The sequence below is a fragment of the Methylocystis silviterrae genome, from assembly GCF_013350005.1.
In the GTDB taxonomy this organism is placed as follows: domain Bacteria; phylum Pseudomonadota; class Alphaproteobacteria; order Rhizobiales; family Beijerinckiaceae; genus Methylocystis; species Methylocystis silviterrae.
The window spans coordinates 1-52,209 of record NZ_JABVWW010000006.1 but is presented as its reverse complement, the minus strand read 5'-3'; the positions used below and the strand labels follow the sequence as shown (position 1 = coordinate 52,209).

At 60.6% G+C, this 52,209-nt stretch carries 71 protein-coding genes (1 of these 71 only partly in view); 49 read left to right on the top strand and 22 right to left on the bottom strand.

Annotation, left to right across the window (positions count from 1 at the left end; all coding sequences use genetic code 11):
• The 4 genes from exbB to HUN39_RS08860 all read left to right on the top strand — a co-directional run.
• Positions 1-86 carry the end of a tonB-system energizer ExbB gene (exbB, locus tag HUN39_RS08875; protein WP_175094096.1) on the top strand. 724 nt of this gene lie to the left of the window's left edge, so only the last 86 of its 810 coding nucleotides appear in the window; its start codon lies off the left edge, out of view; its stop codon occupies positions 84-86.
• Between the two features lie 3 nt (positions 87-89).
• Positions 90-515, top strand: a complete 426-nt coding sequence (gene exbD, locus HUN39_RS08870) for a TonB system transport protein ExbD (RefSeq protein WP_175094095.1) — start codon at positions 90-92, stop codon at positions 513-515.
• Complete coding sequence (locus HUN39_RS08865; RefSeq protein ID WP_175094094.1) at positions 512-1,303, top strand: energy transducer TonB; 792 nt, start codon at positions 512-514, stop codon at positions 1,301-1,303. Before exbD ends, HUN39_RS08865 begins: the two co-directional genes overlap by 4 nt.
• A gap of 258 nt (positions 1,304-1,561) precedes the next feature.
• Complete coding sequence (locus HUN39_RS08860) at positions 1,562-1,726, top strand: NepR family anti-sigma factor (protein WP_175094092.1); 165 nt, start codon at positions 1,562-1,564, stop codon at positions 1,724-1,726.
• A 568-nt stretch (positions 1,727-2,294) separates the two neighbouring features.
• On the opposite strand, the gene HUN39_RS08855 is transcribed toward HUN39_RS08860, so the two are convergent.
• Both HUN39_RS08855 and HUN39_RS08850 read right to left on the bottom strand, forming a co-directional pair.
• On the bottom strand, positions 2,295-2,492 hold the full coding sequence (locus HUN39_RS08855; RefSeq protein ID WP_014892078.1) for a CsbD family protein: 198 nt from the start codon (positions 2,490-2,492) through the stop codon (positions 2,295-2,297).
• Positions 2,493-2,765: 273 nt separating this feature from the next.
• Positions 2,766-3,230: a J domain-containing protein gene (locus tag HUN39_RS08850; protein ID WP_175094091.1), complete on the bottom strand. Its 465-nt coding sequence runs from the start codon at positions 3,228-3,230 to the stop codon at positions 2,766-2,768.
• Positions 3,231-3,457: 227 nt separating this feature from the next.
• On the opposite strand from HUN39_RS08850, the gene HUN39_RS08845 reads away from it, so the two are divergent.
• From HUN39_RS08845 to HUN39_RS08835, 3 genes are all read left to right on the top strand, one after another.
• Positions 3,458-3,928 carry an SRPBCC family protein gene (locus HUN39_RS08845; RefSeq protein WP_175094089.1) on the top strand — a complete coding sequence of 157 codons (471 nt, stop codon included), beginning with the start codon at positions 3,458-3,460 and terminating at the stop codon, positions 3,926-3,928.
• A gap of 300 nt (positions 3,929-4,228) precedes the next feature.
• On the top strand, positions 4,229-5,086 hold the full coding sequence (locus tag HUN39_RS08840) for an aminotransferase class III-fold pyridoxal phosphate-dependent enzyme (protein WP_332310738.1): 858 nt from the start codon (positions 4,229-4,231) through the stop codon (positions 5,084-5,086).
• Positions 5,087-5,363: 277 nt separating this feature from the next.
• The gene (locus HUN39_RS08835; protein ID WP_232366000.1) at positions 5,364-5,888 is read left to right on the top strand and encodes a cysteine dioxygenase family protein; all 525 of its coding nucleotides are present in this window, start codon (positions 5,364-5,366) and stop codon (positions 5,886-5,888) included.
• A 31-nt stretch (positions 5,889-5,919) separates the two neighbouring features.
• Here the strand turns inward: HUN39_RS08835 and HUN39_RS08830 are convergent, their stop codons facing one another.
• From HUN39_RS08830 to mtnC, 3 genes are all read right to left on the bottom strand, one after another.
• Positions 5,920-6,174: a hypothetical protein gene (locus HUN39_RS08830; protein ID WP_014892083.1), complete on the bottom strand. Its 255-nt coding sequence runs from the start codon at positions 6,172-6,174 to the stop codon at positions 5,920-5,922.
• Positions 6,175-6,294: 120 nt separating this feature from the next.
• Positions 6,295-6,624 (bottom strand): 2Fe-2S iron-sulfur cluster-binding protein, encoded by a 330-nt coding sequence (locus HUN39_RS08825; protein ID WP_175094084.1) that lies wholly within the window; start codon positions 6,622-6,624, stop codon positions 6,295-6,297.
• Positions 6,625-6,682: 58 nt separating this feature from the next.
• The gene (gene mtnC, locus HUN39_RS08820; protein WP_175094083.1) at positions 6,683-7,369 is read right to left on the bottom strand and encodes an acireductone synthase; all 687 of its coding nucleotides are present in this window, start codon (positions 7,367-7,369) and stop codon (positions 6,683-6,685) included.
• A gap of 230 nt (positions 7,370-7,599) precedes the next feature.
• On the opposite strand from mtnC, the gene HUN39_RS08815 reads away from it, so the two are divergent.
• On the top strand, positions 7,600-8,226 hold the full coding sequence (locus HUN39_RS08815) for a class I SAM-dependent methyltransferase (protein WP_175094081.1): 627 nt from the start codon (positions 7,600-7,602) through the stop codon (positions 8,224-8,226).
• Between the two features lie 37 nt (positions 8,227-8,263).
• Here the strand turns inward: HUN39_RS08815 and HUN39_RS08810 are convergent, their stop codons facing one another.
• Both HUN39_RS08810 and HUN39_RS08805 read right to left on the bottom strand, forming a co-directional pair.
• The gene (locus HUN39_RS08810; protein WP_175094079.1) at positions 8,264-10,291 is read right to left on the bottom strand and encodes a thioredoxin domain-containing protein; all 2,028 of its coding nucleotides are present in this window, start codon (positions 10,289-10,291) and stop codon (positions 8,264-8,266) included.
• A 202-nt stretch (positions 10,292-10,493) separates the two neighbouring features.
• Positions 10,494-10,796, bottom strand: coding sequence for a hypothetical protein (locus HUN39_RS08805; protein ID WP_014892088.1), 303 nt, complete (start codon positions 10,794-10,796; stop codon positions 10,494-10,496).
• Positions 10,797-11,119: 323 nt separating this feature from the next.
• On the opposite strand from HUN39_RS08805, the gene HUN39_RS08800 reads away from it, so the two are divergent.
• The 12 genes from HUN39_RS08800 to HUN39_RS08745 all read left to right on the top strand — a co-directional run bounded on the left by HUN39_RS08800 (position 11,120) and on the right by HUN39_RS08745 (position 22,340).
• Positions 11,120-11,599 (top strand): tetratricopeptide repeat protein, encoded by a 480-nt coding sequence (locus HUN39_RS08800; RefSeq protein ID WP_175094078.1) that lies wholly within the window; start codon positions 11,120-11,122, stop codon positions 11,597-11,599.
• 250 nt (positions 11,600-11,849) lie between these two features.
• Complete coding sequence (nifA, locus tag HUN39_RS08795; RefSeq protein ID WP_232365999.1) at positions 11,850-13,634, top strand: nif-specific transcriptional activator NifA; 1,785 nt, start codon at positions 11,850-11,852, stop codon at positions 13,632-13,634.
• A gap of 230 nt (positions 13,635-13,864) precedes the next feature.
• A complete protein-coding gene (locus HUN39_RS08790; protein ID WP_018406744.1) occupies positions 13,865-14,059 on the top strand; it encodes a 4Fe-4S binding protein in 195 nt (64 codons plus the stop codon).
• A 26-nt stretch (positions 14,060-14,085) separates the two neighbouring features.
• Positions 14,086-14,841 (top strand): 4Fe4S-binding leucine-rich repeat protein, encoded by a 756-nt coding sequence (locus HUN39_RS08785; RefSeq protein ID WP_175094076.1) that lies wholly within the window; start codon positions 14,086-14,088, stop codon positions 14,839-14,841.
• Positions 14,842-14,853: 12 nt separating this feature from the next.
• Positions 14,854-16,341, top strand: a complete 1,488-nt coding sequence (sufB, locus tag HUN39_RS08780; RefSeq protein ID WP_175094075.1) for a Fe-S cluster assembly protein SufB — start codon at positions 14,854-14,856, stop codon at positions 16,339-16,341.
• Positions 16,342-16,367: 26 nt separating this feature from the next.
• Positions 16,368-17,126, top strand: coding sequence for a Fe-S cluster assembly ATPase SufC (gene sufC / locus HUN39_RS08775; RefSeq protein ID WP_018406747.1), 759 nt, complete (start codon positions 16,368-16,370; stop codon positions 17,124-17,126).
• A 3-nt stretch (positions 17,127-17,129) separates the two neighbouring features.
• Positions 17,130-18,455 (top strand): Fe-S cluster assembly protein SufD, encoded by a 1,326-nt coding sequence (gene sufD, locus HUN39_RS08770; protein ID WP_175094074.1) that lies wholly within the window; start codon positions 17,130-17,132, stop codon positions 18,453-18,455.
• Between the two features lie 471 nt (positions 18,456-18,926).
• Positions 18,927-20,438, top strand: a complete 1,512-nt coding sequence (gene nifB, locus HUN39_RS08765; RefSeq protein ID WP_123177378.1) for a nitrogenase cofactor biosynthesis protein NifB — start codon at positions 18,927-18,929, stop codon at positions 20,436-20,438.
• 35 nt (positions 20,439-20,473) lie between these two features.
• Positions 20,474-20,698 (top strand): 4Fe-4S binding protein, encoded by a 225-nt coding sequence (locus HUN39_RS08760; protein ID WP_175094072.1) that lies wholly within the window; start codon positions 20,474-20,476, stop codon positions 20,696-20,698.
• A 10-nt stretch (positions 20,699-20,708) separates the two neighbouring features.
• Positions 20,709-21,047 carry a HesB/IscA family protein gene (locus tag HUN39_RS08755; protein WP_175094071.1) on the top strand — a complete coding sequence of 113 codons (339 nt, stop codon included), beginning with the start codon at positions 20,709-20,711 and terminating at the stop codon, positions 21,045-21,047.
• 11 nt (positions 21,048-21,058) lie between these two features.
• Positions 21,059-21,592: a tetratricopeptide repeat protein gene (locus HUN39_RS08750; RefSeq protein ID WP_175094070.1), complete on the top strand. Its 534-nt coding sequence runs from the start codon at positions 21,059-21,061 to the stop codon at positions 21,590-21,592.
• Positions 21,582-22,340, top strand: coding sequence for a 4Fe4S-binding leucine-rich repeat protein (locus HUN39_RS08745; RefSeq protein WP_175094069.1), 759 nt, complete (start codon positions 21,582-21,584; stop codon positions 22,338-22,340). The genes HUN39_RS08750 and HUN39_RS08745 overlap by 11 nt, the downstream gene beginning before the upstream one ends.
• Positions 22,341-22,403: 63 nt before the next feature.
• Here HUN39_RS08745 and ygfZ read toward each other — a convergent pair whose 3' ends face one another.
• On the bottom strand, positions 22,404-23,240 hold the full coding sequence (gene ygfZ / locus HUN39_RS08740) for a CAF17-like 4Fe-4S cluster assembly/insertion protein YgfZ (RefSeq protein ID WP_175094068.1): 837 nt from the start codon (positions 23,238-23,240) through the stop codon (positions 22,404-22,406).
• A gap of 572 nt (positions 23,241-23,812) precedes the next feature.
• On the opposite strand from ygfZ, the gene nifH (HUN39_RS08735) reads away from it, so the two are divergent.
• The 9 genes from nifH (HUN39_RS08735) to fdxB all read left to right on the top strand — a co-directional run bounded on the left by nifH (HUN39_RS08735) (position 23,813) and on the right by fdxB (position 32,464).
• A complete protein-coding gene (nifH, locus tag HUN39_RS08735) occupies positions 23,813-24,700 on the top strand; it encodes a nitrogenase iron protein (RefSeq protein WP_175094067.1) in 888 nt (295 codons plus the stop codon).
• Positions 24,701-24,778: 78 nt separating this feature from the next.
• The gene (nifD, locus tag HUN39_RS08730) at positions 24,779-26,281 is read left to right on the top strand and encodes a nitrogenase molybdenum-iron protein alpha chain (RefSeq protein WP_018406757.1); all 1,503 of its coding nucleotides are present in this window, start codon (positions 24,779-24,781) and stop codon (positions 26,279-26,281) included.
• A gap of 66 nt (positions 26,282-26,347) precedes the next feature.
• The gene (nifK, locus tag HUN39_RS08725; protein WP_175094066.1) at positions 26,348-27,907 is read left to right on the top strand and encodes a nitrogenase molybdenum-iron protein subunit beta; all 1,560 of its coding nucleotides are present in this window, start codon (positions 26,348-26,350) and stop codon (positions 27,905-27,907) included.
• 78 nt (positions 27,908-27,985) lie between these two features.
• A complete protein-coding gene (nifE, locus tag HUN39_RS08720) occupies positions 27,986-29,656 on the top strand; it encodes a nitrogenase iron-molybdenum cofactor biosynthesis protein NifE (RefSeq protein ID WP_175094065.1) in 1,671 nt (556 codons plus the stop codon).
• A gap of 4 nt (positions 29,657-29,660) precedes the next feature.
• Positions 29,661-31,037 (top strand): nitrogenase iron-molybdenum cofactor biosynthesis protein NifN, encoded by a 1,377-nt coding sequence (gene nifN, locus HUN39_RS08715; RefSeq protein ID WP_175094064.1) that lies wholly within the window; start codon positions 29,661-29,663, stop codon positions 31,035-31,037.
• Between the two features lie 19 nt (positions 31,038-31,056).
• Positions 31,057-31,452 carry a nitrogen fixation protein NifX gene (gene nifX / locus HUN39_RS08710; RefSeq protein WP_018406761.1) on the top strand — a complete coding sequence of 132 codons (396 nt, stop codon included), beginning with the start codon at positions 31,057-31,059 and terminating at the stop codon, positions 31,450-31,452.
• Between the two features lie 9 nt (positions 31,453-31,461).
• Positions 31,462-31,932: a NifX-associated nitrogen fixation protein gene (locus tag HUN39_RS08705; RefSeq protein WP_175094063.1), complete on the top strand. Its 471-nt coding sequence runs from the start codon at positions 31,462-31,464 to the stop codon at positions 31,930-31,932.
• An 8-nt stretch (positions 31,933-31,940) separates the two neighbouring features.
• Positions 31,941-32,141, top strand: a complete 201-nt coding sequence (locus tag HUN39_RS08700) for a CCE_0567 family metalloprotein (RefSeq protein WP_175094062.1) — start codon at positions 31,941-31,943, stop codon at positions 32,139-32,141.
• 23 nt (positions 32,142-32,164) lie between these two features.
• The gene (fdxB, locus tag HUN39_RS08695; RefSeq protein ID WP_026222705.1) at positions 32,165-32,464 is read left to right on the top strand and encodes a ferredoxin III, nif-specific; all 300 of its coding nucleotides are present in this window, start codon (positions 32,165-32,167) and stop codon (positions 32,462-32,464) included.
• A 56-nt stretch (positions 32,465-32,520) separates the two neighbouring features.
• Here fdxB and HUN39_RS08690 read toward each other — a convergent pair whose 3' ends face one another.
• The 4 genes from HUN39_RS08690 to HUN39_RS08675 are packed head-to-tail and all read right to left on the bottom strand — an operon-like array spanning position 32,521 to position 34,467.
• Positions 32,521-32,835 carry a hypothetical protein gene (locus HUN39_RS08690; RefSeq protein ID WP_175094061.1) on the bottom strand — a complete coding sequence of 105 codons (315 nt, stop codon included), beginning with the start codon at positions 32,833-32,835 and terminating at the stop codon, positions 32,521-32,523.
• 2 nt (positions 32,836-32,837) lie between these two features.
• Positions 32,838-33,092: a hypothetical protein gene (locus tag HUN39_RS08685; RefSeq protein WP_232365998.1), complete on the bottom strand. Its 255-nt coding sequence runs from the start codon at positions 33,090-33,092 to the stop codon at positions 32,838-32,840.
• A 15-nt stretch (positions 33,093-33,107) separates the two neighbouring features.
• Positions 33,108-33,962, bottom strand: coding sequence for a sulfurtransferase (locus HUN39_RS08680; RefSeq protein ID WP_175094059.1), 855 nt, complete (start codon positions 33,960-33,962; stop codon positions 33,108-33,110).
• 49 nt (positions 33,963-34,011) lie between these two features.
• Complete coding sequence (locus HUN39_RS08675; protein ID WP_175094058.1) at positions 34,012-34,467, bottom strand: hypothetical protein; 456 nt, start codon at positions 34,465-34,467, stop codon at positions 34,012-34,014.
• 144 nt (positions 34,468-34,611) lie between these two features.
• Here HUN39_RS08675 and HUN39_RS08670 point away from each other — a divergent pair, with 144 nt between their 5' ends.
• Both HUN39_RS08670 and HUN39_RS08665 read left to right on the top strand, forming a co-directional pair.
• Positions 34,612-36,219, top strand: a complete 1,608-nt coding sequence (locus tag HUN39_RS08670; RefSeq protein ID WP_175094057.1) for a flavin monoamine oxidase family protein — start codon at positions 34,612-34,614, stop codon at positions 36,217-36,219.
• Entirely contained in the window at positions 36,216-36,674 is a 459-nt protein-coding gene (locus HUN39_RS08665; RefSeq protein WP_175094056.1) for a Rieske (2Fe-2S) protein, read from the top strand. The genes HUN39_RS08670 and HUN39_RS08665 overlap by 4 nt, the downstream gene beginning before the upstream one ends.
• Positions 36,675-36,925: 251 nt before the next feature.
• Here the strand turns inward: HUN39_RS08665 and HUN39_RS08660 are convergent, their stop codons facing one another.
• The gene (locus HUN39_RS08660; RefSeq protein ID WP_175094055.1) at positions 36,926-37,516 is read right to left on the bottom strand and encodes a hypothetical protein; all 591 of its coding nucleotides are present in this window, start codon (positions 37,514-37,516) and stop codon (positions 36,926-36,928) included.
• A 266-nt stretch (positions 37,517-37,782) separates the two neighbouring features.
• Here HUN39_RS08660 and HUN39_RS08655 point away from each other — a divergent pair, with 266 nt between their 5' ends.
• The 12 genes from HUN39_RS08655 to HUN39_RS08600 all read left to right on the top strand — a co-directional run bounded on the left by HUN39_RS08655 (position 37,783) and on the right by HUN39_RS08600 (position 44,202).
• Positions 37,783-38,103 (top strand): iron-sulfur cluster assembly accessory protein, encoded by a 321-nt coding sequence (locus HUN39_RS08655; protein ID WP_014892118.1) that lies wholly within the window; start codon positions 37,783-37,785, stop codon positions 38,101-38,103.
• A gap of 64 nt (positions 38,104-38,167) precedes the next feature.
• Positions 38,168-38,467, top strand: coding sequence for a NifU family protein (locus tag HUN39_RS08650; RefSeq protein WP_175094054.1), 300 nt, complete (start codon positions 38,168-38,170; stop codon positions 38,465-38,467).
• Positions 38,468-38,479: 12 nt separating this feature from the next.
• A complete protein-coding gene (gene nifS, locus HUN39_RS08645; RefSeq protein ID WP_175094053.1) occupies positions 38,480-39,667 on the top strand; it encodes a cysteine desulfurase NifS in 1,188 nt (395 codons plus the stop codon).
• A 36-nt stretch (positions 39,668-39,703) separates the two neighbouring features.
• Positions 39,704-39,919 (top strand): putative nitrogen fixation protein NifT, encoded by a 216-nt coding sequence (gene nifT, locus HUN39_RS08640; RefSeq protein ID WP_175094052.1) that lies wholly within the window; start codon positions 39,704-39,706, stop codon positions 39,917-39,919.
• A gap of 4 nt (positions 39,920-39,923) precedes the next feature.
• Positions 39,924-40,787 (top strand): SIR2 family NAD-dependent protein deacylase, encoded by an 864-nt coding sequence (locus HUN39_RS08635; RefSeq protein WP_175094051.1) that lies wholly within the window; start codon positions 39,924-39,926, stop codon positions 40,785-40,787.
• 407 nt (positions 40,788-41,194) lie between these two features.
• Complete coding sequence (locus tag HUN39_RS08630; protein WP_014892123.1) at positions 41,195-41,497, top strand: nitrogen fixation protein NifZ; 303 nt, start codon at positions 41,195-41,197, stop codon at positions 41,495-41,497.
• 11 nt (positions 41,498-41,508) lie between these two features.
• A complete protein-coding gene (locus HUN39_RS08625; protein WP_026222711.1) occupies positions 41,509-41,748 on the top strand; it encodes a nitrogen fixation protein NifZ in 240 nt (79 codons plus the stop codon).
• A gap of 8 nt (positions 41,749-41,756) precedes the next feature.
• A complete protein-coding gene (locus HUN39_RS08620; RefSeq protein ID WP_232365997.1) occupies positions 41,757-42,122 on the top strand; it encodes a DUF3024 domain-containing protein in 366 nt (121 codons plus the stop codon).
• Between the two features lie 25 nt (positions 42,123-42,147).
• Positions 42,148-42,411, top strand: coding sequence for a hypothetical protein (locus tag HUN39_RS08615; RefSeq protein WP_175094050.1), 264 nt, complete (start codon positions 42,148-42,150; stop codon positions 42,409-42,411).
• Entirely contained in the window at positions 42,408-43,619 is a 1,212-nt protein-coding gene (locus HUN39_RS08610) for a DegT/DnrJ/EryC1/StrS family aminotransferase (protein WP_175094049.1), read from the top strand. The genes HUN39_RS08615 and HUN39_RS08610 overlap by 4 nt, the downstream gene beginning before the upstream one ends.
• Positions 43,620-43,648: 29 nt before the next feature.
• Positions 43,649-43,957: a 2Fe-2S iron-sulfur cluster-binding protein gene (locus HUN39_RS08605; RefSeq protein WP_109024514.1), complete on the top strand. Its 309-nt coding sequence runs from the start codon at positions 43,649-43,651 to the stop codon at positions 43,955-43,957.
• Positions 43,958-43,971: 14 nt separating this feature from the next.
• On the top strand, positions 43,972-44,202 hold the full coding sequence (locus HUN39_RS08600; RefSeq protein WP_175094048.1) for a hypothetical protein: 231 nt from the start codon (positions 43,972-43,974) through the stop codon (positions 44,200-44,202).
• Positions 44,203-44,270: 68 nt separating this feature from the next.
• On the opposite strand, the gene HUN39_RS08595 is transcribed toward HUN39_RS08600, so the two are convergent.
• Positions 44,271-44,546: an aldehyde dehydrogenase gene (locus tag HUN39_RS08595; protein ID WP_210266909.1), complete on the bottom strand. Its 276-nt coding sequence runs from the start codon at positions 44,544-44,546 to the stop codon at positions 44,271-44,273.
• 213 nt (positions 44,547-44,759) lie between these two features.
• Here HUN39_RS08595 and HUN39_RS08590 point away from each other — a divergent pair, with 213 nt between their 5' ends.
• Together HUN39_RS08590 and HUN39_RS08585 are read left to right on the top strand one after the other, a co-directional pair.
• Positions 44,760-45,200 (top strand): Rieske (2Fe-2S) protein, encoded by a 441-nt coding sequence (locus tag HUN39_RS08590; RefSeq protein ID WP_175094046.1) that lies wholly within the window; start codon positions 44,760-44,762, stop codon positions 45,198-45,200.
• Positions 45,201-45,241: 41 nt separating this feature from the next.
• On the top strand, positions 45,242-45,403 hold the full coding sequence (locus HUN39_RS08585; RefSeq protein WP_162137822.1) for a hypothetical protein: 162 nt from the start codon (positions 45,242-45,244) through the stop codon (positions 45,401-45,403).
• 30 nt (positions 45,404-45,433) lie between these two features.
• Here HUN39_RS08585 and HUN39_RS08580 read toward each other — a convergent pair whose 3' ends face one another.
• Both HUN39_RS08580 and HUN39_RS08575 read right to left on the bottom strand, forming a co-directional pair.
• Complete coding sequence (locus tag HUN39_RS08580; protein WP_175094045.1) at positions 45,434-45,700, bottom strand: hypothetical protein; 267 nt, start codon at positions 45,698-45,700, stop codon at positions 45,434-45,436.
• A gap of 24 nt (positions 45,701-45,724) precedes the next feature.
• A complete protein-coding gene (locus HUN39_RS08575) occupies positions 45,725-45,967 on the bottom strand; it encodes a hypothetical protein (protein WP_175094044.1) in 243 nt (80 codons plus the stop codon).
• A 150-nt stretch (positions 45,968-46,117) separates the two neighbouring features.
• Here HUN39_RS08575 and HUN39_RS08570 point away from each other — a divergent pair, with 150 nt between their 5' ends.
• The gene (locus HUN39_RS08570; protein ID WP_332310737.1) at positions 46,118-46,600 is read left to right on the top strand and encodes a hypothetical protein; all 483 of its coding nucleotides are present in this window, start codon (positions 46,118-46,120) and stop codon (positions 46,598-46,600) included.
• A 43-nt stretch (positions 46,601-46,643) separates the two neighbouring features.
• Here HUN39_RS08570 and HUN39_RS08565 read toward each other — a convergent pair whose 3' ends face one another.
• Positions 46,644-46,967 (bottom strand): hypothetical protein, encoded by a 324-nt coding sequence (locus tag HUN39_RS08565; RefSeq protein ID WP_175094042.1) that lies wholly within the window; start codon positions 46,965-46,967, stop codon positions 46,644-46,646.
• A 161-nt stretch (positions 46,968-47,128) separates the two neighbouring features.
• On the opposite strand from HUN39_RS08565, the gene HUN39_RS08560 reads away from it, so the two are divergent.
• Entirely contained in the window at positions 47,129-47,557 is a 429-nt protein-coding gene (locus HUN39_RS08560) for a Rieske (2Fe-2S) protein (RefSeq protein WP_175094041.1), read from the top strand.
• Positions 47,558-47,777: 220 nt separating this feature from the next.
• Here HUN39_RS08560 and HUN39_RS08555 read toward each other — a convergent pair whose 3' ends face one another.
• Both HUN39_RS08555 and HUN39_RS08550 read right to left on the bottom strand, forming a co-directional pair.
• Entirely contained in the window at positions 47,778-48,491 is a 714-nt protein-coding gene (locus HUN39_RS08555) for a dienelactone hydrolase family protein (RefSeq protein WP_175094040.1), read from the bottom strand.
• Positions 48,492-48,632: 141 nt separating this feature from the next.
• A complete protein-coding gene (locus HUN39_RS08550) occupies positions 48,633-49,001 on the bottom strand; it encodes an SUF system Fe-S cluster assembly protein (RefSeq protein ID WP_124740198.1) in 369 nt (122 codons plus the stop codon).
• 225 nt (positions 49,002-49,226) lie between these two features.
• Between HUN39_RS08550 and HUN39_RS08545 the strand changes: the two genes are divergently transcribed.
• Positions 49,227-49,577, top strand: coding sequence for a (2Fe-2S) ferredoxin domain-containing protein (locus tag HUN39_RS08545; RefSeq protein WP_014892140.1), 351 nt, complete (start codon positions 49,227-49,229; stop codon positions 49,575-49,577).
• A 14-nt stretch (positions 49,578-49,591) separates the two neighbouring features.
• Here HUN39_RS08545 and HUN39_RS08540 read toward each other — a convergent pair whose 3' ends face one another.
• The 3 genes from HUN39_RS08540 to HUN39_RS08530 form a co-directional block, all read right to left on the bottom strand.
• On the bottom strand, positions 49,592-50,032 hold the full coding sequence (locus HUN39_RS08540; protein WP_109024332.1) for a SufE family protein: 441 nt from the start codon (positions 50,030-50,032) through the stop codon (positions 49,592-49,594).
• Positions 50,029-50,487, bottom strand: coding sequence for an ankyrin repeat domain-containing protein (locus HUN39_RS08535; RefSeq protein WP_232366014.1), 459 nt, complete (start codon positions 50,485-50,487; stop codon positions 50,029-50,031). The genes HUN39_RS08540 and HUN39_RS08535 overlap by 4 nt, the downstream gene beginning before the upstream one ends.
• 67 nt (positions 50,488-50,554) lie before the next feature.
• The gene (locus HUN39_RS08530) at positions 50,555-50,986 is read right to left on the bottom strand and encodes a response regulator (protein ID WP_175094038.1); all 432 of its coding nucleotides are present in this window, start codon (positions 50,984-50,986) and stop codon (positions 50,555-50,557) included.
• A 375-nt stretch (positions 50,987-51,361) separates the two neighbouring features.
• Between HUN39_RS08530 and nifH (HUN39_RS08525) the strand changes: the two genes are divergently transcribed.
• Positions 51,362-52,209, top strand: an 848-nt coding sequence (gene nifH / locus HUN39_RS08525; RefSeq protein WP_175094037.1) for a nitrogenase iron protein, incomplete at its 3' end; no start/stop codon positions are given.

Genomic DNA, 52,209 nt, shown 5'->3' with positions numbered 1-52,209 from the left:
TCTCCGGCGAATTGCTTCGCATCGTCTCGCGCGATCTCGACCGCGCCGGACATGCCGCCACAAACAAGATTCATGCGGCGGAGTAGATCATGGCCGCTCATCTCAAAAGCGATCTTCAGGAAACGCACGAAATCAACGTCACGCCGTTCATCGACGTGATGCTCGTGCTGCTCATCATCTTCATGGTGGCGGCTCCCCTCGCCACCGTCGATCTTCCGGTCGATCTCCCGGCTTCCAACGCCGCGCCGCATGAAAAACCCGACAAGCCGATTTACGTAACGATCCAGGGCGACCTCGCGCTCGCCCTGGGCGAGACGCCCGTCAAACGCAACGATCTTGTTTCAGCTCTCGACGGGCTCCTCGGCGACAAGTCGAAACGCATCTATTTGCGGGCCGACTCCAGCGTGCCCTATGGCGAGATGATGGCGATCTTGGAGCGTCTGCGCGCCGGCGGTTATCTGCGCGTCGCGCTCGTCGCGCTCGACGCCGGCGGCAAGGAGCAGGCTCCGCAATGAGCGCCGCCGCCGCTCTCCAGAAGCCGCAATCGAACGGCAAGCTTTGGGGCGCCGCAGTCGCCCTCGCCCTGTTTCTGCACGTCGGCGGCGCCGTCGCGGCGCTGGTGACCTTGAAAGGCGATCTCGACGAGGACGCGTCCGGCGCGCCGGCGATTGAATTGTCGCTCGAGCCTGCCGCGCCGCGCGATGCGGAGGCCGCGGATCTGCCGCCTGGACCCCTCTCAGACGAAGCGGCCGCCGCTGCGCCTTCCGTCGCCGCATCAGAGGCGAAGGAGGCGAATGAAGAGCGGATCACCCACGCCGAATCCGAAGACGCCGAGCTCACGCACAACGTCCAGCCGGAGAAGCCGATCGAGGAGGAGAAGACACATCAGGCGCAGCCGGTCGTCTCCGCTGAATCTGCCGCCTCGGAGGCGACTGCGCCGCCCAAGTCCGACGCCGATCGCCAATCGGACAGGCCTGTGGCGCCTGTTCAGGGGGCTGACGCCGTCGCCAACGCTGTCAAGCTGACGTGGCAAAAGGCTTTGCTCTCGCACCTCAACCGACACAAGCGCTATCCGGGCGCCGCCGGTCGTCGATCCGCCGAAGCGAGTGTTTCTTTCACGCTCGACAGGCACGGCCATGTCGTCAGCTACAGCATCAAACGTTCTGCGGGACATCCACTCTTCGACGACGCTGCGCTGGCGATGATGAAGCGGGCCGATCCGGTCCCGCCGCCACCGCCGGTGATCGCGGACGAGGGGCTGACCTTCGAAGTGCCCGTGCAATTTCGCATCGGCAAGAAATAGCTGCGGCTCAATCGAACGGCACGGTCAGACGATCGCGGTACGCTTTCCGAGCCGCCGGCACGACAAACTCAGCTGCGACTAAAGCTTGTGGAAGTTAGTTTGGGGTTCTCCACAGCGCTTCTTTGCGGCTAAGCTTTTCTATTCCTTAAAAAATTTGGAGCATGGTCGGAACAGATTTTCGAATCGGCGCTTCATTCCCCGTGTGGAGAGCTGCTCATGCCGCCACATGAAAACCGAGCGAGACTGACAGAGACGACAATGAGACGAAATCGATACACACGCGATGCGGTTGATGTGGAGCCGAGCGTGAAGCGGCTCGGTGAGCAGCTTAGACGCCAATTTTCCGATATTGCTTCGGAGCCGCTGCCGGACGCCATGCTCGCCCTGCTGGAAGAGCTTAGCCAGATAACCGCGGTCGAGTGAAGCGCAGATGGTTTCTTGAAACTCAGTGCATCTTGTTCGGACGATCCGTGAAGTGCAATTTGATCAGGAGACCTTTGAGATCCTCGGGCGCCGGGTTCATGATCAAGTCGAGATATAAAAGTGATAAGCGCTTTGCGAGCGCCTCGCTCATCGAGCGCCGAAGCAGCGCTCTCTTGCCCTGTCTAAGGGTGAGTCTTGGAGAAGCGGCAGTCATAGCGAACGCGCCTCCTGCTTGAACAGCGACTGCAACGCGGAGAGTTCATCGCGCATGTCTTTGCCCGCGGACATCCGTTCGGCTGATCGATCCGTAAAGCGGAATGCGTCGCCGCCTCGGATTGTGCGCGATCTGCCGCGCTTCGATCGATACTCGACGGTGAACGGGCGAACGGTTTTCTTCATCGATAGACTTTCGTCTTGAAGACGCGTCTATAAAACCTCGGCGCCAAGCCAGATGTTCCGGCGCTCCGAATGCTGGACGCGAATTGCCGAACACATTGCTCGCGTCGCATTTGAAAATGAAAACGCCGGCGAGGGCATCTCGCCGGCGTTTTGCAATGATGGGCTGGAGCTAGTGGCGCGACATCCAGCTGTCGACCTGCTCCTTGGCCTTGTCCTTGGCGACGCCGTAGCGCTCCTGGATCATGCCTTCGAGCTGCTCGCGGTTCCCGTTGATGCGCGCAATGTCATCATCGGTGAGCTTGCCCCATTGCTCCTTCACGTTTCCGGTGAACTTCTTCCAGTTGCCTTCGATCGTGTCCCAGTTCATGAATTCCTCCTAGTCGGGAGGCGGCCGCAATCGCGGCGGACGCCTTGGAAAGCCGACCCCGGGCCTAGCTCTCACGAGCATTAGAACTTTTCGCTGGCTTAGATGTTCCCTGTCGACTTGTGCTCTCGCTATAAATTGGCAGTCTAGCCCATGTCTGGAACGATCACTTCTCGCTCGCCAAGCTTAAGAATTCTGGCCTGTGCCCACGCGCGTCTCGATCTCAGATTGGCGGCCGGGTCTTCGCCAAAGTCGGTCATCAATTACGTCAAACCGTTACGCGAGGTTCCTGAGCAGCGCGTCGCGCGCCTCGACGATACGACGGTACTGTTCGTCGCTGCCGCCGGCGTCGGGATGCGCGGTCTTGGCCAACTGCCGGAAGGCGGCGTTGATCTCGGACATATTGAGCAGGCCCTCGAACGGCAGCCCTAAAATTTCGCGATGTTCATGGTCATCGTCGATATCCGCCCGAAACAATAGCGTCCGGCGCTTTTCTCGCGCCTCGAGACGCAGATTGAGCTGATCTTCCCGCCATCGCTGGCGCGACATAACGAGACATTCGCCAAAGGCGATCCGGCCCAGCGTTTCAAGTTCGTCAAGGCTGAACGGCCCCACGACGCCATAGGGCGGCGCCAGAGACGCCTTCCTGCCGCTCTCGTCATGTTGGATATCGCCGATGGTCGCCATATCCAATATTCCCATCGAGCCGTTCCAGACGACCCATTCCTCTTTGTCCGTCATACGCAGCGCTCATGGATAGACCGACCCCGCGCTTCGCCTTTTTGTACAAAAGCGTTCACAAGAGCTGGACCATGAGCCATGCATGTTCGAAGCCAAAGGCGCACGCTACGCGTGAACCTGAGCCGCGGGATCGCGCTTAGAATGAGACAATCGCTTGATGTCGAGTTCCGCGCTACGGCGTCTTGGCGTGAGCCTTGCTTGCTAGGCGGTAACGGGAGCAGGACTCGGTGCTTGACGCTACACAGACACGCAGCCTCACGACGGAGAAGGACCTCGATCATCCAATCGAGGCCGTTTGGCGCGCGATGACAGATTCGGAATGGCTCGCCGTTTGGTTCTTTCCAAATGACGTTGAGCCGACCGTCGGCCACAAGTTCACGATCTGGAGCCGTCCGATTGAGCGCTGGGACGGCGAGTTCAAATGCCAGGTTCTCGCTGTGGAGTCCGGCTCCATGTTGCGTTTCAGCTGGTCGGGCGGCGACGACGAGCTGAAGGGTTTTGGCCGATATATCGACACGACAGTTACGTGGACGATCTCGCAGCTGCCGAATGGCGGCACGCATTTTGTTTTTATCCAGGACGGAATCGACGCTGCGCCCACGGCGGACGCGGTCTACGACGTCATGCTCAAAGGCTCGCAGAGCGTGTTGAACTCTCTTGCCAAAAGACTCCCTGACCTCATTGAACACGGCGCCTGAAACGCTACGCTTGCCTGAACTCATCGGAGCGGCGACCAATGGCGAGCTCAGAGCAACATGTCAGCCCCATTCTCAGATTCGACGAGCGAGCCTAACGCGCTCATCAAACCCGCCGTCACCGGAGACACATTGGTCGCGGCCGCGCCGCTCGACTTTTCCGGCTCATCGCTCTTCTTTCCTGAGAATTCTTCAGCGCCCCGCACGAATGCGCCAATAGATTCGCCACAATCAGCGCCGGAAGCCGCGGCGCTTTCGGATGCTTTATGCGCGAAGATTTCGCCCGTTTCTTTTGGCGACCGCGTGTTTTTGCTTCCCACCGAAGCCGACGCCTGGCGTTCCGCCGTCGAAATGGTTCGGCGTTACCATCGACTCGTCGGCCGCCCCAAGCGCCGCCGGTTCATTGTCTGTGTCGGACCTGCTGATGGAACGGAGAGCCTTCCGCCTGGCCTCGAGGGCGATGACGAGATCATCCTTCTCCGAACGGACGATCACGCCGCAGTGCAGGCGGAAGTCGACGTGACGACTGCGGGCATTCTGATCGCTCCGGTTAGGACGCGCGCCGGTTTTGAGGTCGTCCCAGGCAGCGTGCTCGCCCGGCTGCGCGAGACCGCAGACGAATATGGGCTCATGCTCGGTTTCGACGAAACCTTTTGCGGCCTCGGCCGCTCAGGCATGCTTTGGGCGCACGAATGGACAGGCGTCACCCCGGACCTGATGGTCGCCGGTCACGGGCCTGCAGACGCCCCGCCGCTGGCTGCGCTCGTCGTTACGCAAAGACTGGCGCGAGGGGCGCTCGGCGGCTCGGCGCTCGCTGACGGGGCCGCGCTTCTGGCCGGCCACGCCCTTGTCGACGCTCTCTCGACGCCGGGCTTTCAGGAGCGCGTGCAGAATCGAAGCTGGTATCTCGAAGACCAGCTGTCCGCATTGTTTTATCGGCGTCGTGCAGCCTTTACGGCGCTGGATGGCCTTGGCCTGATGCAGGCGTTAACGCTCACGGGAGACGCGGAGCCCATCCGCGCGAAGCTGGCCGCGCACGGGCTCCTCACGCGCGCGATGGGCTCGGTCCTGGGATTATTTCCTCCGCTCACAGTTGAGGAAAGCGACATCGATGCGGCGGTATCCTGCATCGAAATGATTTGCGCGCAGGAGGAACGATGAGCGCGCGAGTCGTTTGCGTCCGCCTCACTGAGGCGCAAACCCCGCCAAATCCGGCGAGAACACAGTCGGCGCGTCTCGGTGCGGCCTCAGCGAAGCGCTTTGCTCGAGAGCGCGCATTCCCTCAAATCCTGGCGGACCGTTCAACATCATGATCGAGATAAATGCGGCTGATCCAAATTTACGAGTCATCGGGCGAGACCCTGTTCCCCCCGCGCTGCGGCGATTCATCTGGGACATTCAGTCCATGGTCGAACTCGCCGAAAGCGAGCGGGAGATTTTGCTGATCGGCCGCGATCTCATGGCCCGGCTCTTCACGACTGACGATTGGCTGCCAACGGTCTTCGCCGTCCCAAATCCCGCCGGAGGCCAGCAATTCCAAATTTATCGCGACGGGCTGGATCGCTTTTCCGTCGTGAGCACAATTTTGTCAGGCGGCGCCTGCGTGACAATCTCTCAGCCTTCGGTTTGGGAGATTGCCGGCGTGTTGCGCGGCGCCGTCAACCGCCAGCAACTCGATGCTTCTTCGACGAATAGCGCGCAGGCCGGCGTGTCCCGCCTATTGCAAGCGTGCGCTGTTGAAGCTGCCCGGTCGTCCGCGAGCGGCGAGGTCTTCGAGCTTCGCAACGCGCTGGATGATCAAACATCCATCATCTTCCATGTTTATGGGGGCGACATCGGCCGGATCAGTCGCCGATCCGGCGCATCAGGCGGAAGCGGCGACGCGCCGCCATTGGGCTACGCCAATTCGGACAACGATCCTCCCTACGATATCTTTTCAATTCAGAACGAGATCCGAGATTGAGGAGACTGACCCCATAGGAGAAAATGTCTTTCTATGAGGGATCGAAATATTCGATCTTTTGGCCTGGGTCTCTGTTCGGGCAGGGGATTTCCTTGAACAGAACTTCGGCGAAGGCCTTCAGGCCCGTGTTCGTGCGCAGAGACAGGCGATTGGGGTCGGACGTCCAGCTTTGATAAGTGACGATCCCACGGGTGATGCTGATCACCGTGTATTTTTCCGAGTTGATTTCGCCGCCCTTCGTCCGATAGCACTTCCCGGGCAGAACGCTTTCTTCCTTCATTGGCATGGATGCTCACCCTGCATCTTGGCGCTGCGTGCATGGCCAGTGAGCAAGTTCCAGACCATATAGAGGTTTCGCGGGAGCGTTCGCAGCAACGCCATTGACGTTCGAAACCGTGCGGGCGAATTAAAAGCCGGTCGCATCCTCTGGAGCGATGCGGATCGCCATTCCGTCAAACGTCTCGTCGAACCTGATTTGACAGGCGAGACGTGAATTGAATTTGCGATGGCTGGCTGTCGAAAGCATCCGGTTTTCCGCCGGTCCTGGCTCGGTCATTGCAGTCCCCCCAGGCAAGGTGAGATAGACATGGCAGGTCGCACAGGCGCAACTGCCGCCGCATTGCGCGACCAGCTCTTCGACGCCGGCGCGCCGGATCAATTTCATCAGCGAGACGCCATTCTTGCCGGTGATCTCCTGTCTGGCGCCGTCTCTGGTTTCAAGAGTGAACTTGGCCATCTTTCACCATCTGCCCGAACTCCTCAGCAATGTTTGGCGGAGGCAGCGCGGGAGCGCGTCACGACCCCAAATTCAATGACGCAAAATCAGGGCAAACCGCATGGCGACTGTCTGCGGAACCCTCTCGCGCGATAAGCGTCGTCGCAAGGCCCGCCGACTGCGCGGCGTCCAATTCCTCCCCATCGCCCGACAGCGCCAGCACCGATCCCGAAGGCAAATCGAGACGCTCACAGATCGCGCGGTAGGAGGCGGGTTCGATTTTCTGACCGATGGATGTGTCGAAGAACTCCTCGAACAGGCTTGTGAGGTCGCCCGAGGCGCTGTGGCTCAGCAGGAGTTGCTGCGCCAATCTCGAATTGGACGAGTAAACAAACAGGCGCTGGCCCGATGCCGCCCATGATCTCAGCGATTCCGCAACGTCGGGATAAAGCTCGCTTTTGATCGCGCCTGCCTCAAAACTCTCGCGCCAGATCAGGCCCTGTATCGTCTTCAGCGGGGTCGCCTTGCGATTCTGCTTCATCCAGCGCAGCAACAGCGCTTCGGCTTCCTCGAGCTTCAAGTCGAATCCGCCAAGGAGACGCCCCGTTTCCTCCAACGCGTCTTCCACATCCGGGTCCAAGGCATGTTCCGCGATGAAGGTGCCAAGCCGCGCCTGCGCGAGCGGCATGAGAGTTCCGGTCGCGAAAGCCATCGGAACCGCGGTGCCTTCGAGCTCGATCAGGACGGCGCGCACCTGTTCATTCATCGCGGGCCCGTATGGTGTAGAATTGTCCTAATCGCGCCACGGACCGCCGATGCTTTAGCTTTCCCAAAGTTGCGCTCTGGCAAGCATCATATGTGCCGTATCCTCCCGCGCGCGGCTCCAACGCGATCGTGTCGCTCCCTGCGCCACATCGACGAGGTGCGAACCCAGCGGGGCGGCGCGACGTGTTCGCGGCGTCAGCGATGGCGAGACGATTATTCGGAGGCCCCACAATGGCTCCATGCTCGGAAGAATTGAAAGCGGTCACGGGCGGCACGCTGCAACATTACAATCAGCGCGCCGAGGCGTTCTGGGAGGGAACGCGCAGCCACGACGTCACACAAAATATCGCGGCGATGCTCAGCCACATTCGCGGTGAACCCCCTTTCACCTTGCTCGATTTCGGTTGCGGGCCCGGACGCGATTTGAAGGCGCTCGCCGCGCTTGGCCATGTCGCGATCGGGCTTGATGGAGCGCTGCGCTTCGTCGAAATGGCGCGCATTCACAGCGGTTGCGAGGTGTGGCTGCAGGATTTTCTCGCGCTCGATTTACCTGAGCGCCACTTTGACGGAGTCTTCGCCAATGCGTCGCTGTTTCATGTGCCGCGCAGCGAATTGCCACGCGTCCTGCGCACGCTCCACGTCTCTCTGAAGCCCGGGGGCATTCTGTTCAGCTCCATTCCGCATGGCGCGGATCAGGAAGGGTGGAGCAATGGACGCTATGGCGTGTTTCACGCCCCCGAAAGCTGGCGCGCTTTCGGGTCGGCGGCGGGCTTCATCGAGGTCGAGCGCTATTACAGGCCCAGCGGCGCGCCGCCGGGCGAACAGCCCTGGCTGGCGAGCGTATGGCGGCGCGACTAGGCGGCGCGAATAGCCGCGCTGGGACGCGAGAACTGCGTCACATCTCGCGCAGAGCCGCCGCGAGCGCATCGGGTTCGACGATTGGCAGCGAGCAGACCATCCCCCGACAGACATAGGCTGTGGCGCGATCCCCGAGCAAGGTTTTGCCGAAAGCCGGATTCGCGCGGGGCAGTGCGGCGCCGGGCGCGATGATGCTCAAAACCCGGCCGGGCCGACTGACGCCGTAGATCACTCGTTTCAGCGCCGCCGTATCCGCGGCGCCTGTTTCGCCAATCACGACGATCTGCAGCGCCTCTCGCAGCATTTCAACGCCGTTCAACAAAGACGAAAAACCAAGAACGCGCTCGCGAATTGTTCCGGCAAAGTCCTTCGCGTTTGCCTCGGCGCGTTCGCGGTAGACGCTCTCGCCGGTCAAATAATAGAGCTGCGCCAGCACCTGCAGCATCATGCCATTGCCGGAGGGAAGGGCGGAGTCCTCGGCGATTTTGACGCGCGCGATCAGCGTATCAGCGTCGTTGGCGGCATAAAAATAGCCGCCATTTCGATCGCGATAATGATGCTCCATATGCTCGACCCAGCGTCGCCCGCATTCGAGATAGGACGGCGCGCCGGTGGCTTCGTAGAGCGCCAGCGCCGCTCGGCACATTGCGCCGTAGTCATCGAGGACCGCCATATGACGAGCGCGTCCGCATCGCCAGGAATGGAGCAGACGACCATCGTCCGTGGTCATCGCGCTCTTGACGAAATCGAAGGCCTCGATGGCGATGTCGAGCCAGTCCCGACGTTCAAACACACATGCGGCCTTCGCGATGGCGGCGATCGTCAATCCATTCCAGTCCGCCAGAACCTTATCGTCGCATCCCGGCCTGACGCGGCGCTCGCGCTTTAAGAACAAGGCGGCGCGGTCACGCGCCAGCGCCGCCTCGGCCTCCTCGTCCAGCAGCTCGATTGATCCGAGGCGGTTGAGAACGGATTTGCCGTGTTCCCAATTGCCTTCGCGGCTGACGCCATAGGCGCGTTCGAAGACCGGCGCGCGCGCGCCCAGCGCGTCTCGTATTTCGGTTTGGCTCCAACTGTAGAACTTGCCTTCTTCGCCGTCGCTGTCGGCGTCGAGACTGCTGGCGAACCCGCCGCCTGGCGCGCGCATCTCGCGCGTCATCCACTCGATCGTTTCTGTCACGCGCAAGCGATACAGTTCACGCCGTTCGTCTTGCCAGACCTCCGTCAGCAGTTCGATCAGCTGCGCGTTGTCGTAGAGCATTTTTTCAAAATGCGGCACGAGCCATCGATTGTCGGTCGAGTAGCGCGCGAAGCCGCCGCCCAAATGATCGTAGACGCCGCCTTGCGAAATATGATCGAGCGTCAAAACGACGGCTTGTCGCAACGAGTCGCGACCCGTCCGCTTCCAGGCCCGCCAGAGAAAGTCGAGGCTGGTCGCCTGCGGGAATTTTGGCGCGGCCCCGAAGCCGCCGTTGACGTGGTCGAGCCGTTGCTCCAACTGCGCGCAAATGCTCTCGACGAGGTCGGGCGAGACCGGCTCTCCGGGAGTCGTTTCGGACAGGCTGGCCAGTCCTGCGCTGAGCTCGGCGACATTATGTTCGATGGCGTTCGCGCGCGTGCGCCACAGCTCCGCGATGGTTTTTAAAACCTCGGCGAAGCCGGATCTCCCGCCCTGCGCAAAGGGCGGAAAATACGTTCCGCCCCAGAAGGGCTGGCCCTCCGGCGTCAGAAACATCGTCAAAGGCCAACCGCCGCGCTGACCCATCATCATCAGGGCTTGTTGATACAGATAGTCGACGTCAGGCCGCTCTTCGCGATCCACCTTCACATTGATGAAAGATTCGTTCATCAACGCCGCGATGTCGGGGTCCTCGAATGATTCATGCGCCATGACATGGCACCAATGGCAGGCGGCGTAGCCGGACGAGAGCAATATGGGTTTGCCCGTCTGCTTGGCGAGCGCGAGCGTTTCCGCGGTCCATGCCTGCCAGTGCACCGGGTTGTGCTGGTGCTGCAACAAATAGGGGCTGGTCTCTTGACCGAGCCGATTGCTCTCGACGCTCATGGAGCCATCCTCCCTGTGCGGATTACATACGGCTGCCGGACGTCAAGCGCCATTCGCTGCTGGAGGATTTCGCCGCTACGCCGCAGGCGAGGGGGTTCGTTGAGCAAAGCGGCGCGGCGGCTTGGAAGAGTCGTTTCCGGGGAGGAGAATCGCGCGCGGCGCCTGGTTCCGCCTTGATCGGCTCACGGGCGCCGCGCATTGGTCAGTGTGGGGCGACTTCGTTGCTCGGAAGCACGTCGCGGATGCGCTTACCTTCCACCCAGACGAAAGCTCCGTCGGCGTCGGCGCAGGCGATGTCCTGTTCGGCGATCAGCTTGTCGCAGAGCATGATGCAAATGGCGTCGATCGGCGCGTCTCTGTCGTTTTCCTCGGTCATGCGGTCGATCGAGATTTCACCCATCTCCTCGTCGTCGACCAAATGGATAATAAACACTTCCTCATGGCCGGGAGAGCCATGCGCGTTCACCCGGAAGGTTTCCCCCTTGTAGCGGAATTCGCGTATCATTCCTGGCCCTTTTTTCATTTGCTTGGTTGTGTCCGCGATTGCGCGCCTTGGCGTTCGGCGGCTCTCGCGTGCCCGGCGCGCACGCAAACTGCGTGCCATTTGTGCGTCCTAAACCTTCGTTTTGTACGAGGAGGGGCCGAAATTGCTTTTCAAGCAGGCACGAAGCGCTTGGGAGATCAATAAAGCGCCATGCTAATTCCGACGGTCTTCTCGCTAATGATCATACCGCCGTCGGCGTCGTCGCCGGCGCGAAAGTCGGCGATGCGTTTTACGAATCGCCGATTTCTCTCGCTATGTGGCTCAGCGATTGCTTTGAGCCGGCCATGAACACTCCGCGCGTCGACGCTGACGTTGTGAACTTCGGCGAACTCGACCCAAAGACCAACGAACTCCTGCAGCAGGGCGTCGTCGCCTATCGGACCGACCGTGAGAAGGCCGACAACCTCTTCAAGCAGGCGTTGGCGCTGACGCCGCAGGAACTCGCGCCCTATTACTGCCTCTACAAAATCCACACCTACATGGGCAGTCTCGACTACGCCGCTGACGTCGCTGCTCAAGGCATGAAGGAGGCCACGCGTCAGGCGGGTTGGCCGAGCGATCCTACGGCGTGGCCGGCGACGGCCGAGGCGCATGACGGGCCGGCGCGCTTCGCTCTCTATACGCTGAAGGCGCTGAGCTTCATCGAATTGAAGCGCGGTCGCAACGAAACCGCAAAGGAATATCTCGATATCCTCTCCCGCGCCGATCCGCAGGGCAGCGTCGGTTGGAAAGTGATCGAGGAATTGGCGCAGGGCAGCGTGTAATCGATGCGCATGACCCGGCCATGTCGCAACCTCAACAAAACGTCGCGCGAATGTCACGCTTCGGCCGTTGCCGCGCCGCCCTTGTCGCAAACCCGACATTGCGCGCTGCGCTGGGGCGACACGGCGCTGCTTTGCGTGGTTCTTGCATAAAACAAACTATGAACCGCGTGAGACGATCGGAATCGATCCTCGCATGTGCGAACGGAAACCTTGGCTTCGCGCTAACGGCGGCTGTTCGAGGAAGGCGGCCATGGACGACGTAGCCACTTCACGCTCTCTGCTCACGGAAGGCATGGCGGCAAAGCCGCCGCGCGCGAGACCCCCGTCCGCCGATACGGCGCTGCTCGGCATTTATGAAATCTCAAAAATTCTGACCGCGCCAGCCCGCCTCGAGCAGACGCTGGGCAACGTCGTCGCCGTGCTCAGCTCCTTCCTCGACATGAAATTGGGGATGATCACGATCCTTGATCAGCATGGCAATCCGGAGATCGTCGCGACCTCGGGTTGGACCAGCCGCGACGGCAGCAAGCCGCTTGACACGCTGCCGGCCAAGGTGATCGACCGGCTTGTCGCGACCGCCATGCCTGTCATTGTCGAGGACGTGTCCCGCGACCCCTTGTTCGCGACGGCTGCGGAGACGATCACCCGGGCGGTCGGCGCGAAAGTCTCCTTCCTCGCCGTTGCGATCAAGAGCGATAGCCGCGTCGTCGGGACGTTGTCGATCAATCGCACGTCAGAAGATTGGATCTCCTACGCTTTCGACGCCGATCTGCGCTTATTGACGATGATCGCCAATCTGATCGGCCAAACAGTGAAGCTGCACCGCATGTTTTCGGCCGACCGGCAGCGGCTGCTGAACGAATGCAGCACGCTGGAGAAGGCGCTGGTCTCGTGCCTGCCGAAGGAGATTCGAGGAGAGCGGCCCGACGTCGCCGGCATCATCGGCGAGAGCCCGGCGATCATGGAAGTGCTCGACACCATCGCCATCGTCGCGAAGTCCAATTCGACCGTGCTGCTGCGCGGCGAGAGCGGCACAGGCAAGGAGCTTTTTGCACGCGCGGTGCACGACCTGTCGCGCCGCAACGCCAAGCCCTTCGTCAAGCTGAACTGTGCCGCGCTGCCGGAAAGCGTTCTCGAATCGGAACTGTTCGGTCATGAACGCGGCGCTTTCACGGGCGCCGTCGCGCAGCGTGCGGGTCGTTTCGAAATGGCCAACGGCGGCACGCTGCTGCTCGACGAAATCGGCGAAATATCTCCCGCCTTCCAGGCGAAGCTGCTGCGTGTGCTGCAGGAAGGCGAATTCGAGCGGGTCGGAGGGTCCAAGACCTTAAAGGTCAACGTCCGCTTCGTTTTCGCGACCAACAAAAATCTCGAAGAGGCCGTCGAGAAGGGCGAGTTCCGCGCCGACCTCTATTATCGCATCAGCGTCGTGCCGGTGTTCCTGCCGCCGCTGCGCGAACGGCCCGGCGACGTTTCGCTGCTCGCGCGCAATTTCATCGAGACGTTCAACAGCGAAAACGATCAAAAGCACGAGCTCTCGGCGAGCGCCATCGAGACGCTGCAACGCTGTTACTTCCCGGGCAACGTGCGCGAACTGGAAAATTGCGTGCGCCGCACGGCGACTTTGGCGCGCGACGAAACCATCGTCGATCATGACTTCGCCTGCGCCTCCGGCAAATGCCTCTCGGCCTTGCTTTGGACCAGCAGCGCTAGCGGCGCCTATCCGCATGCGCATCCCGAACCGGCCGGGATGCGCGCCCCCGCTCCGCCTGAGGAGATCGCGTCCGTAAGCCACGGCGCAGCTACGTCGATTCCGACTTTCGTCAAGGAGACCTCGTCACGGCTGGACACCGCCGGGGAGGAGGAGGGCGACGGATTCGCGTCCTCCCGCAAGATGATCGACCGCGAGCGCCTCATCGAAGGCATGGAGAAGGCCGCCTGGGTCCAGGCCAAGGCTGCGCGTCTGCTCGGCCTGTCGCTGCGCCAGGTCAATTATGCGCTGAAGAAATACAACATCGAAATAAAGCGCATCTGACCGCATCCGGCGATTGTCGTATTTACAACATTTGTTCAGTTCATGCGGCCCAACGACCCCTGGAGGGGGACAAATCAGACCGGCCTTGGCAGGCGAGCTTGCAGGCACCGATGCGAGCATCTGCTTTCATTCCTCGGCTTGCCGTCGGAGGCAAACAGGCGTGGCTTGCGACTGGCATGCGATTTGAGGGGAATGGAAAAGCTTGCAGTGAATCCATGAGGAATCGCGACATGGCGTACAAAATTATCGCCTCACAATGCACGGTGTGCGGGGCTTGCGAATTCGAATGTCCGAATGCGGCGATTCGCCTCAAGAACGACATGTACATCATCGACCCGAAGAAATGCACCGAGTGCGAGGGGCATTTCGACAAGCCGCAATGTGCGGTCGTCTGCCCTGTCGAAAACACATGCGTGCCGGCATAGCGCTCTAAGCGCGGCCGAGCGGGGCGATGCATCGCATGGATCGCATGGACGCCGTCGACTGGCTAGGAAACTTCCTGTCCTGCCGCGATTGTCCGCATGTCGAGATTCGCGAGAAAGGCCTTTGCGATCTCGGCCAGATTTGCGTGCGCGACCGAAGGGCCCGCCGCATAGACAGGTTCTTCGCCGCGAGTCCGCAGGAATCTGCGAAATATCTCGATCATCCCTATTTTGAACTGCGCGTCGGCGCGGTGAAATATGCGAGCGTCTTTCAGTTGCGCGCGCTGATCGATGACGAGGAGCCAGACGTCAGAGCCATGGTGGCGCAACGTCTGCCGTTGCGACTCGCAGAAAAACTGATCGGCGACAGCGACCGCAAGGTGCGCATGGCCATGGCCCAGCGCGTCGAGGGTGCTGGCCTCGTGAAGCTGCTTTTCGATGAGGACAGCGGCGTGCGCCTGATCGCCGCCCGTCGCGCGCCCCCAGAAATCCTCGCCGGCGCGACGAATGATGACGACCCGCAGGTGCGATGCGAAGCGGCGCGCCGGATTGCGCTCGACAAGCTCCCGGCCATGGCGCGCGATCCCGAACCCCGCGTGCGCATGATTATTGCAGAGCGATTGGCGTCGGCGCAGCTGGGGCTGCTCGTCGCCGACGAAGATTTACGAGTCCGCTTCCTGGTGGCGGAGCGATGTGGGACGGAATTGCTGGCGCGTCTGCGCGACGATCCTGATCCAGAAGTGAGGCGCCTCGTCCAGGCGCGCCTGGACGAAGCGCAACAGTGAACGGAGAGCGAAATGGCGGCGGTGCAAGAGACAGTTGAACAGGTTCGCCGTGTCGGCGCTGATCAATATAAATACGGTTTCATCACCGATATCGAGTCCGACCTCGCCCCAAAAGGTCTTTCCGAAGAGGTGATCCGCTTCATTTCTGCGAAGAAGGACGAGCCGGAATGGATGCTCGAATGGCGGCTCGAAGCCTATCGCCGCTGGTTGACGATGACCGAGCCGAAATGGGCGCGCGTTGACTACCCGGCGATCGACTATCAGGATCTCTATTATTACGCGGCGCCGAAATCGACGGCCGGTCCGAAATCGCTCGACGAAGTCGACCCGGAGCTGCTGCGCACATATGAAAAACTCGGCATTCCGCTGCATGAGCGCGAAATCCTCGCCGGCGTCGAACGGCCGGAGGGCGAAGAGCGCCCGCGCGTCGCCGTCGATGCGGTATTCGACTCGGTCTCGGTCGCAACGACATTCAAGGAGGAGCTGAAGAAGGTCGGGGTGATCTTCTGCCCGATCTCGGAGGCGCTGCGCGAGCATCCCGAGCTGGTGCGCAAATATCTCGGCACCGTGGTGCCGACCTCTGATAACTATTTTGCGACGCTGAACAGCGCGGTGTTTTCGGACGGCTCTTTCGTCTATATCCCGCCCGGCGTGCGCTGCCCGATGGAATTGTCGACCTATTTCCGGATCAACGAAAAGAACACCGGACAGTTCGAGCGGACGCTCATCATCGCTGACAAAGGGTCCTATGTCAGCTATCTCGAAGGCTGCACGGCGCCCAAGCGTGATGAGAACCAGTTGCATGCGGCGGTGGTCGAACTCGTGACGCTCGACGACGCCGAAATCAAATATTCGACCGTGCAGAATTGGTATCCGGGCGACGAGAACGGCAGGGGCGGAATCTATAATTTCGTCACAAAGCGCGGCGATTGCCGCGGCGCCAATTCGAAGATCAGCTGGACGCAGGTCGAGACCGGCTCGGCGATCACCTGGAAATATCCGAGCTGCGTGTTGCGCGGCGATAATTCGCGCGGCGAATTCTACTCGATCGCAATCTCCAACGGTCGCCAGCAGGTCGACTCCGGCACCAAGATGATCCATCTCGGCAAGGGCACGACGAGCCGCATCATTTCGAAGGGCATTTCCGCCGGCCGCTCGTCGAACGCCTATCGCGGCCTCGTCTCGGCGCATCGCAAGGCGGAGGGCGCCCGCAATTTCACGAATTGCGACTCGTTGCTCATCGGCGACGCCTGCAGCGCGCACACAATCCCCTACATCGAAGCGAAGAACCCGTCCTGCGTGTTCGAGCATGAGGCGACGACCTCGAAAATCTCGGAGGACGTCTTGTTCTACTGCATGCAGCGTGGCCTATCGCAGGAAGATGCGACCGCGCTGGTGGTCAATGGGTTCGTGCGCGACGTGTTGCAGCAACTGCCGATGGAATTCGCGGTGGAAGCGCAAAAGCTGATCTCGGTCAGTCTCGAAGGCAGCGTCGGCTGACGCCTCTATAGAGTGGGAGTGGTGGAATGACGGCGCTACTGGAAATTCGCGACCTCAAGGCCGAGATTGCCGGCAAGCAGATCCTGAATGGCTATGACCTCACCGTGAAGGCGGGTGAGGTGCATGCGATCATGGGGCCGAACGGCTCGGGCAAATCGACGCTGTCCTATGTGCTCTCCGGCCGGCCCGGCTATAAAATCACCGAGGGGCAGGCGCTGCTCGCCGGCGCCGATCTGTCGCAGATGAGCGTTGACGAACGCGCCGCGGCCGGGCTGTTCCTCGCCTTTCAATATCCGCTGGAGGTGCCGGGTGTCGCGACGATGACCTTTTTGCGCGCCGCGCTCAATGCGCAGCGCAAGAAGCGCGGTGAGGAGGAAATGTCTTCGCCCGATCTCATCAAGCGCGTCAAGGAACTCGCCAAGATCCTCGACATGGACATGGAGATGCTGCGGCGTCCGGTGAATGTCGGCTTCTCCGGCGGTGAGAAGAAGCGGGCCGAGACGCTACAGATGATGCTGCTTGAACCCAAGCTGTGTATCCTGGACGAGACCGACTCGGGACTCGACATCGACGCGCTGAAAGTCGTCTCCAACGGCGTCAATCAATTGCGCTCGAAGGACCGCGGCATCGTTGTGATCACCCATTATCAGCGTTTGCTTGATTATATCACGCCGGACGTCGTTCATGTGCAATCGGCCGGCCGCATCGTGCGGACCGGCGGGAAGGAGCTCGCCCTGGAGCTCGAGGAAACGGGCTACGCACGCTACCAAAGCGAGGCGGCTTAAGTCATGGGCAACGCACCGATCACTCCCGCTCGCAAACTCACCGACGCCGAGGCTCGGCTGGCGGAAATCTTCGCCATGCAGCAAAGCGCCGACGCGCCGCAACTTGCGAAACTGCGCACCGCCGCCTTCGACGCCTTTGCTAAGACCGGCCTTCCCAACCGACGGGATGAGGCGTGGAAATACACGGATTTGCGCGCTCTGCTGCGTGACGTGAAGCCCCTGGCCGCGCCGCCGGAAGATAGCGCGAAGCAAAGCGCGCGGAGTGCGGCAGTTCTTGAGGGCGTCTCTGCGCGGCGCATCGTCTTCGTCGGCGGTTATTTCGCTCCAGCGCTTTCCGATCTCGCCGATATGGAAGAAGGGCTGAGCGTGGCGCCGCTGTCGGAGGCCTTGGCCAAGGGCGACGCCGCGACGACCGCCCAGCTCGGGCAGGTGGGCAAGGTCGACGATCCGGCCTTCGCGCTCAACACGGCTTTCATGGGCGAAGGCGTCGTCATCCGCGTTGGCGTCGGCGTATGCGTGGACAGACCGATACAATTGGTTTTCGTGGCGGGCGCGCAGCCGGCGACCTATTTCCTACGCTCGCTTGTCATCGTTGAAAGAGGCGCGCGAGCGACTCTGATCGAGAGCTTTGAGGGCGAAACGGCGCAGGAATACCATGTGAACGCCGCGACCGAAGTTGTGCTGGAAGAGGGCGCGTCCCTCGAGCGACTCAAGATCAGTCGCGAAGGCGCCGCCGCGATGCATGTCTCGACATTCGTCGCCTCACTCGCCGCCGATGCCCAGCTGAGCGATTTCGGGTTCAATCTCGGCGGAGCCGTGTTGCGCAACCAGTCCTTCATCAACATTAACGGGCAGGGCGCCCATGCCGGCCTGCGCGGGGCCAACATACTGAAGGGCAGGGAGCACGCCGACGCGACCTTGTTCCTCGATCATGCGGCGGAACGTTCGGAAAGCAAGGCGCTGTTCAAATCCGTGCTGGATGACTCGTCGCAGGCGGTGTTTCAGGGGAAGATCCTGGTTCGGCCCGGCGCGCAAAAGACCGACGCGCGCATGATGGCCCGCACGCTGTTGTTGTCCGAAGGGGCGCAGGCCAACTGTAAGCCTGAGCTGGAAATCTTTGCCGACGACGTGCAATGCGCGCATGGTTCGACCGTCGGCGCGTTGGACGAGAACTTGATTTTCTACCTGATGGCGCGCGGGATTCCCCAAGCGGAAGCCCAATCGCTGCTGACGGAAGCCTTCGTCGGGGAAGTGATCGACATCGTGGCGAATCGCAGCCTTCGAGAGGCTCTCACCGGCCTCGTTTCCGAGCGGCTGAGAACGCGATAAAGATCCCAAACCTGTGAGCGACGCATCATATGACGTCGCGCGGTTGCGTCGTGACGTTCCGATTTGGACGTAAAAATCCACGATAGCTGCTCGTCTATCTGGACAACGCGGCGTCGGTCCAAATGACTTGACATGGATAACGCGGCAGATGCTCGTCTGAGCGCATGAGCCGCCCAGCGCTACCAAACCTGTCCACGATGTTGAATCTGTAACAAGTGTCGCCACACAGAATGTAGGGACGTGTTTGAATATTTACATTGTTGGTTCACGATATGCCTCTGATTTATATGGGGAATTATAAGTTAAGGCGCTGGCATGGTTGTTGCGATCCCTCCGACAAACTGATGCAACGGTGCGTCTCAGCCGAGAGTCGGCATAGGCGACTTTGCAGCGATAGAAGGAAGCAAAGCCATGACGTCTCTGGATGTGGGAACGGCGGAGGCAGCTGAAGGGGTGAACGCGGCGGTCGCCATGGGCGACGTGATGCAGAAGATCGCAGAGCACAAGGGTTGCGGCACGTCGGGCGGCAGCGGCAAGGCGAGCTGCGGTTCTGGCGCCGGAGAGGGCGACCTGCCGACGGAGATTTGGGAGAAGGTCAAGAACCACCCCTGCTACAGCGAAGAGGCGCACCATCATTATGCGCGCATGCACGTCGCCGTCGCGCCCGCTTGCAACATCCAGTGCAATTACTGCAACCGCAAATATGATTGCGCCAATGAATCGCGCCCCGGCGTCGTCAGCGAGAAGCTGACCCCGGAGCAGGCCGCGAAGAAAGTTTTGGCCGTCGCCTCCACCATTCCGCAAATGACGGTTTTGGGCATCGCCGGCCCGGGCGATCCGCTCGCCAATCCGGAAAAAACCTTCAAGACATTCGATCTGATCTCGCGCACCGCGCCGGATATCAAGCTCTGCCTGTCGACAAATGGCCTGGCGTTGCCGGATCACGTCGACACGATCGCCGGCTACAACGTCGATCACGTCACGATCACCATCAACATGGTCGATCCGGAAATCGGCGCGAAGATCTATCCTTGGGTGTTCTGGAAGCATAAGCGCTACACCGGCGTCGAAGCGGCGAAGCTCCTCACCGACCGGCAGCTGCAGGGCCTGGAAATGCTCACCGAGCGCGGCATTCTGTGCAAGGTGAATTCGGTGATGATCCCCGGGATCAACGACAAGCACCTCGTCGAAGTGAACAAGGCCGTCAAATCTCGCGGCGCGTTCCTGCACAACATCATGCCGCTGATCTCGGCGCCGGAGCACGGCACGGTGTTCGGCCTCAACGGCCAGCGCGGTCCGTCGGCGCAAGAGCTGAAGGCGCTGCAGGACAGCTGCGAAGGCGAGATGAATATGATGCGCCACTGCCGCCAGTGCCGCGCCGACGCTGTCGGCCTGCTCGGCGAAGATCGCAGCGCAGAGTTCACCACCGAAAAGATCATGGCGATGGAGGTCGATTACGATCTCGAGTCGCGCAAGGCCTATCAAGAGAAGGTCGAAGAAGAGCGCGTCGCCAAGGTGGCCGCGAAGCAGGAAGAGCTGGCGACGCTGGCCGGCGCTGCGAGCGACATCAAGTTGCTGATCGCGGTGGCGACGAAGGGTTCGGGCCTCATCAACGAACATTTCGGCCACGCCAAGGAGTTCCAGGTCTACGAGCTCTCGACCTCGGGCGCGAAATTCGTCGGACATCGCCGCGTCGATCTTTACTGCCAAGGCGGATATGGCGACGAGGACAGTTTGGAGACGGTTATCCGCGCCATCAACGACTGCCATGCGGTGTTCGTCGCGAAAATCGGCGGTTGCCCGAAGAACGACCTGATCAAGGCCGGGATCGAGCCTGTCGACCAATTCGCCCATGAGTTCATCGAGAAGTCCGCGATCGCCTGGTTCAAGGCCTACCTCGACAAGGTGAACAGCGGCGAAATCGAACATCAGGAGCGCGGCGACGCCGAAATCCGGCAGGGCGCACTCATCAACGCGGCCTGAGACATGCGTCAAGGAAACAAGCTAAGGAGCAAGACATGACGCTTAAGATCATCGCGTCGCAGTGCACGAGCTGTTCGGCCTGCGAGCCGGAATGCCCGAATGTAGCGATCACCGAGAAGAACGGCACATTCGTCATCGATCCGAAAAAATGCACGGAGTGCATCGGTCATTTCGACGCGCCGCAGTGTGCGGCGGTCTGCCCGGTCGACGACACCTGCGTGATCGACAACGCCTATCCCCGTTACCAAGCACCGGCTTGAGGAGGCCGCAATGAAATTTACGCTTACGCCGGCCGCACAAAAGTTCATCCGGCGAATGATTCAGTTCAGCGTCAATCCAGGCGGCGGTTTTCGGTTGATGGTGTCGCCAGGGGGGTGCTCGGGGCTCAGCGCGCTGTTCGACGTCGAAGCCGCGCCGCGCGCCGGCGATCAGGAATTCGTCGTCGAAGGCGTGAAGTTCTTCCTGCCGGCCGAAAGCCGCCTGCTGCTCGATGGCGTCACGATCGATTTCGCCGATTCCTCATCGAGCGGGGGGCTTGTCTTTCACGATCCAAAGAACACGGGATCGTGCAAGAGCACTGGCGGGCCCGTGGTGGAGCATGTGCATTAAAGGCGCGCGTCATGGTGAATGGCGAGCAAGCCACTCTAAGCCCCGACGAGAAGGAACTTCTCGCCGGGGCGCTGCTTGGCGAGGGCCTGCCGCTGGAGGCCGAAGAATTTCTCCATCTCGCCAGCGAAACCTACGCCGACTCTGAAACGGCGGAGCGTTACTTACGCCAGGCCCAGCAATGGGCCCCGGATCACGCCGCGGTGTTGATCGGCTTCTATCGCTTTTACTTTTACAAAGGCAGATTGCGAGAAGCATTGGAGATCGCCAATCGCTGTCTGGAAAAAGCCGCGCGCGAAAACAACATGGCGCGAGATTGGCGACGCGCCTCGGCGCAGGACGCAGTTTTCGATCGCTATGACGAAATGCTGCCGCGCTTCTTTCTCTTTACCTTGAAGGGCTACGCCTATTTGCCGATGCGCCTCGGCGAGTTCGAGGAGAGCCGGGTCGCCATCGCAAAACTTCTCGAACTCGACCCAACTGACAAGATCGGCGCTAAGGTTCTTCTCGGCGTTCTCGATAGAATCGGCCTCGAAGATGACGCGTGAGATCGACGAAGCGCGCGACTGGCGCGGTTTGGATATCGATTGTGCGAACTGCGCGCATCGAGACCTGCTGGCTGCGGGACGGTGCGAATTGCGCAAAGCCTGCGTGCACGACCGATATGCGCGGCGCATCGATCGCTTCTTCAATTGGAATCCCGAGTTCGCCGACGGCTATCTCGCGCATCCCCATTTCGAAGTGCGCGCCATAGCGGCGAAATTCGCCAATCCGTTTCTCTTGCCTCGCTTATTGTCGGATCCCGATGAAACCGTGCGATGGGAAGCCGTCCGGCGATTGCCTGCGCGCTATCAATGTGAATTGCGTAATGACCCGCATCGCGAAGTCCGCATCCGCGTCGCCACGCTGCTCGATGATCCAGACCTTCTGCAGATGATGCAGGATGAGGATTATTACGTGCGGATCGTCATCGCGCGGAAGGTTGCGCCGGCGCTGCTGGTGATGATGTTCGATGACCCGGAAGTGGAAGTCCGGCGTATCGTCGCGCAACGGATCGACGCCCAGTGGCTCGGGCGAATGTGTCGAGATGTGAACGCCGAAGTGCGCCTTGAAGCGGCGCAAAGGCTGACGCCCGAACAATTGTCGGATTTGAGAGATGACGCCGATTGGCGCGTGCGCCATTACGTCGCGACCAGATTGAACGTGGAAGAAATCGGACATTTGATCAACGACAGCGATCCGCTCGTCGCGGAAGCGGCCCGCGAGCGTCTCGCGGGCGAGGCATTGAAGGGATGACTGCCTGCCGACGACGTCGCTCCATTGGCGACGCCGCGTCGCCGCATCAGTTTTAAGCCGGCTTCAACTCGCTGCCCGCCCCACGACGAACTCCAAGGACGAGCCGCCGGCAGTCAGGACCGTTCCGGCCGCCATAGCGTCGGCAAGCCTGTCCAGGCGGATCAACGCAAGGCCCCGATCGCCACTGTGCGAGCCCGCCACGCCGATTTCGATCTCGCCCGCCATGACTTTTGTTCCCGGCGCTGGAGCCGCGCCTTCCACATGGTAAGGCGTCACGCGTTTGCGCGCGAGGTTGCGATGCTTCGTGCGCGAGACCACTTCCTGGCCGATATAGCATCCCTTGGTGAAATCAACGCCGGCGAGCAGGTCCATGTTCGCTTCGTGAGGAAATGCGGCGCCATAGGTGAAATCAACTCCGCCTTGCGGAACGACGGCGGCGATGCGCGTCGCCTCGTAGTCTTCACGAGAATCTTCCGCCTTCGTGCCGTGCGGTGCGATCAGCCGCCAACCCAGCGTCTCGGAGCGCGGGTCCCGCGCCATCGCCAGTGCGGGAATTTCCGGTCGCGCGTCTCCGAGAACGGCGAAGGCTGCGAATTTACTGCTTTTCGAGTTGACGCTCACCGCCGCGCGCAATTTGTACATGCCGAGGCGGCGCAGGAGATCCGGCTCCAAGTTGCTCGGACAATCGAGCAAATAGCGGCGCGTCTCGCCATCGCCTTCGACGAAAACCAGGAAGTCGACCAATATCTTTCCCTGCGGCGCCAGCAGCGCGCTAAAGCGGGCTTCGCCCGGGGCGAGTTTGACGATGTCGTTGGTGACGAGATTATGCAAGAATTTGGTCGCGTCGGCCCCGGCAATTTCGACAACGCCGCGATCCTGCAGGCTGATGACTGCTGACATTGTGTCTTATGCTCCAACCGCGTCTGTAAGCCGCCGCGGCTTGTCGTGAGCGCGCGACTCGCCGGTTAGACTCTGGAAGCAACAATGTCGCCATTTGGCGTTTTTGACGATGCCGAACCCTTCACGGCCGAACGGTCTGGAGCGGGAAAGGCGGACGCGCGGCTCAAACCCCGAGCGGGAAAGCACAACATTTGCGCCCCGCCTCAAGGCTTGTCATCGCGCCGGCTCTCTCAAGGAAGCCTTTGAGAACGACGCTACGACGACGAAAAAGATCACAAAAAACGTCGACCGCCGATGGCAATAACTTTGTCGCCCACATCACATCGTTGTTAGCTTTTTGACATCGAACACCCCGCTGCGGGTCATCCACAAGTCATTGATTCTAAGATATATTTGTTTGGCGGCCGCACACCGCAAGTGATGGCATGGACATTGCGAAAGAGGGACTGGCTCGACAGAATCGAGGGCCGTCGAAGAGAACCTCTTACTGGGAGTCCTTCTCTAACTCGGCAGCGAAGCAAGGCGCCGCGAGAGAACTGCGGCAATGAGTAGGGGCCCAAGAGGAGATAGACATGTCGTCACTACGGCAAATCGCATTTTACGGCAAAGGGGGCATCGGCAAGTCGACGACGTCCCAGAACACGCTCGCCGCTCTGGCCGAAATGGGTCATCGCATTTTGATCGTCGGCTGCGATCCGAAGGCTGACTCGACGCGCCTCATCCTGCACGCCAAGGCGCAGGACACCATCCTGAGCCTCGCCGCCAATGCAGGCAGCGTCGAGGATCTGGAAATTGAAGAGGTGATGAAGGTCGGCTATCGCGACATTCGTTGCGTCGAGTCGGGCGGACCGGAGCCTGGAGTTGGCTGCGCGGGCCGCGGCGTCATCACCTCGATCAACTTCCTCGAGGAGAACGGCGCTTACGAGGACATCGACTATGTGTCCTACGACGTGCTCGGCGACGTGGTCTGCGGCGGTTTCGCCATGCCGATCCGCGAGAACAAGGCGCAGGAAATCTACATCGTCATGTCCGGCGAGATGATGGCGATGTATGCGGCCAACAACATCTCCAAGGGCATTTTGAAATACGCCAATTCCGGCGGCGTGCGCCTGGGCGGTCTGGTCTGCAATGAGCGTCAGACGGACAAGGAGCTGGAGCTTGCGGAAGCTCTGGCGAAGAAGCTGGGCACGACGCTGATCTACTTCGTGCCGCGCGACAATATCGTGCAGCACGCGGAGCTTCGCCGCATGACGGTGCTGGAATATGCGCCGGAGTCGCAGCAAGCCACCCACTATCGCAACCTTGCGGTGAAGATCCACGCCAACCAGGGCAATGGCATCATTCCGACGCCGATCACGATGGACGAGCTCGAAGACATGCTGATGGAGCACGGCATCATGAAGGCGGTCGACGAGAGCCAGATCGGCAAGACTGCGGCCGAACTCCAGGCGATCGCCTAACCCGTCAACGCATGGGCGTCGACCTCCCGCACGCGGGAGGTCGAGCTGAAATCCAGAAAGCATTAAAGGAGACATCAAATGAGTGTTTCGCCCACATTGAGCGTTGCGGAGATCAAGGACCGCAACAAGGCGCTCATCGAAGAAGTTCTGAAGGTTTATCCGGAGAAGACCGCCAAGCGCCGCGCCAAGCACCTCAACGTGCATCAGGAAGGCAAGCCGGACTGCGGCGTGAAGTCGAACATCAAGTCCATCCCCGGCGTGATGACCATTCGCGGCTGCGCTTACGCCGGCTCGAAGGGCGTCGTCTGGGGTCCGATCAAGGACATGATCCACATCAGCCATGGCCCGGTGGGCTGCGGCCAATATTCCTGGGCGGCGCGCCGTAATTATTACATCGGCACGACTGGCATCGACACTTTCGTCACGATGCAGTTCACGTCCGATTTCCAAGAGAAGGACATCGTCTTCGGCGGCGACAAGAAGCTCGCGAAGATCATGGACGAGATCCAGGAGCTGTTCCCGCTGAACAACGGCATCACCGTTCAGTCGGAATGCCCGATCGGCCTCATTGGCGACGATATCGAGGCCGTGTCGAAGGCAAAGTCGAAGGAATATGATGGCAAGACCATCGTTCCGGTGCGTTGCGAGGGCTTCCGCGGCGTTTCTCAATCGCTGGGCCATCACATCGCCAACGACGCGATCCGCGATTGGGTGTTCGACAAGATTGCTCCCGACGCCGCGCCGCGTTTCGAGCCGACCCCCTATGACGTCGCCATCATCGGCGACTACAACATCGGCGGCGACGCCTGGTCGTCGCGCATTCTGCTCGAAGAGATGGGCCTGCGCGTGATCGCGCAATGGTCGGGCGACGGCAGCTTGGCCGAACTGGAAGCGACGCCGAAGGCGAAGCTGAACGTTCTGCATTGCTACCGCTCGATGAACTATATTTCGCGCCACATGGAAGAAAAGTATGGCATTCCGTGGTGCGAATATAACTTCTTCGGCCCGAGCAAGATCGCCGAGTCGCTGCGCAAGATCGCCAGCTATTTCGACGACAAGATCAAGGAAGGCGCCGAGCAGGTCATCGCCAAATATCAGCCCTTGATGGACGCGGTGATCGCCAAATACCGTCCGCGTCTGGAAGGCAAGACGGTCATGCTGTTCGTCGGCGGCCTCCGCCCGCGTCACGTGATCGGCGCTTACGAAGACCTCGGCATGGAAGTCGTCGGCACGGGCTATGAATTCGGCCACAACGACGACTATCAGCGCACCGCCCAGCATTACGTTAAGGACGGAACGCTGATCTACGACGACGTGACCGGCTACGAATTCGAAAAATTCGTCGAGAAGATCCAGCCCGATCTCGTCGGCTCCGGCATCAAGGAAAAATACGTCTTCCAAAAGATGGGCGTGCCTTTCCGCCAGATGCACAGCTGGGATTATTCGGGCCCCTACCATGGCTATGACGGTTTCGCGATCTTCGCGCGGGACATGGACATGGCGATCAACTCGCCGGTCTGGAAAATGACCAAGGCGCCATGGAAGACCGAGGAACTGCCGCTGCTCCAAGCCGCGGAATAAATCAGCGCCGGCGCGTCGCGAAGGCGCGCGCCGGCTCCCCGAAATGCATGACGCGAGGGTTCGACCATGCCGCAGAGCGCAGAACACGTCCTAGACCATTTTGACCTCTTCAGAGGTCCCGAGTACCAGCAGATGCTGGCGAACAAGAAGAAGATGTTCGAAAACCCGCGCGATCCGGCCGAGGTGGAGCGCGTTCGGGAATGGGCCAAAACCCCCGAATATCGTGAGAAGAACTTCGCGCGCGAGGCGTTGACGGTCAATCCGGCCAAGGCCTGTCAGCCGCTCGGCGCGGTCTTCGCCGCCGTCGGTTTCGAGCAAACGATTCCCTTCGTTCATGGATCGCAGGGCTGCGTCGCCTATTATCGCAGCCATCTGTCGAGACACTTCAAGGAGCCGAGCTCCTGCGTGTCCTCGTCGATGACGGAGGACGCGGCGGTGTTCGGCGGCCTCAACAACATGATCGACGGCCTGGCCAACACCTACAACATGTACAAGCCGAAGATGATCGCCGTCTCGACCACCTGCATGGCGGAAGTTATCGGCGACGATCTGAACGCCTTCATCAAGACCTCGAAGGAAAAGGGTTCGGTTCCGGCGGAATACGACGTTCCCTTCGCTCACACCCCGGCGTTCGTCGGCAGCCACGTCACCGGCTACGACAATGCGCTGAAGGGCATCATCGAGCACTTCTGGGACGGCAAGGCGGGCACGACGGCCAAGCTTGAGCGCACGGCGAATGACAAGATCAACTTCATCGGCGGCTTCGATGGCTACACGGTCGGCAACATGCGCGAAGTCAAGCGCATCTTCGGCTTGATGGGCATCGACTACACGATCCTTGCCGACAACAGCGAAGTCTTCGACACGCCGACCGACGGCGAGTTCCGCATGTATGATGGCGGCACGACGCTGGAGGAGGCCGCGGATGCGATCAACGCCAAGGCGACGATCTCGATGCAGGAATATTGCACCGAGAAGACGCTGCCGCTGATCGCCGCGCATGGACAGGAAGTCGCCGCCTTCAATCACCCGATTGGCGTCTCGGCGACCGATAAGTTCCTCATGACGTTGTCGCGCATCACCGGCAAGCCGATCCCCGAAGAGCTGGCGCGCGAGCGTGGTCGTCTCGTTGACGCGGTGGCCGATTCGAGCGCGCATATTCATGGCAAGAAATTCGCGATCTACGGCGATCCGGATCTGTGCCTCGGCCTCGCCGGGTTCCTGCTGGAGCTTGGCGCCGAACCGACGCATGTGCTCGCCACGAATGGCAGCAAGGCTTGGGCGGCAAAAGTGCAGGAGCTGTTCGACTCCTCGCCCTTCGGCCAGAATTGTCACGTCTATCCGGGCAAGGATCTCTGGCACATGCGCTCGCTGCTGTTCACCGAGCCGGTGGATTTCCTGATCGGCAACACCTACGGGAAATATCTCGAGCGCGACACAGGCACGCCGCTGATCCGAATCGGCTTCCCGATCTTCGATCGCCATCATCACCACCGCTATCCGGTGTGGGGTTATCAGGGCGGCCTGAACGTTCTGGTGTGGATCCTCGATCGCATTTTCGAATCGATCGACGCCACCACCAACGTGCCGGCGAAGAGCGACTATAGCTTCGACATCATCCGCTAAGACGACGTGGCTCCCGCTTTGCAGCGGGAGCCACGATTTGCTTGAAGTGACGCTGTCGCAACGTGAAGGAGAAGAGGCATGAGTTCGCTTTCGGCCACGATCCAGGACGTTTTCAACGAGCCGGGCTGCGGCAAGAACGCGAACAAGTCGGAAGCCGAACGCAAGAAGGGGTGCACCAAGCAATTGCAGCCCGGCGGCGCGGCCGGCGGTTGCGCCTTCGACGGCGCCAAGATCGCTCTTCAACCACTCACGGATGTCGCTCATCTCGTGCATGGCCCCATCGCCTGCGAAGGAAATAGCTGGGACAATCGCGGCGCGAAGTCCTCGGGCTCAAATCTATGGCGCACCGGCTTCACCACCGACATCAATGAGACCGACGTGGTCTTCGGCGGCGAGAAGCGGCTGTTCAAATCGATCCGCGAGATCATCGAGAAATACGATCCTCCGGCGATCTTCGTCTATCAGACCTGCGTGCCCGCGATGATTGGCGACGACATCGACGCCGTGTGCAAAGCGGCGCGCGAGAAATTCAACAAGCCGGTCATTCCGATCAACTCCCCGGGCTTCGTCGGGCCGAAAAATCTCGGCAACAAGCTTGCGGGCGAGGCGTTGCTGCAACATGTCATCGGCACGGAAGAGCCAGAATATACGACGCCCTACGACCTCAACATCATCGGCGAATACAATCTGTCCGGAGAATTGTGGCAGGTGAAGCCGCTGCTCGACGAGCTCGGCATTCGCATCATGGCCTGCATCTCCGGCGATGGAAAATATAAGGAGGTCGCCTCCTCGCATCGCGCCAAGGCCGCGATGATGGTCTGTTCCAAGGCGATGATCAATGTGGCGCGCAAGATGGAGGAGCGCTACGGCATCCCCTTCTTCGAAGGGTCCTTCTACGGCATAGAAGACAGCAGCGACTCATTGCGCGAGATCGCGCGCATGCTGATCGAACGCGGCGCGCCCGCTGAATTGATGGATCGAACCGAGGCGCTGATCGCGCGGGAAGAGGCCAAGGCCTGGGCGGCGATCGCCAAATACAAGCCGCGCTTCGAAGGAAAAAAAGTGCTGCTGATCACCGGCGGCGTCAAATCCTGGTCGGTCGTCGCTGCGCTGCAAGAGGCGGGTCTCGAACTTGTCGGCACGTCCGTCAAGAAGTCGACCAAGGAAGACAAGGAGCGCATCAAGGAGCTGATGGGCCAGGACGCCCATATGATCGAGGATATGACGCCGCGCGAAATGTACAAGATGCTCAAGGACGCGCGCGCCGACATCATGCTCTCGGGCGGCCGCTCTCAGTTCATCGCGCTGAAAGCCTCGATGCCCTGGCTCGACATCAACCAGGAGCGGCATCACGCCTATATGGGCTATGTCGGCATGGTGAAGCTCGTCGAAGAGATCGACAAGGCGCTTTACAATCCCGTTTGGGCGCAGGTGCGCAAGCCGGCGCCTTGGGAGAAATCCGGCGACAATTGGCAAAGCCGCGCGATGGCGCAGGCGGAAGCCGAGGCGGCGGCGCTCGCCGCCGATCCGGTGAAGGCGGAAGAGGTTCGCCGCGCGAAAAAGATCTGCAATTGCAAGAGCGTCGAGCTCGGGGTGATCGAAGATGCGATCCTCGCGAACCACCTCTCGACGGTCGAGGGCGTGCGCGACGCGACGAACGCCTCAGGCGGCTGCGGCGCCTGCGCCGTGCGCATCGAGGAAATTCTTGAGCAGATGGTCTCGGCCTCTCACGCGATCGCGGCGGAGTAACGCAATGGCGACCGTCACCGTCAGCAAGAAGGCCTGCTCGGTCAATCCGCTCAAGATGAGCCAGCCGATCGGCGGCGCCCTCGCGTTCATGGGGCTACGGGGCGCGATGCCGCTGCTGCACGGCTCGCAGGGCTGCACGTCGTTTGGTCTGGTGCTGTTCACGCGGCACTTCAAAGAAGCCATCCCGATGCAGACGACCGCGATGAGCGAAGTCGCGACGGTCCTCGGCGGCTACGAGAACGTCGAGCAGGCGGTGCTCAACATTTACAATCGCACGAAGCCGGAGATCATCGGCATTTGCTCGACCGGCGTCACCGAGACGAAGGGCGACGACGTCGACGGCTACATCAAGCTTATTCGCGAGAAGAATGCGGCGGTCGCACATCTGCCGATCGTCTATGTGTCGACGCCAGACTTTAAGGACGCCTTCCAGGACGGCTGGGAAAAGACGGTGACGCGCATCGTCGAGACGATGGTCGAGGCGCCAAAGAGCGCCGCACGGCGCGATCCGACAAAAGTCAACGTGCTGCCAGGCTGCCATCTGACGCCCGGCGACCTCGATGAATTGCGCACGATCATCGAGGATTTCGGCTTGGAGCCGACTTTTCTGCCCGATCTCGCCGGTTCGCTTGACGGCCACATACCGGACGATTTCACCCCGACGACGATCGGCGGCGTCGGCGTCGAAGAAATTTCGATGATGGGTCAGGCCGGCTGGACGATCGCGATCGGCGCGCAAATGCAGCGCGCCGCTGAAGCCATGGAAAAAAAGACCGGCGTTCCGTTCCGGATGTTTGAACGGCTGTGCGGCCTTGAGGCCAATGACGCGCTGATGGCGTTCCTGACGGACATCAGCGGCCGACCGGCGCCGATGAAATATCGCCGCCAGCGCGGCCAGCTCGTCGACGCGATGCTGGACGGTCATTTCCACATCGGCGGGCGCAAACTTGCGGTCGGCGCCGAGCCGGATCTCCTCAATGAGATCGGCGGGTTGCTGACCGAAATGGGCGCGCAACTTCTTGTCGCGGTGACGACCACGCAATCGCCGGTGCTCGAACGACTGCCGACGGAAGAGGTGCTGATCGGCGATCTCGAAGACCTCGAGAATTTGGCGAAGGCCAAGGACTGCGATCTGATGGTCACCCATTCGCACGGAAGGCAAGCGGCCTCTCGCTTGAAGATACCGTTCTTTCGCATGGGCATTCCGATGTTCGACCGTCTCGGCGGCGGCCATCAATTGATGGTCGGCTATCGCGGCGGGCGCGATCTGATCTTTGACATCAGCAATCTGTTGATGGCCGATCACGACGAAAACCACGAACCGACACCCGACAGCTGGCGTGATGGCGTCGGCTCGTCGCACGCCGCAACCTCGCACTAGGGGCGAAAACGGAGGCGCTATGAAAGTCGCATTCGCAACCCAGGATTTGAAACGCGTCGATGCGCATTTCGGCTGGGCCAAAAACATCGCGATCTACGAGATCGGACCGGAAGGTCACGAATTCGTCGAGGCCATCCAATTTGACGGCGATCTCAAGGAAGATGGCAATGAGGACAAGCTCGCGCCGAAGATCGACGCGATCAAGAATTGCGCCATTCTTTACGTCGCCGCGATAGGCGGCTCTGGCGCGGCGCGAGTCGTCGCCAACAACATTCATCCGATGAAGGTCAATCAGCCGGAAGCCATCTCAGACCTCCTGGACAAGCTCCAGGAAGTGTTGCGAGGCGTGCCGCCGCCATGGCTGCGCAAAGCATTGACCAAGGGAAAAGAGCGCGTGCTCGATTTCGAAGAGTGAGGAACGCCCATGTCTGAACCTACCGCCGTGCTCGAGAAAACTCCGGTCGCCGAGCTTCCGTTCATGAAGGAGCTCATCAAAGTCTGGCGCGCCCAGGACACGCATGGGACCTGGGAGACGAAGGGCGACCTCGATCTTTTGGCGCCCTACATCCTCGACAAAGAAGCGCGCCGCGCACTGCCGATCATCGGCGATCCCGACCCCGAGACGATCTGGCGTATGGAACTCTTCTTCAACGCCATCTCGCTCTCGATCGAGCGCGCCACGGGCGTCATGATCTCGCCTATGCTGAAGATGAGCCACGAGGGTTTCGGCCGCATGGTGCTGATCGGCGGACGCCTGATCGTCGTGAACAAGCAGCTTCGTGACGTGCATCGCTTTGGATTCGACAGCTTCGAGAAGCTCGCGGCGGAAGGCGACAAATATGTTCAGTCCGGTGTCGAGATGATCGAAAAATTCCCAGACGTCGCAAAATACTGAGGTGAGCGATGAGTGAGATCGACGATCTGAAGACCGAAATCAAAAAGCTTTCGGCAAAGGCCATGCAGGCCAAAATGGATCTGCATGATCTTTCGGAAGAGCTGCCGATCAATTGGCCCACCATCCCCGAGGTTGCGCAAAAGGCGCATGAAGCTTTCGCCGAGCTGGAGAAGAAGCGCGCGAAGTTGAAGTCCCTGGAGACGGTCTAACTCGAGAAAGAAAGCATACGGCCATGTCACAAGCGACGCGCGATGGGCGCGATTGGTGTCCAGAATACCTTGTTGCGATCGATCCCGGTAAATGCATCGGTTGTGGACGCTGTTTCAAGGTGTGCGGTCGCGACGTGATGACGCTGAAAGGTCTGAACGAAGACGGCGAACTGGTTGCGCTGGACGACGATGAGGACGAAGAAGTCGAAAAGAAAATCATGGTGATGAATGACACCGGCGCCTGCATCGGCTGCGGTGCCTGCGCGCGCGTGTGTCCGACCAATTGTCAAACGCATGCGGCGGAAGACGTCGCGCTGGTTTGAGTAGAAAAAATGCGAGCCTCCGTCGAGGAGGCTCGCAACGCCAATCGTGAATTGCGCTACTCGATGCCCTGCTCGCGGGCCTTCCACATGGCGGCGATGCGAAAGCGCTCAGCGATCGCGATTGGATCGGCCAGCATCATCGCCTGAGCGTCGGCGAGCGCCTTCCTGACGATCGCCGTCTCTTCCGCGTTCAGCGCCACGCGGCCGGCGACATGGGTCGCGTCCGGCATGATCGACCAGATTTTACGCTTCGCGGGGTGCATCTTCACCTCGGTGAGATCGACCGCTTCGAGAGCGCCGTCAAGATAGAGCGCAAAGCCTTTCACTTCGAGTTTTCGTCCATCTTCAGTGATCTTCACGAGAGTCGTCATCGTCACTCTTCCTGTTGCGCGAGCCAGCCATAGCCGCCCTGATCCCAAAGTTGGGCGAGCAGCTTATCTGCATTCCAATTGGGAAATTGGAGCTTCAATTCGTCGTAGTCCTTGAGAAAGCGCGCGGCGTCGTCGTCGCGCAATTCGGCGATCATTCCGTCGGCTTTGTTGTGGAGTGTGAAGCGCGTCCGATCGGCCGCGGTGGAGAGAGTATATTCGTCTCCCGTTTCGAGCTCATGGTCATCGCCAACGCTCACGCGCTGCACTCCTTCTTAAGCCGCCACCGCCGCTTGTTCGGCGCGTTCCCACTCCGCCCAGGATCCGTCGTAGACGGCGACATCGGCCCGTCCGAGGAGATAAAGCGCCAAGGCGTCCATGCAGGACGTCATGCCCGACGCACAGGTGGCAACGATCGGCTTGCCAAGATCGACGCCGGCTGCTTCGAACCGCGCGCGCAATGCCTTGGAGTCGAGGAGCACGCCTGTCTGCGGATCGACCAGATCGGCCCAAGGCACGTTCACGGCGCCCGGAATATGTCCGAGTTTCTTGAAAGGAAAGACGTCGGCTTGCGAGCCGTCGAATTTGCCCGGCCCGCGCCCATCGACGATCTGCGCGCCGCCGTTCGCGACAGCGCTCTTCATCTGATCAAAATTCCGGACGAGTTCCGGCTTGAACGTCGGCGTGAAGGTCCTGGGTTGCGGACGCACCGGCGACATTTCGGTTGGATGTTTGGCGGCGACCCATTGGTTGAATCCGCCGTCGAGCATTGCGACGTTGTCGTGGCCGAAGACGCGGAACATCCACCACACGCGCGCCGCCGCCGAACCGCCGAAGAGCCGGTCGTAGACGATCACGCGGTCGCCGTCGCCAACGCCCAGCAGTCCGACCTTTTTGGCGAAGTCCGCTGCATCCGGCAACATGTGTGGCAGATCGGAATTCGGATCGGCGATGTGATCGACGTCGAAATGTACGGAGCCCGGCAAATGCCGGCCGCGATATTGATTGCGGCCGTCGAGATTCGTGCTCGGATGATGCCATGTGCAGTCGAGAATGCGAATGTCGCCGTCGCTCAGATGCTCGGCTAGCCATGCCGCGCTGACGAGCGCGCCGGTCAGGGGTTCAGCCATCGGTCGGACCTCTTGTCTGCAAGTTCACAATGTCGCGCGTCGCCATGCGTCACGGGGCGATGGGAAGCGGATAGCCGGAGCGCGGACGCGTGCCGTAATAGTCGGGCCGCTCCGGCCAGTCGCCTTGCTTGATGATGAATTTGACAACCTTCACCGGGGCGCCGGGCGAGCAGGAGACCTCGGCGAATTTGATTTCACGATCGCCGCTGCCCGCGGAAAAATCCGCGACCACCGTGCCGTCGGCCTTGCGTGCGCGCGCAAATCCGGGCGTGCCGGTCGTGGACGCCGGCACGGAATCGGCGACGAACAAGGGCGTCTCAACGCCGTCGGTGGAGGGACCAAACGCCGGCGAGGCGAACGTAAAGGCCGCCAGCACGCCACTGCGGTCGACCGCTATGTTCGCCGTCGCGGGGCGCGCGACGGAGTAGACGGTCAACGTGCCGCCGCTCAGCAATTCCTTCAACTCGTCCGGCGAGCAGTTGGCGAATTCGTTGGCCAGATTCATCTTCGACTCCTTAGCTGTGCAACTCCAGCCGGGAGGTTCAAGTTTCGTGCCATGACGTCCGATAGCTCAGCCGTTCGCGCGTCGCCGAGAATCTTGCACAGTAATTGCTATCCCCTGCATCGAACAGGGAGCGGACGACGCATCATGTTGGACGTGGCGATCATTGGCGGCGGTTTATGCGGGTTGGCGCTGGCGCGAAAGCTCCACCTGCGCGGACAAGACGTCGCGATCTTCGAGGCGCGCGATCGCCTTGGCGGGCGCATTCTCACGGTTGCGCGCGGCGACGGCGGCGGTTTGGACCTTGGCCCAACCTGGTTTTGGCCGAAGACGCAGCCGTTGATCGCGCAACTCGTCAAAGAACTTGCGCTGCCGGACTTCGCGCAGCATGACGAGGGCGCCGTGCTGCATTTGCGCGAGGCTGAAAAAAGCGCCGAACGCATCGAAGACAAGCGTCTTTACGACGACGCGCGGCGTCTGCACGGAGGGATGACGATCTTGGCCGAGGCTTTGGCCAGCGCACTGCCGGCGGCGAGCATACATCTCGGTCACGAGCTTGCGAGCCTGCGCGATTGCGGCGACCATGTCATGCTCGCTTTCAAGACAGGCGAAGAACCCATGGAGATTGCGGCGCGCCGCGTCGTACTCGCTCTGCCGCCGCGCTTGCTGCGCGAGACCGTTCGCTTCACGCCGCCTTTGGAAGAGGCGACGGACCAAGCCATGCTTGGCGCCGAGACCTGGATGGCGGCGCAGGCGAAGGTTGCAATGGAATATCGCGACGCCTTTTGGCGCGAGCAGAGTCTCTCCGGCTCCGCCTTCGTCACGCATGAACAAGCCGTGATCGGCGAGATCTTCGACGCCTGCGACACGGCGGCGGGTCTTCATGCGCTCGGCGGCTTTCTTGCCCTCAACGCCGACTTGCGCGAGGCCTTCGGCGTGGGGCTGCCGGTGTTGCTTGAGAGTCAAATCTGCAATGTCTTCGCTCGCAATGTCGAACCATTGCACATTCACTATCAGGATTGGGCGAAAGAGCGACTAACGTGCAGCGCGGCCGACCGCGCGCAGCAGGGTGGCGACGGTTCGCATGACGTGGCGAACCCACTCTTGCGCCAAGCGCTGTGGGATAAGAAGCTCTTTTTCGGCGGCTCGGAAACCGCGGCGCGCAACGCCGGTTATCTGGAAGGCGCTTTGGACGCCGCGAGACGCATCGAGCGCGTCTTGGCGGCGATCGAGGCGAAAAAGGCGACCTCCGGCGACGCCCTGTTAGACGATATGTCGGGGAACGAGGCGAGTCTGGCGCGTTTTTCCGCTTGGGTGGACGCGCGCGCCGACGAGGTTTTCGAAAATTATCGCCGGCGGCTCAACCGCGCCCTGGCGTCGCAAGAGCGCGACAATCTCACGCAGGTGGCCGTGCTCGGGGCGATGGAGGAGGTGTTCCAACAGGCGCTGAACCTGTTGGCGACGCTTCCCTTCGACATGGACGACGTCGTGATCGAACGCGGCCGCACGGCGCTGACGCCGCGCATCCAAAAGCCTTTTGGCGACTTGCTGCAGTCGATCATGGACGACGTGGTCGCCTTCAACCAAACGTCCTGCGCCCTTTCCAACTTCCCGGGCGAACATAAATTGTCTCAGGACTACACCCGGGTCATCATGCAGGACATCGCCGCTGCCTGGCGGGAATTTTCGCTTGCGGCGAATGGGCTATTGCTGGCGAAGCGGCGCGAGGCGCAGAGGCAGGAGGTGTCGCAATGAGCGAGCAGGAAACGACGATCGAGCAGGATGGGGCGGCGCCGGACGTCGTCGTCTACGCCTTTTGCGCGATGAGCGACATTCCGAGTCAGAAGGCGCGCGGCTTCAACCTCGTGCGGCTCGACGACAACGGCGAAGAGAAGCCGTTCCCGATCGTCGTCGTGCGCTGGGGCAAGCAAGTGTTCGGCTATCTGAACAAATGCCCGCACGACGGCGTCAATCTCGACTGGGAGCGAAATACATTCCTCGAGCCTAATTACGGACTGCGCTTGATGTGCGGCAAGCACGGCGCCCTGTTTGAGCTTGGCACCGGCATATGTATCGAGGGTCCGTGCAAGGGACGCGGCCTCGTTCCGGTCGATCTCGTCATCGTTGACAACGACATCTGCGTCGTCGGCGTCAAACTAGCTGAGGATGTCGACGAAGACGCCGAGGAAGGGGAATGTGCAGGCGAATGAAGCGGGCGGGATCCGCCCCCACCTTTCCACTCAGCGGAAAGGTCGCGTCGATGCGCGGAGCTGGGAAGGGTAAAGGCCGCGATTCCCGCGGCGTCCTCTCAACCATCGCGATTGAAACGGTCCTTGGCGCGCGCCTCTCGTGAAAAGCGACTCCACCGTCTTTTGCGGCGCGCTCTAGCGCAGTGGACAAGAGCGGCAGGCGCCCGGGGCCGGCTTCAACCGCCGACCCCCGGGTCCATGGTGCGAGCGCGTCAAACCGGCCGGTTTTCGTTGCGGTTTTTGACCGGCTCCATACGCTCGACGCCCTGCTGATATGCGATGATTTCGTAAGCGTCGTTGAACTTCAGCGCGGTGTCGAGAAGAACGTCGAGCTTGCCGCCGGTGTCGAGCTTCTTGATGTCATTCTTGTCGACCATGGCGAGATCCATCATCTCCTTCCACACCGTCGACTCGTCGCAGGGCAGCACGTTGTAGGTGATCTCGCCGAGCTTGACGCGGAATTTCGCGAGCAGATCGATATTGTTGCAGAACATGAAATAGGCGCCAGTCGGCGAGAGGAGATCGCCGATCACTTCGTGGGCCGTTTCGAGGTAGGCGAAATTATGCAGATAGCCGGCGAGGATCGGGATCGTCGCTTCGCCTTCGTTCGCGAAGGTCAGCACCTGCTCGATGGAAAAATCCGGCGGGCGCTTTTCGTCGGCGACCTGCTCCTGAAATTTGAGCGCGATGTCGCCCCGAAAACCGAAGCGCCCCGGCTTGCCGGTCGGCCCCTTAAGCACTGCGTTGAGCAGGCGGCCCTCCCGATCCAGCCGAGCAAGGGCAGTCTTCTCAATTTGAGTCATCGACAGTTCTCCGCTTTGCAATCCTTACGCAGCATCCGCGCGGGGGATCCTTCGTTACGGCACGCCTCATGCAAAAACTTCGCCGCAGTTTCGAAGCGTCGAAGAGGCGATCGGCGCGACGGAAGCGACACGGAGCGGTGGGCAATGTGCGAAACATGACAAAACCACCCGATATTCCGGGGCTCGCGGCCCGTTTAGTGCGCGATTGTCGCGGCACATGAATTGCTTTGGTTGAGGCAGCCGCATTTGGATACTGGAAGAGCGACATGATCAACCTGACCGACAGCGCCCTAAATGCAGTGCAGACGGCCATTTCCAGCGCCGCCGATCCCGTCGATGGGCTGAGGATCATGGTGGAGGCCGGCGGCTGCGCTGGCTATCAATACAAAATGGGCCTCGTGCGCGAAGCCAGTCCCGACGACACGGTGATTGAGCGCAGCGGGGTCAAGGTGTTCATTGACAACACCAGCCACGAACTCCTGACGGGCACGACCATCGACTATGTCGTCGCGGTGCAAGGCTCGGGTTTCACCTTCGACAATCCGAACGCGCAATCGAGCTGCTCCTGCGGTAAGTCGTTCGGATAATTTCGGCCCGACTTCACAATTCATGAGGGCGCGTCCGCGGGACTGCGTTGCGGAGGACGAAGCGATGTTGCACGAAAATCAGAAGAACGAAGAAGCTGGCCAGATCGAAACGGCTCCGTCGCCGGAGCGCGAGCAGGTCATTCGCGCCGTCATCGACGAGATTCGTCCCAATCTGCGCCGCGACGGCGGCGATTGTGAGCTCATCGAGATCTGCGGCAACAAGATCATGGTGCGACTGACGGGCGCCTGCGTGCTCTGCAAGTTGAGCAGCGCCACGCTCGAGGGCATCCAGGCCAAGCTGATCGAAGAGCTCGGCGAATTCGTGCGGCTCGTGCCTGTGCCGGGTGCTGCGGCGCGTCTTTGAGCGAGAGTGTCGATGCGGCGCGTCTATCTCGACAATAACGCGACGACGCGCACCGACCCCGAGGTCGTGGCGAAGATGATGCCGTTTTTCAGCGAGGAATTCGGCAACGCCTCGTCATCACACGGCTTCGGCGTCGAGGTCTCGGGCGCGGTCCGGGAGGCGCGGCGCAGCGTACAGGCGCTGCTCGGCGCGGCGCATGATCACGAGATCGTGTTCACCTCAGGCGGTACGGAATCGGACAATGCGGCGATCTTGGCCGGGCTCGCGGCGCGCGAGGGTCGCGACGAGATCGTGACCACCGCCGTCGAGCATCCGGCGATCCTGTCGCTCGTCGAACATCTGCAAAAGACTCGCGGCGTCACCGTGCATCTCATTGGCGTCGACGCGCGCGGGCGCATCGATCTCGACGCCCTTCGCGCAGCGCTGGGGCCGAAGACGGCGATTGTCTCGGCGATGTGGGCGAACAACGAAACCGGCACGCTGTTTCCCGTCGAAGAGCTGGCGCGTCTCGCGCATGAGGCAGGCGCTTTGTTTCATACCGACGCTGTGCAGGCGGTCGGCAAGATTCCGATCGATCTGAAAACGACGCAGATCGATTTCCTTTCGCTGTCCGGGCATAAGCTGCATGGCCCGAAGGGAATTGGCGCGCTTTATGTGCGTAAGGGAACGAAATTCGCTCCGTTCCTTCGCGGCGGCCACCAGGAACGGGCGCGCCGCGGCGGGACGGAGAATACGCCGGGGATCGTTGGACTGGGCGCCGCCGCCGAATTGGCGCGATTGCGCCTGCAAGAAGACGCCGTCCATATCGCGGCCTTGCGTGACAGGCTCGAGGCCGGCGTGACGCAGCGGATCGAGCAGTGTCAGATTTCCGGCGACGTCGACAATCGGCTCGTCAACACGTCCAATATCGCCTTTTCCGACATAGAGGGCGAAGCGATATTGACCCATTTGGATCGTGCCGGCATCGCCGCCTCAACCGGCTCGGCCTGCACAGCGGGATCGACCGAGCCTTCGCATGTGCTGCGCGCGATGAACGTGCCGGAGGAGGCCTTGCATGGCGCGATACGCTTCTCCCTGTCGCGAGAAAACACAATCGAAGAGATCGACGATGTGCTGGAGACGCTGCCCGGCATCGTCGCCAAGTTAAGGGAAATCGCGCGGGCCTCGCGCCATACGGAAGCGCAGCTGCTCTCGAACTAGCGCGGGCGCGATGACCGCGCCAAAGGAGTCGATGTAATGAAGATCATGATCCGTCGTTCGCCAGAGACCGGCTTGTCGATCTACGTCCCCAAAAAAGACCTGGAAGAGCCGATCGTCGAAACCGAGCACGAGAGTCTGTGGGGCGGCTGGATCAAGATCGCCAACGGCTGGATTCTCGATCTTCCCGAAATGGCGGCCGGCACTTCGCTTCCGATAACGGTCAATGCGCGCAAGCGCGGCGAAGGGGAGTGAAGCGATGAACGCGCCATTTGACAGCTATGTCCTCCTTGAAGGCGAGAAGGCCGAGGAAGCGCTCGCCAAAATCGCCGCTGAGCTGAAGACGGGGACCGTTATCCCCTATATCGGTCCTGGGTTGACGCAGCTCTCGCCAACCGAGGTGCCGATGACGCCCGAGGCGCTCGCCGCATTTTTCGGGACCAAAGTGGCGCTGCCAAAGCGCGCCAAGGGCAACGCCTGGGCAAGCGCGCAGCACATCGAGAACATGAAGCATCGTTCGACCGTCTCGACATTGATGTCGCAGGCGTTCAACGACAGCATCGCGCCGACGCCGCTGCACGTCTACCTTGCGTCGCTGCAGCTGCCGATGATCGTTGACAGCTGGTACGACGCGACGATGCGTTCGGCGCTCGAAGGCCGTAGCGACTGGGGCGAGATTCAGGGCATCACCCGCGCCGGCATCGGCGAGGACCGCTGGTACCGGTTCTACGAAGCGGACGGAACGGAAACCACCAAGGAAAAAGCCGACGCCTGGAAGACCGTCCTCTACAAGCCACACGGCAGCATTGCGCCCGCCAAGAATTTTCTGATCTCCGATGCGGATTACGTCGAGGTGCTAACAGAGATCGACATTCAGACGCCCTTGCCGGAGGCGGTAAAGAATCGCCGGTCTGAGCGCAGTTTCCTGTTTGTCGGTTGTCGCTTCCACGATCAATTGTTGCGCACGTACGCCCGGCAGATCATGAAGCGCTCGACGACGACGCATCACGCCATCGTCGATCCGGCCGTGTTGACGAAAAACGAGCTGAAGTTCCTCACGATCCAGGGAATCATACCGATCGCGCTGCCCATCGATCGTGCTTGCGAGATCCTGATCCGCTAAGGGATCGTTACCTTATTCTCACGCTTGGCGCGGCGGCGGGCGAGCCTGCCAAAGCGCTAGGTGATTTCGCGCGCGCGCCGGCGTAAGATGCATGGCCGAAACTGCCGTCGCGCCTTCAACGCAGAAGCGTAGCCAAACAAATTTCGACCGATGTTGCATTTTTTACATTCATTCTTGACTGCCATGTCTCGCTTGTCGGCAAAGGTACAGGCCTGCAGCCCCTTTTCGGTTGGCCTCTTCACACTACAGCGTGGCACGCATGTTGCCTCTTGTCCGGCGAAGCGACAAATGCGGCTTTGCGGTTCCGTAACGCAGTTCGACGGCGCCGACTCAGGTCGATGACGAGACGATTCCCGGCGGCTTGAGCAGCGTGCAACTGCAGGCCGACACCACGGAAGAAGACAGCGATGAGCAACATCGTTCGCGACAGTGAAGTTTGTGAACTGACTGCGCCGCCCGTCTTTTCCTTCGGCGAGAAAGTGAAGGCGAAGCGCACGATCCGCAACGACGGGACATACGCCGGTAAGGAGATCGGCGAGGTTCTCGCCAAGAAAGGCGAGGAAGGCTACGTCGTGAGCATCGGCACCTTTCTCCAACAATTCTATATCTACGGGATTGAGTTCACCGAAAGCGGCAATCGCGTCGGCATGAAGCGCAAGGAACTCGAGTCGGCTAATCCGCGCGATGACGTCGATCTCCCGCTGCCTTGAGGAGTGTGAACGTGTTCGAACCACGAATGCCGAAATATCAATGGGGTCAGCGAGTGAAGACGCTCGTCGATCTGGTCAATGATGGGAGTTATCCCGACGAGAAACCGGAGGCGCTGCTCGTCGCCAACGGCGGTTTGGGCGAAATCGTGCAGGTCGGATCGCATACTGATACGAATACGCCGATCTATCTCGTTGAATTTCCCGACGGCCGTGTCGTCGGTTGTCTCGAGGAAGAGATCGCGCCCTTGTAAGAGGAGCGATGGCGAGCATGCGATCGACGGTCACGACACTCGGTGGCGCCGCATCGGCTCAGCCGAATGAATTCGACTACAAGCGCATCGTGCGCGCCTTGGAACAACGGCGTCGCTACCGCTATGTCACGCCAGTCGTGACGAAAACTGCGAACGGCTATCGCATTCAGAGCCCGTGTTGTTCGCGGAACGTCGATCCGGACGGCGGCGTCATCGACATCGCCTTGGTGCTCTTCGACGAACGCAAAGGCAATTGGCGCCTTCTTCGCAAGGACCATGCAATCGGCGTGTGGGAGCTGGACAGCGAGTTTCCACGTCTTGCGGAGTTGCTCGACCATCTCAAGGAAGACGCCGAGCGGCGCTTCTGGCAGTGAGTTCGATCTCGACAGAGGATAGATCATGGCGATCAGCGATGTGGAATTGACGGAGATCGAAAGACTGCTCGGGGCCGAAGCAACGCCGGCGCTGTCGGAGCTGCGCGCCAAATTTTCTCATCTCTCCTGGACGCGCTGCGACGTGTCGGACGTGATCGAAACGCCCTTCCGCAGCTTCACGTCCTGCGACGTGCATTTGCTCGACGGCGCCGATCACTGCGTGACGGTTACCGACGATCCGGCGCGCGCCACCGGCGTTATCGTCGCCTTTCGGGGGAGTTTGCGATGAATGCGCGGGCCCAAGTGGACGATAAACTCGAAGCGAAGCCGCCGGTTCCCGCTGAGGCCTTGGGCGGCGATCTCATCCCCCTTTCCGACCCCGACATCACGCTCGACGACATTGCCGCGGTCGAGGCGGTGCTGCGTTCCAGCCGCTTGTCCAGCGGCCCGGTGATGGAGGCTTTCGAAGGCGCCTTCGCCGCCTATCTCGGGCGCAAATACGCTGTGGCGACCCCAAGCGGCACGATGGGGCTGCTGCTCGCGCTCGCCGCGTACGAGATCGGTCCGGGCGATGAAGTGATCGCCTCGCCGCATTCCTTCCGCGAAACCGTGCATGCAATCGCGCTTGCCGGCGCCAAGCCGGTGTTCGCCGACATCGACTATTGGTCCGGCGTCATCGCGACCGGAAAAATCGAGGCGCTGATCACCGACAAAACGCGCGCGATCGTGGCGAGCAACACCAACGGCCATCCGGCGCAATGGGCGGAGCTGCGCGACATCGCAACCAAGCATCGGCTCGTGCTGCTCGAAGACTCCACCGAAGCAATCGGCTCCAAATACAAGGGCGCGCTCGTCGGCACGTTCGGGGACGCCTCGGTGTTCGATTTCTCGCAGCCGGGGCCGCTGGTCTGCGGCGAAGGCGGCATGGTGGTCACCGACGACATCGACGTCGCGGTGGCGATGCGGCGCTTCCGCGCGCATAGACCGAGCGAGCGAGCGTCGGTCGTGGTGGGCTCCAGCGCGCCCTATCAGGCGGCGATGAGCGACATGAGCGCGGCGCTGGGCTTGGCGCAGCTGCAAAGGCTCGAAGAAATCCTCGAGAAGCGTAAGCTCATCGAGCACTACTACTTCAAGCACGTCAAATCCTTCGAAGGCATCAAGGATCCCTTCATCGGGCCAGAGGTCGATGAAGTGCACTGGTTCCTTTACGTCGTTCACCTCGGCACGCGCTTCAGCAAATCCAGCCGGGACTCGATCGTCGAGGATTTGCTCGTCGAAAAGGTGGAAGCCGCCGCCTACAGCAATCCCTTGCATACGCAACGGCGCTATTTCGACTACGGCTATCGTCGCGGCAGCTTTCTCGTCGCCGAAAAGGTTTCGGACCGCGCCGTCGCGATGCCTTTCCACGTCCATCTGCAAGAGCGCCAAATCGCATTCATCGTGCAGACGATGAAGGAAGCGTCGATCAATGTCGGCGCGGGCGCCGCCATTTACTAATCGTCCAAATGCCAACCAGGAGTATCGAAATGCCGACCGTAACCATCATGCCCTCCGGAAAGACGGTGGACGCCGCCGAGGGCGCGACCTTGCTGCAGATCATCATGTCGAGCGGCGAGGAGATCAATCACAAGTGCGAAGGAAAAGCGCAGTGCGGCTCGTGTCACATCTACGTGCATGAAGGCCGCAAAGGGATTTCGAAGATCGCGCGCGAAGAGAACGAAAGGCTGGACACCATCGTTGGCATCGGCTCGAAGTCCCGCCTGGCGTGCCAGGCGAAGATTCTCGGCACGGAAAACGTCAAGGTCGAGCTGCTCGGCTTCGCGTCGGGCTTATAAGGGAGGAGGGAGAAATGTCTTCCGACATCGTCATGCTTCATGTCCGCTTTGCGCCTGACGGCGGCGTCGTTGAAATCAGCGAGCGGCCGACGCCAAATTCCGCACAGGCTTGGTTCGACTGGGTCAGTCTGAACGCGCCCGACGGCTATCAGGCGCTTTCTGGCGGTCGTGGCGTGTTCCGCATTACGCGCGACAAGCTCGAAGAACTGCGCGCGAGCATCGCCGCCAACACTGCGGCGGCCTGATTCGGCCGATCGCTTCGCGTAAAATAATCCCTTCCGCGAAGGACGCATTGCGGAAGGGAAGCTTGGTTTCAGGTCAGGAAAGTTTCGGCGAAACGGGCGCGCTTTTCGGCCGTATCGAGTCCCTTCGCAAGGGGCCATTTGTTGTCGTAAAAAAGCGAATTGACGGCGCGGCTGACTTCCTTGCCACGCAAATACCAACGCACCACGCCATCGGGAAAAATCACCGCGGGGCCGTCTTCGCGATGCACGATGCCGTCTTCGACGTTGATCTGCGTCCCGGCGTAGAGGTAGCAGCCGGCAAGGCGCGAAAGATCATCTTGATTGCGTTCGTCAACCTGGAGCATGACCACTTTTCGCCTCCGCTGAAAGCCATCGATTCCTACGACGAAGCAATAATCGCGCTTGGCGGAGGGTTCGGCAAGAATAATGCTTGTTCGCGCCTTGAACGCTGCGCGAGGAAGGATGTTCTCTTTCAGACATTGTCGCGCTCCGAAATTTCCGCTCTGGAGCACGATGTGCCTACGAGGGAGCGGATAGACGATGACGGAGATTTTGGCATGCAGGGCGATGTGAATCTCTACGTCATTTGCGCGCTTGACAGTCTGGAGCGCGGCCAGGCGGCTCCCTTCACCCTGTCACGCGTCACGGATGAAGGAGAAACGCGCCCCTTTTCGATTTTCGTCGTTCGGACGGAAAACGATCAATGCGTGGGCTATGTGAACATCTGCCCGCACCAGGGCTCCTGGCTCAACATCGGCGACGGCAGATTCTTTAGCGAGGACGGTCAAAGATTACGTTGCGGCAGGCATAAGGCCGAATTCGACGTAGAAACGGGTGTGTGCGTCACGGGGCCATGCGTGGATAAAATGATTGAGCCCGTCGCGCTCGTCGTTATGGATGGCGATGTGTGCCTGTGTGGCGTCAAACTCGCCGAAGAAGAAATTTCCGACGACGACGATCTGGACGAAACGATGGAGATCATGATCCATCCAGGCTAAGTGGCGCAGCGGATGGAACGTATGAAAGGCGCACGATGACCGTGGCTGAATTGATCGTGAAATTGGCGGAGTTGCCGCAGGAGGCCGTTGTGCTGATCGACAGCGACGGCGGGCTTTCTCGCGTCAGCGGATTGGACTTCGTCGAGGGCCAGGGGCCAGGCGCGCCGGCGGAAGTCATCCTCGCGCCGAGTCTCGACGAATGAAGGTTGGCCTCCCGGCTGTCGCCTGAGCTTTCATTCGGGATTCGCTGAAGTTTCTTCGTGCAGCGGTATCCCAAAGAATGCCTCGTCGTCGCCGCCCCATGCCTTATGCAGCGCGAAAGCCTCGCGCCACCGGATTTGCTCGGTTTCCGTCGCCGCGCGATGGGTCACTTTCCCAGCGGGCTTTTCGGCGAGAAGAAACGCTTTACCGTTGCGCAAGAATCGATTGAGGTCCTTCGTGTCGATCGGGCGCACAACGCAGCGCGGGTCTTCATCGATCAGAATGGTCGTCGGCAGCATGAGCGTAGCTCCCGTTGCGATGGATCAAAAACCTTCCGCCTTGCTTCCCCAAGGATGCGACCCGGGGACGAGCGACGCCTTGATGCCCGCCTTTTCAATGTCGGCGAGGGTTTTGTAATAGGTGCCTTCATGCATAAGCGCGCCGCTCTTGGTCATGATCGCCACATAGCGCGCCACTGTATCGGCTTCGCATAGATAGCCGCCTCCTGGATCGCTCGTTCTACGCGCGTTGCCGTCCCAGTCGATGAAAAAGCCTTCGACAGCCATGTTCCCTCTCGCGTTGATGTTTGAATCCCTCTCGCCGGAGGGCAGCAAGTTTCTTGCCAATGCCTTCGGCGCTGCAGCGGGAACGAGACTTGCTTGCAAAAGGCATGTTCGCGCGCAATGCACTCAAGCGCGCAATCGAAGGAGAAACCGGTGGCTGACCTCGCGCATAGAAATGCATCGCTTGACGACATGAAAAACCTTTGGGCCTTGATGCGGCAAACGGCTGCCGACATTCCGTGTTCGATTGAAAGCGAAAGCGATCAGGAGCGGGCGCTGACGGAAATCATGAAGTGCTGCACGGCCGAATTCTCGCCGGTTATTCTCGATGCGAAGCGTAATGTCGTCGGGGCCTTATTGGCGCGTCGCGATGAACTCGATTGGGGTCTGCGCAACACTGAAACAATCAACGTCTCGCTGGCGGCGGTGTCCGCCGACCATCGCGAGAACGGCGCATTCAAAGTGCTGATCGACGCGATATTGAAGCGCAATGTGCCGGTCTATGTCGAAGTGAAAGCCGGCGACGCGCAGGGGTTAGCTGCGGAACTCAAAGGCTGCGGCTTCTCCTTGACGAAGACGGAAGAGGGCGCGGAACTCTACAAATGGGAGCCGATGGCGGAAGCCAAAGCCGCCTGAGATCGCTTTCAAAGCGTGGTGCGGGCGCGTCTCGCGCCGCGCTCTAGGCCCCTTCGTCTTGCGCTCCATAATCGGCGTAGGCTTTTTCCAGCAAGGCGACACAGGTCTTTAGACGCTGATACTCCGCCTTGTCGACCAGGACATTCTCCGCATCCGACGCCGGGCCGGGCGTTGGCGGCTTGGCGGCCTGGATCGCCTCGAACATAGCGGCTTGCAGGCGGAAGATGCGCTCGCTGGCGCGTTCGAGATAGGGCAGCGGATTGGCGCGAATATTCGCCTCATGCAGCGCGTCGAGTTCCAGCAATTTTCCGAAGCGCCGCTCGGTGAGGCGGTTCGACAAGCCGAAATCATGTTCGATGACGCTCATGATCGTCGCTCCTTGTTGGCCGGATCTTTTGGCCAGAAGTTCTGATGGGCTTCAATCCTTGCATCACAGCGCGCAACGCATGGCTCGTCAATTGCACGGGTAGGGCGCGTCGCTGAGACAGTGTGGTTTTGCAAGGCGCGCGCCAAACGAGGAGCCGGCGGATGAACCAACTCTATGCCATTTGTCAGACGGGCGAGATCGAGGACGGCGACGCCACGGGCTTCATTCTGATGCGGATCGAGGAGACCGGCGAGCCAAAGCCCTGGCCGATCCTGATCACGCGCAAAGGCAATAATTTCTATGGTTTCGAGAACGCCTGTCCGCATAAGGGCGAGCGTCTCGACTCGGAGCCAGGGCATTTTCTCGACGAAGAAGGGAATTTCCTCACCTGTGGCCATCACCAGGCGCAGTTCGATCTCGACACGGGACATTGCTTCATCGGTCCCTGCCAGGGCAAAACGTTGCAATCCATTCAAATCGTGATTGACGACGGCGACGTTTGCCTCACCGGCGTGGAGCTCGCAGAGGAGGATGGGCTGGGTCTCGAAGAGCCGGACGAGGCTCCCGAAGTCATGATCACGTCTGACTGAGGCGACACCGCCAGCGTCGATCATGCTTATGGGCGGAGCGTTCGAGAAGGCGCCGCCTTCCTGCATCACATTGACGGCCGTGCGCCGGTGTTGCGCGAGGATTCAAACCAACCGCGAAACGACGAACCCTTCGTCGTAACCTCGTAATCAAAAGTTTGTCGGGCGCGTTCGTTGGACGACGGCGCCGCATGCGCCAAGGCGCTTGCGGCGAAGCGCGTCCTCACGCGTCCGGCGGACCCATGTCGTCGCCGCTCTTCTTCTTTTTCTTGTCGACCTTGGCCTGCGCATAGGAGCCGGAGTTCTTCAGTGCGATCGGCTTCTGACCCTCGACATATTGCGAGATCCAAAACAAAGTGCGCTCGCGCGCCGATTGCGCGGCGGCTTCGTTGAAACTCTCCGCGGCGTCGAAATTGAAGCCGTTGCGGGCCTCGGGATAGGAGAAGGCGCTTACGTCGGGTCGTTGGGCGCGAAATTGGACGATGTCTTCCATCGGCAACGACGGATCATTCTCGGGCAGGTGCAGCAGCGTCGGAATTTTCCGCTTCACCCAACGTTCCTCTGAAATTCCGGCCGGATAATAGCTGATCGCACAGGCGACGTCGCTAAGACGATTGGCCGAAACATAGGCGAGATAGCCGCCCCAGTCATAGCCGACGATCGCCACCTTGCCTACGCCCTTCACGGCGTCGACAGTGGCTTGAATATCTTGCAAGGCGGTCGTGACGGAAGCGCCGTCGCTCTCGCCCTCCTGAGGCGCAAGCGCTGGCGCGATCGCGACATAGCCCTCAGCCGCAAAGCCTTCGACTTCCTTTTGCAGATGTGGCGTGACGCCGTAGACGTCCGGCAGCACGACGACGGCGCCCTTGGGAGCCTCGGTGGGTTCGGCTCGATAGGCGGAGAAACTGCGCCCATCTCCGGAAGTGAGTTCGATCATGATGGCCTCGATGTGCAGCAAAGTGACGGAAGCTCTCGAACGAGAGACGGCGGAATCATGTCACGCCTGCACATCCCATTGCGAATATCATGCCTGCATGACGAGACGCATCGTTCGACGTTTCGCCAAGCGGCTCTCGGCTCAGGAGTCGAAAAATCCCAATTCCAGCTTCGCTTCGTCGCTCATCATGCTCTGATGCCACGGCGGATCGAACACGAGATTAATTTTTACGCTCGCCACTCCATCGACCGCATCGACAGCCTTCTTCGTCATCCCGACCATTTCGCCGGCGACGGGGCAGCCCGGCGCCGTCAACGTCATGTCGATGTCGATGTCGCGTCGATCGATAACGTCGATGCGATAGATCAGTCCCAGATCGTATATGTTCACCGGAATTTCCGGGTCGAACACGGTCCGCAGCGCAAGGACGACTTCCTCATAAAGCGCCTGCGCCTCGGGCGAAGAATCGCTGCGGCCGACGCGACTGTTCGGCTCGGAAAGCTGTGTCATGTCGCTTCGTGGTTCCATCTGAGTATCCTGCATGGCGCGAGCCGCGTTCGCGACTGCTCAGTGCAAACCAGCAAGTAAGGCGCCAGTCAGCATTGCTGAGGCTGGACTGAAATTTGCAATCATTCCACGTCCACGGTCCGCGGCGTCATGGTTGAGCGCCTTCGTTTACGAAGCGCATTTCTCACAGAGCGCCGTGTTACAATCCTCACAAAGGCTCGGTGCAGTATGTCGGATACGCCTGAAGAAGAATTTGAGCTGCCTCAACTTTACAAGCGACATGTCTTTGCTTGTTTCACGCAGCGGCCGCCGAACCATCCGCGCGGCAGCTGCGGCTCGCTCGGCGCGCAGCCGCTTTGGGAGCGGCTCGGCAAGCGCGTCGAAGCGGACGGCGGCGGCGAGATCGGATTCACCTCCGCGGGGTGCATGGGGTTTTGCTCAGCGGGACCCCTGATGGTGGTGTATCCCGAAGGCGTCTGGTATCGGCCGACGACGGCCGAAGACATTGATGAAATTTACGACTCGCATCTCAAGGGCGGCAAGCGCGTCGATCGCTTGGTGATGATCTTGTCGCGCTGAGCACGCCTGAGTGTTCAAGACACCGCGCTGGAGGCCGCGAGCAACTCGCGCGCCTCCGCGTGGATGCGCCCCACCATCGACTTGAAGCCGTTGGAGCGCTGCGGCGTCAGATGTTCGCGTAGGCCGAGACGCTCGAATAACGCGACAGGATCCGCCTTCAGGATTTCCGCGCCGGTCTTGCCGGAGCAGAGCGCCAGCAAGATTGCAACGAGGCCGCGCACGATATGCGCGTCGCTGTCGCCACGGATCATCAACGCCGGTTCGCCGCCGGTTGCGTCGGAAATTGTCGTCGCCAGCCAGACTTGGCTGGCGCAGCCGGAGACTTTATTTTGATCGTTCTTCAACGCATCGGGAAGCGGCTCGAGCATTTTGCCAAGTTCGATGACATAGCGGTAGCGGTCTTCCCAATCGTCGAGCAGCGAGAAGTTTTCGATGATGTCGTCGATCGTCGTCATGTTTCGACCATTCCTTCAGCTTTGGGCCGATCGCGGCGCTGGCGCGACGCGACGCGCAGTACTTTCAGGCATTCGATGTTCGCCGCGAGATCAAGCGCCGAAAATCCATCGACGTTCTCTTCCAGGGGATCTGCGCCAAGCGCCAGCAAGAGCGTCACGACCGCGGTCTTGCCTGCGGAAGCTGCATAGATCAGCGCCGTCGAGCCGTCGGGATTGCGATGATGGACATTGGCCCCGGCGGCGGCGAGCAAGTCGATGGCCTCCACGCTGTCCTGCTTGCACGCCAACCATACCGAATTGTTGCCATCGCGCGTCAAGGCGTGGAGATCCCCGCCCTCTGCGATGATTTCGCGCAACACCGGGACGTTCGCCTCGGCCGCAGCTCGAAGAAGCGGCGTGAGGCCGTCGGCGCCGACGGCGTTCACGCCTTCCGATCGAAAGCCTTGCGTCGTCAACCATTGTGTCAACTGCGGGGTAATGCCGTCACTCCATCGCAGCGCCGACGAGACGTTGGCGTATTGACTAAAGCAGTCCTAATTGCACGAGCGGCTTGGCGCCGCCGCGCCCGAGCACGGTGTCAACCTTCTGCCGCACATTCTCGATCTTCAGCGGTTTCACCAATATGCCATGCGCGCCATGTTTCATGGCGTCCACCGCAACCGCCTCGTCGGCTTTATCGCAGACGATCAATATGCGCACGCCGGCGAAACGCTCCGCCAATTCCTTAAGGATCGACACGCCGTTGCTCTTTAGAAAGGAAGCGCCGAGCAGGACGACGTCCGGCTTCAGCCAACCGACGCCCTTGTCATAGGCTTCTTGGATACTGGCGATTTCGTGGGTTTCGATCTCGTCATGCAGCATGAACTGAAGCGCGGCGCGCACGATCTCGTCTTCGTCGAGGACGAACACCCGCCGTTGATCGACCGCCTTCGCGGTTTCGACGCCAATCTGCATCCCTGCTCCTTTCGAAGATACGCCGCTAAATGCCGTGCAGAAGATAAGAAGCAAGCTCTGTTCCAGATGTCGCGGGCCAACGAGCGGGTGCGATGTTCTGTTCACAACAAATGTCGTGACTGTCGGCTTCCTTCACATAAGCAGCCGATGTGGGATGCGCTCATCGATTGATCAAATCACAATAAATCAATGAACTAGCCACTAATGCCGCACTGGCACGGCCGTTGCTACCTGTCGAATGCGAGTGAGGGCTGAACGCACGCCTACGTTACGCCGAGCGATGTGTTCCTTCCCATAACCCGCGACCAGTTTCTGATGCATAGGAACTGCCCAGTAACTCTGGGTAGCTGTCGAAGGGCTCAAGAGGAGACAGACATGTCGTCACTACGGCAAATCGCATTTTATGGCAAAGGGGGCATCGGCAAGTCGACGACGTCCCAGAACACGCTCGCCGCTCTGGCCGAGATGGGTCATCGCATTTTGATCGTCGGCTGCGATCCGAAGGCTGACTCGACGCGCCTCATCCTGCACGCCAAGGCACAGGACACCATCCTGAGCCTCGCCGCCAATGCAGGCAGCGTCGAGGATCTGGAAATTGAAGAGGTGATGAAGGTCGGCTATCGCGACATTCGTTGCGTCGAGTCGGGCGGACCGGAGCCTGGAGTTGGCTGCGCGGGCCGCGGCGTCATCACCTCGATCAACTTCCTCGAGGAGAACGGCGCTTACGAGGACATCGACTATGTGTCCTACGACGTGCTCGGCGACGTGGTCTGCGGCGGTTTCGCCATGCCGATCCGCGAGAACAAGGCGCAGGAAATCTACATCGTCATGTCCGGCGAGATGATGGCGATGTATGCGGCCAACAACATCTCCAAGGGCATTTTGAAATACGCCAATTCCGGCGGCGTGCGGCTGGGCGGTCTGGTCTGCAATGAGCGTCAGACCGACAAGGAGCTGGAGCTTGCGGAAGCTCTGGCGAAGAAGCTGGGCACGACGCTGATCTACTTCGTGCCGCGCGACAATATCGTGCAGCACGCGGAGCTTCGCCGCATGACGGTGCTGGAATATGCGCCGGAGTCGCAGCAAGCCACCCACTATCGCAACCTTGCGGTGAAGATCCACGCCAACCAGGGCAAGGGCATCATCCCGACGCCGATCACGATGGACGAGCTCGAAGACATGCTGATGGAGCACGGCATCATGAAGGCGGTCGACGAGAGCCA

Excerpts from the sequence above, each read along its gene's own strand:
- HUN39_RS08665 (WP_175094056.1), top strand. The coding sequence starts at position 36,216 with ATGAGCGAGCAGGAAACGACGATCGAGCAGGATGGGGCGGCGCCGGAC.
- HUN39_RS08545 (WP_014892140.1), top strand. The coding sequence starts at position 49,227 with ATGTCGGATACGCCTGAAGAAGAATTTGAGCTGCCTCAACTTTACAAG.
- HUN39_RS08650 (WP_175094054.1), top strand. The coding sequence starts at position 38,168 with ATGTTGCACGAAAATCAGAAGAACGAAGAAGCTGGCCAGATCGAAACG.
- HUN39_RS08810 (WP_175094079.1), bottom strand. The coding sequence starts at position 10,291 with ATGAGCGTCGAGAGCAATCGGCTCGGTCAAGAGACCAGCCCCTATTTG.
- HUN39_RS08865 (WP_175094094.1), top strand. The coding sequence starts at position 512 with ATGAGCGCCGCCGCCGCTCTCCAGAAGCCGCAATCGAACGGCAAGCTT.
- nifS (WP_175094053.1), top strand. The coding sequence starts at position 38,480 with ATGCGGCGCGTCTATCTCGACAATAACGCGACGACGCGCACCGACCCC.
- HUN39_RS08575 (WP_175094044.1), bottom strand. The coding sequence starts at position 45,967 with ATGGCTGTCGAAGGCTTTTTCATCGACTGGGACGGCAACGCGCGTAGA.
- nifK (WP_175094066.1), top strand. The coding sequence starts at position 26,348 with ATGCCGCAGAGCGCAGAACACGTCCTAGACCATTTTGACCTCTTCAGA.
- HUN39_RS08750 (WP_175094070.1), top strand. The coding sequence starts at position 21,059 with ATGGTGAATGGCGAGCAAGCCACTCTAAGCCCCGACGAGAAGGAACTT.
- HUN39_RS08745 (WP_175094069.1), top strand. The coding sequence starts at position 21,582 with ATGACGCGTGAGATCGACGAAGCGCGCGACTGGCGCGGTTTGGATATC.
- HUN39_RS08815 (WP_175094081.1), top strand. The coding sequence starts at position 7,600 with ATGGCTCCATGCTCGGAAGAATTGAAAGCGGTCACGGGCGGCACGCTG.
- HUN39_RS08670 (WP_175094057.1), top strand. The coding sequence starts at position 34,612 with ATGTTGGACGTGGCGATCATTGGCGGCGGTTTATGCGGGTTGGCGCTG.
- HUN39_RS08615 (WP_175094050.1), top strand. The coding sequence starts at position 42,148 with ATGGCGATCAGCGATGTGGAATTGACGGAGATCGAAAGACTGCTCGGG.
- HUN39_RS08555 (WP_175094040.1), bottom strand. The coding sequence starts at position 48,491 with ATGATCGAACTCACTTCCGGAGATGGGCGCAGTTTCTCCGCCTATCGA.
- nifA (WP_232365999.1), top strand. The coding sequence starts at position 11,850 with ATGGACGACGTAGCCACTTCACGCTCTCTGCTCACGGAAGGCATGGCG.
- HUN39_RS08605 (WP_109024514.1), top strand. The coding sequence starts at position 43,649 with ATGCCGACCGTAACCATCATGCCCTCCGGAAAGACGGTGGACGCCGCC.
- HUN39_RS08550 (WP_124740198.1), bottom strand. The coding sequence starts at position 49,001 with ATGACACAGCTTTCCGAGCCGAACAGTCGCGTCGGCCGCAGCGATTCT.
- HUN39_RS08805 (WP_014892088.1), bottom strand. The coding sequence starts at position 10,796 with ATGATACGCGAATTCCGCTACAAGGGGGAAACCTTCCGGGTGAACGCG.
- HUN39_RS08680 (WP_175094059.1), bottom strand. The coding sequence starts at position 33,962 with ATGGCTGAACCCCTGACCGGCGCGCTCGTCAGCGCGGCATGGCTAGCC.
- mtnC (WP_175094083.1), bottom strand. The coding sequence starts at position 7,369 with ATGAATGAACAGGTGCGCGCCGTCCTGATCGAGCTCGAAGGCACCGCG.
- nifN (WP_175094064.1), top strand. The coding sequence starts at position 29,661 with ATGGCGACCGTCACCGTCAGCAAGAAGGCCTGCTCGGTCAATCCGCTC.
- HUN39_RS08655 (WP_014892118.1), top strand. The coding sequence starts at position 37,783 with ATGATCAACCTGACCGACAGCGCCCTAAATGCAGTGCAGACGGCCATT.
- nifB (WP_123177378.1), top strand. The coding sequence starts at position 18,927 with ATGGGCGACGTGATGCAGAAGATCGCAGAGCACAAGGGTTGCGGCACG.
- nifE (WP_175094065.1), top strand. The coding sequence starts at position 27,986 with ATGAGTTCGCTTTCGGCCACGATCCAGGACGTTTTCAACGAGCCGGGC.
- HUN39_RS08540 (WP_109024332.1), bottom strand. The coding sequence starts at position 50,032 with ATGACGACGATCGACGACATCATCGAAAACTTCTCGCTGCTCGACGAT.
- HUN39_RS08790 (WP_018406744.1), top strand. The coding sequence starts at position 13,865 with ATGGCGTACAAAATTATCGCCTCACAATGCACGGTGTGCGGGGCTTGC.
- HUN39_RS08620 (WP_232365997.1), top strand. The coding sequence starts at position 41,757 with ATGGCGAGCATGCGATCGACGGTCACGACACTCGGTGGCGCCGCATCG.
- HUN39_RS08755 (WP_175094071.1), top strand. The coding sequence starts at position 20,709 with ATGAAATTTACGCTTACGCCGGCCGCACAAAAGTTCATCCGGCGAATG.
- HUN39_RS08660 (WP_175094055.1), bottom strand. The coding sequence starts at position 37,516 with ATGACTCAAATTGAGAAGACTGCCCTTGCTCGGCTGGATCGGGAGGGC.
- HUN39_RS08630 (WP_014892123.1), top strand. The coding sequence starts at position 41,195 with ATGAGCAACATCGTTCGCGACAGTGAAGTTTGTGAACTGACTGCGCCG.
- HUN39_RS08580 (WP_175094045.1), bottom strand. The coding sequence starts at position 45,700 with ATGCTGCCGACGACCATTCTGATCGATGAAGACCCGCGCTGCGTTGTG.
- HUN39_RS08530 (WP_175094038.1), bottom strand. The coding sequence starts at position 50,986 with ATGCAGATTGGCGTCGAAACCGCGAAGGCGGTCGATCAACGGCGGGTG.
- HUN39_RS08600 (WP_175094048.1), top strand. The coding sequence starts at position 43,972 with ATGTCTTCCGACATCGTCATGCTTCATGTCCGCTTTGCGCCTGACGGC.
- HUN39_RS08800 (WP_175094078.1), top strand. The coding sequence starts at position 11,120 with ATGAACACTCCGCGCGTCGACGCTGACGTTGTGAACTTCGGCGAACTC.
- HUN39_RS08700 (WP_175094062.1), top strand. The coding sequence starts at position 31,941 with ATGAGTGAGATCGACGATCTGAAGACCGAAATCAAAAAGCTTTCGGCA.
- sufD (WP_175094074.1), top strand. The coding sequence starts at position 17,130 with ATGGGCAACGCACCGATCACTCCCGCTCGCAAACTCACCGACGCCGAG.
- HUN39_RS08855 (WP_014892078.1), bottom strand. The coding sequence starts at position 2,492 with ATGAACTGGGACACGATCGAAGGCAACTGGAAGAAGTTCACCGGAAAC.
- HUN39_RS08565 (WP_175094042.1), bottom strand. The coding sequence starts at position 46,967 with ATGAGCGTCATCGAACATGATTTCGGCTTGTCGAACCGCCTCACCGAG.
- HUN39_RS08595 (WP_210266909.1), bottom strand. The coding sequence starts at position 44,546 with ATGCTCCAGGTTGACGAACGCAATCAAGATGATCTTTCGCGCCTTGCC.
- HUN39_RS08705 (WP_175094063.1), top strand. The coding sequence starts at position 31,462 with ATGTCTGAACCTACCGCCGTGCTCGAGAAAACTCCGGTCGCCGAGCTT.
- nifD (WP_018406757.1), top strand. The coding sequence starts at position 24,779 with ATGAGTGTTTCGCCCACATTGAGCGTTGCGGAGATCAAGGACCGCAAC.
- HUN39_RS08560 (WP_175094041.1), top strand. The coding sequence starts at position 47,129 with ATGAACCAACTCTATGCCATTTGTCAGACGGGCGAGATCGAGGACGGC.
- HUN39_RS08635 (WP_175094051.1), top strand. The coding sequence starts at position 39,924 with ATGAACGCGCCATTTGACAGCTATGTCCTCCTTGAAGGCGAGAAGGCC.
- HUN39_RS08760 (WP_175094072.1), top strand. The coding sequence starts at position 20,474 with ATGACGCTTAAGATCATCGCGTCGCAGTGCACGAGCTGTTCGGCCTGC.
- HUN39_RS08675 (WP_175094058.1), bottom strand. The coding sequence starts at position 34,467 with ATGAATCTGGCCAACGAATTCGCCAACTGCTCGCCGGACGAGTTGAAG.
- HUN39_RS08590 (WP_175094046.1), top strand. The coding sequence starts at position 44,760 with ATGCAGGGCGATGTGAATCTCTACGTCATTTGCGCGCTTGACAGTCTG.
- sufB (WP_175094075.1), top strand. The coding sequence starts at position 14,854 with ATGGCGGCGGTGCAAGAGACAGTTGAACAGGTTCGCCGTGTCGGCGCT.
- sufC (WP_018406747.1), top strand. The coding sequence starts at position 16,368 with ATGACGGCGCTACTGGAAATTCGCGACCTCAAGGCCGAGATTGCCGGC.
- ygfZ (WP_175094068.1), bottom strand. The coding sequence starts at position 23,240 with ATGTCAGCAGTCATCAGCCTGCAGGATCGCGGCGTTGTCGAAATTGCC.
- exbD (WP_175094095.1), top strand. The coding sequence starts at position 90 with ATGGCCGCTCATCTCAAAAGCGATCTTCAGGAAACGCACGAAATCAAC.
- HUN39_RS08825 (WP_175094084.1), bottom strand. The coding sequence starts at position 6,624 with ATGGCCAAGTTCACTCTTGAAACCAGAGACGGCGCCAGACAGGAGATC.
- HUN39_RS08850 (WP_175094091.1), bottom strand. The coding sequence starts at position 3,230 with ATGACGGACAAAGAGGAATGGGTCGTCTGGAACGGCTCGATGGGAATA.
- HUN39_RS08830 (WP_014892083.1), bottom strand. The coding sequence starts at position 6,174 with ATGCCAATGAAGGAAGAAAGCGTTCTGCCCGGGAAGTGCTATCGGACG.
- nifH (WP_175094067.1), top strand. The coding sequence starts at position 23,813 with ATGTCGTCACTACGGCAAATCGCATTTTACGGCAAAGGGGGCATCGGC.
- HUN39_RS08785 (WP_175094076.1), top strand. The coding sequence starts at position 14,086 with ATGCATCGCATGGATCGCATGGACGCCGTCGACTGGCTAGGAAACTTC.
- HUN39_RS08690 (WP_175094061.1), bottom strand. The coding sequence starts at position 32,835 with ATGACGACTCTCGTGAAGATCACTGAAGATGGACGAAAACTCGAAGTG.
- nifT (WP_175094052.1), top strand. The coding sequence starts at position 39,704 with ATGAAGATCATGATCCGTCGTTCGCCAGAGACCGGCTTGTCGATCTAC.
- HUN39_RS08860 (WP_175094092.1), top strand. The coding sequence starts at position 1,562 with ATGAGACGAAATCGATACACACGCGATGCGGTTGATGTGGAGCCGAGC.
- HUN39_RS08610 (WP_175094049.1), top strand. The coding sequence starts at position 42,408 with ATGAATGCGCGGGCCCAAGTGGACGATAAACTCGAAGCGAAGCCGCCG.
- fdxB (WP_026222705.1), top strand. The coding sequence starts at position 32,165 with ATGTCACAAGCGACGCGCGATGGGCGCGATTGGTGTCCAGAATACCTT.
- nifX (WP_018406761.1), top strand. The coding sequence starts at position 31,057 with ATGAAAGTCGCATTCGCAACCCAGGATTTGAAACGCGTCGATGCGCAT.